A 55,273-nucleotide genomic window follows, 5' to 3' on the forward strand; every position below is an offset into this window, starting at 1 on the left:
GCCGGGCGGCCGCGCCGGCCGACTCCAGCACCACGGCGGCCACCCCGTCGCCCAGCAGCAGGCCCTTGCGGCCGGCGCTGAACGGGCGTACCGCGCCGTCGGCGGCGAGCGCCCGGCCGGCGTCGAACAACGCGTACTGGTCCGGTTCGACCAGGTAGCCGGCCGCGACCACGACCCGCTCCAGGTCGCCCCGGCGGATCAGTGCCGCCGCGTCGGCGACCGCGCTGCTCGCCGACACGCAGGCGGTGGTGTAGATCCGGGTCCGCCCGCCCAGGCCGCACCGCGCGGCCAGGTGACCGGCCAGCGCCGGCACCGTCGGCTCGTCCGACCCTTCCGGTACGGGCAGCGAGTGCGGCCCGCCGTGGGTGGCCAGGAACAACGCCGAGTCCGCGCGGCCGGCCCGGTCCAGCCCGGCGGCCCGGGCAGCGGTGTCGATCGCGTCGGCCAGTTCGCCGGCGAGCGTGCCGACGTCCGGCAGTGTGGCCGCCACCGTCACCCGGCGGCCGGTGGTGTCGAAACGGCGCACCGGCGCGAACGCCGGGGTGCCGGTGAGCACCCCGGCCAGCAGCGCGTCCGCGCCCCTGCCGAGGGCGCTGAGCGCGTACGTGCCGGTGATCCGTACGGTCTCCCGCTCAGCCATCTGCGGGAGCGGTCAGAGAGCCACGGAACACCGCGAGCGCGTCGTCGACGGTGCGGATCCCGGCGAGTTCGTCGTCGCTCAGGTCCAGCCGGCGGTCGTAGCGCTGCTCGACCATGTGCACGAGCCAGGCCAGCTCCATCGAGCCGAGCCGGTCCGGCACCTGGTCGGCGGGTTTCGCGGTCAGTTCGGCGAGCATGCTCACCAGGTCAGCTCGCCCCAGGTCGGGCTGACCGGACATCAGGACTTGTCGCTGTTCGCGGCCGCCCGGTCGGCGACCATCGTGGTGAACTCGCCGACCGTCATCAGCGCCAGCTTCTCCGACTCGTCGTCGGCGAACTTGAGGCCGTAGCGGTCCTCGACGCGGACCGCCAGGTCGGCCAGGGCCAGCGACTCCAGGTCGACGCCGGAGGGGCCGAGCGTGGTGTCGTCGTCGAGCTCCTCCACGTCGTAGTTCATGTCGGCGAGCTGTTCGACGACGAAGGTGCGGACCTCGTCTCGCATGGGTTCAGACCTCTTCTCCGTGTACCGGCTGACGGTGCCCGGTCGGGACACCGTGTGCGTGGGAACCGGCGGGGTCGGGCGCGCGGGTGGCGCGTTGCCCGGCCGGTCCGGGGCGGGAATCGGGGTGCACGGGACGCCCGGCGGGCGTCCGGTGGGTGTGCGGCTCGTACAGCGGGCCGGTCACGACGCCGCGTCCCGCAGCGCCGGCACGGACCGGACCAGCTTCCCGGTGGTGGTGCGGGGCATCTGGTCGAGCAGCCGCAGGGTGCGGGGCCGTTTGAAGCCGGCCAGCCGCTCGGCGATCAGCTTGTCCAGCGTGTCCTCGGTCAGCGAGCCGTCGGCCTGGACGTACGCGGTGATGCCGTCGTCCCAGACCACCACCGCGGCGACGACGCCGGGCAGCCCGGCCACAGTGGCCTCCACCTCGGTCAGGTCGACCTTCAGGCCGCCCACCGACACCTGCGAGTCCAGCCGGCCCTTGATGGTGACCAGGCCGGTGTCCGGGTCGACCACGCCGGCGTCGCGGGTGTGCAGCCAGCCGTCGGCCCACCGGGTCGGGTCGGCCAGTCCGACGTACGGGTTGTCCGGGCAGCTCACCCACAGCTCGCCGTCGCGCTCCCGCACCTCGATGCCGGGGGCGGGCGCGATGGCGGGACGGTGCCGCCCGTACAGGTCGGTGCCGATGACGCCGACCTCGGTCATCCCGTACATGTTGCCCAGCGGCACGCCGTAGCGGTCGGTGAACGCGTTCGCCACGGCGGCGGACACCAGCTCGCCGCCGGTGGTCATGCGCTTGAGCTGCGGCAGCGGCCCGGCGGGTGTGGTGGAGGCGAGCAGCCCGATGTGGAACGGGACGCCGAGCACCGTGGCCGGGGTGTCCTGGGCGGCGACGGCGGCGAGGATCGCGTCGCCGCTGAGCCGTTCCGGCGGGCACAGTTCGACGCCCGCGTGCAGGCCGTAGAGCAGGCCACCGACCAGGCCGAGCACGTGCACCATGCTGGGGAGCAGGATGATCCGCTCGCCGGGCAGCGCGACGCCGTCGATGCGGGTGTAGCGGTGCACCTCGGCGACCAGGTCGGCGGCGGTGCGGCCGATCACCTTGGACGGTCCGGTGGAGCCGGAGCTGAGCTGGATCACCGCGTGCGGGCTGCCCGCCGGGCGGTCGGAGTACGCGCGGACCCCGGCGGTGACGTCGACGAAGATCTTCAGTGCGCCGCCGCCGGAGCGCACCGGGGCGACCACCACCTGCGGGCTGAGCCGGCGCAGCGCCTGGTCGACCTCGTGGTCGGTGAGCCGGTGGTCGAGCAGCACCGCCTGGGCGCCGGTACGCCAGGTGGCGAGCAGGTGCGCCACGTACGCCAGCGAGGGCGGCAGGCGCAGCGCGGCCGCGCCTCCGGCACGCAGCCCGGCCTCGGCGAGCCGGTCCTGCGCCTCGCCGACGAGCCGGCGCAGCGTGCCCTTGTCCACCGGTTCCGGCAGGCGCAGGCAGACGTCGGTGTCGCGGCCGGTGAACAGGATGTCGTCCACCCAATCCACCGTCGTCGAGGCAGGATCTTCCGCCACGGGATGTGCAGTCACGACCAGCCACCGTTCCACTGAGGAACTGGGCGGATCCGCCCAGCGGGTACGTCGTTCGGGGTATGGCGGAACCCTACGACGGCCCTCTTCTGCATCGCCAGATGCAAATGGCTAGATCCAAAACAGCGGCTGGGTGGATTGCTCAGGCTCGATCGGACAGGCAGGATCGAGGCCACGCCGGCAAGGTAGTCCGCCGGCCGCCGGATGCTGCCCTCCAGCTCAACCCGGCACCCGCCCACCTGCCGGGCGGACGGCGTAGTCCGCGAGCGCGGGTGCGAGGGCGTCGAAGGCGACGTGCGCGTAGTCGGTGACGGCCCGCGCGATGTCGTCGTCGCCCTGCCCGGCGATGGTGCGGCGCATGGTCTCCTCGAACAGCAGCCGATGGATGCCGGCCAGCTGCGCGGCGGCGACCCGGGGCAGGATGTCGTCCTCGCGGCTCCCGGTCTCCTCGGCCAGGGCTGCGGCCAGGGCCTTCTCCCGGTCGTCGTGGAACTCGCGCAGACGGGTCACCAGCGCCGGACTGGCGGCGATCATCCGGGCGAACGCGGAACCGGAGAACCCGATGACCGGGTCGTGGGCGGCCACCGCCGCGAGGTAGGCGCGGCGCAGCGCCGCCAGCGCCGACTCGCCGGGCTCGCGCTCCCGGACGACGGTGGCCAACTGCCGCACGAACTCGTCGTGCATGTCCAGCGCCAGATCCTCCTTCCGAGGGAAGTAGTTGGTGACGGTCATCTTGGACACCTGCGCGGCGGCGGCCACCTCGGCGATCGTCACGTTGTCGAAGCCACGTTCGAGGAACAGGCGGGTGGCCTGACCCGAGATGTTCTCCCTGGTCTGGCGCTTCTTCAAGGCCCGGAGGCCGCTGCTCTGCGCGGTCACGCCCCCACCATACCTGGTACGAACCAAAAATTGTTCTTGACATGTTTTTAGGTTGGGCCTAACTTTAGGTCGTACCGGCGAACAGCCGGCACGGAAGGGAGCCCGACATGCCCGCCCACACCCGCGACATCGCCGCCGGCAAGCCCCGCCGCCCGCACCTCGCTCCGGCGCGCCGGCCGCACGTCCCCGTGGTCGCCCCCCGGCGCCAGCCCCGCCGGATCCCCGGCCGCCGCTGACCCGCCGCCCGTCCCGAGCCCCGCACCGTCCCGGAAGGAGCACGCCTCATGCTCGCCACCACCCCCGCAGCCGCCGGCCACACCACCGACGCGGTGGCCGACTACCTCCGGACGATCGGACGAACGCCGCTGCTCACCGCCGAGCAGGAGACGCGCCTCGGCGCCCGCATCGAGGCCGGCGCCCTGGCGCAGCGGCGGTTGGACGACGACGGCGACCGGGTCGGCGCGGCCGAGCAGGACCGGCTGCGGCGACTCGTCGCCGACGGGCGTCGCGCCCGGCACCACATGATCGAAGCCAACCTCCGGCTGGTCGTCTCGGTCGCGAAACGGTACGCGCTCGCCGGCCGGCTGCCGCTGCTCGACCTGATCCAGGAAGGCACCATCGGCCTGATGCGGGCGGTCGAGAAGTTCGACCACCGGCGTGGACTGAAGTTCTCGACGTACGCGACCTGGTGGATCAAGCAAGCGATCGGCCGGGCCCTCACCGGCCAGAGCCGCACGATCCGCCTGCCGGCGCACCTGGTCGAGGTGCTCAACCGGGTGAACCGGACCCGCCGCACGCTCGCGGGCGAACTCGACCGGGAGCCGACGCCCGCTGAGGTCGCCGCCCGGGTCGAGGTGCCCGCCGAAAAGGTGGAACTGCTGCTGCGGCACGACCGCGAGCCGGTCTCGCTGCACACGCCGGTCGCCGGGGCTGCCGGCACGACCGAGCTGGGCGACCTCCTCCCCGACGAGGCACCGGGCCCGGCCGGCGTCGTGGTGTCCTCCTGGCGGCGCCGCTACCTGGACGAGGTGCTCGGCACCCTGTCGGAACGCGAGGCGGCCGTCATCTGCCAGCGGTACGGCCTCGACGACGACCGGCCGAGCACGCTCGACGAGATCGGCACGAGGATCGGGCTGACCCGGGAGCGGGTCCGCCAGATCGAGAGCCAGGCGCTGCGGAAGCTGCGCCACCCCACCCGCGCCCGCGTCCTGGCCGACCTGCACGCCTGAGCCGGCGTCAAGACCGCACACCGACCGTCCCACCAGGAGGCCGACCGATGACACCCGACCCCCGCACCGTCCACCCGCTACCCGCCTTCGACCGCGTGGTGTTCCTCAAACCACTGGTGACGTCACCGAAGATCGTCGTGGGTGACTACACCTACTACGACGATCCTGACGACGCGACCGGCTTCGAGCACCGCAACGTCCTGTACGCCTATGGACCGGAACGGCTGGTCATCGGGAAGTACTGCGCGATCGCCTCCGGCACCCGGTTCCTGATGGCCGGCGCGGCCCATCCCGGCATGGGCGTGTCCACGTACCCGTTCACCATGTTCGGCGGCGAGTGGGCCGAGCAGACCCTCGACATCGTCACCGCCATGCCGAGCCGCGGCGACACCGTCGTCGGGAACGACGTCTGGTTCGGCTTCGGATCCGTGGTCATGCCGGGGGTGCGGATCGGCGACGGCGCCATCATCGCAACCGGCGCGGTGGTCACCGCCGACGTGCCGCCCTACACGATCGTCGGCGGCAATCCCGCCCGGCCGATCCGGCAACGCTTCGACGACGCCGACATCGTGCGGCTCCGCCGCGCCGCCTGGTGGGACTGGCCCACCGGCCTCGTCACCGCGCACGCCCGCACGATCATGGCCGGCACGCCCGCCGAGATCGCCCGGATCGCAGCCGAGCACGGCGTAGAACAGCCCGGGTGAGACCGCCGGCCGGCGACGCGCACCCGGACGGCCGGGCCGCAGGGACGGATTCACCGGCGCCGGCACCGGGCACACAGGTGCCCGGTGGACACCACCGGGTCCGCCCCGAACGAGCGGAGGCGTCATGCGCTGGCAGTACCTGGTCCTGCTCCTCGTGCTGATCCTGGTTCTCGTCGGGTTGCGGGTGTGGCTCCCCCGGCGCGCCTTCCGGGCCGGCCGCTCCCTCCGGCAGCGCATCGACGGACGCGACTGACCGGGCTTCGTCAGCCCTCCCCGGCCGGTGGGGGCGCGGCGCCGCGCAGCACCAGCGCGCTGTTGAACCCGTCGAAGCCGCGCGCGCCGACCAGCGCGATCCGGCTGCGCGGCGGGCGGGGCTGCCGCAGGAACGTCAGCTCGCAGCCGGGCGCGGGCTCGTCCGGGCCGGCCGAGGCGGGCAACATCCCGCGGCGGAACGCCAGCAGCGCGGTGGCCGCGTCCAGCGCCGACCCGCCCTGGTGCGCCCGCCCGGTCAGCGGTTTCTGTGTGGTCACCGGCGGGGTCCGGTCGCCGAACACGGTACGCAGCGCCGCCGCCTCGGCCCGGTCGTACGCGGGCACCCCGAGCGCGTCCGGCCAGATCACGTCCACGTCGTGCGGGCGTACCCCGGCACGCTCCAGCGCCAGTCGCAGCGCGCGGGCGTAGTGGGCCGGGTCCGGGCCGGTGGCCGGGTCGGTGGGCGCGGCGTCGTGGGTGGCCGCCCAGCCGGTGACCTCCCCGTAGACGCGGGCGCCCCGGGCCAGCGCGTGGCCCAGTTCCTCCACCACGAAGACCGCGCCGCCCTCGGCCGGCACGTACCCGCTGGCCGCGACGTCGAACGGCCGGTACGCCTTCTCCGGGTCGGACACGTCGCTGAGCAGCCCGGAACGGAGCTGGCAGGCCAGCGCGTACGGGCTCAGCGGGCACTCGGTCGCCCCGGCGATCACCACTGGCGTGCCCCGGCGGATGGTGCGCACCGCGTGCGCCAGGCTGTCCAGCCCACCGGCCGACTCGGACACGGTCACCCCGGACGGTCCCTTGAACTGGTGGCGGATCGACAACTGCCCCACGCTCGCGGCGTAAAACCAGGCGATCGACTGGTACGCCCCGACGGTGCGGCTCGGCCCGCCCCAGAGCCGCTGCAGTTCCCGCTGCCCGAACAGGTTGCCGCCCGACGAACTGGCGAGCGTGACCGCCCACTTGTACGGGTCGGGCGACACCTCGGGCAGTCCGGCGTCGGCGAGCGCCAGTTTGGTGGCGGCGAAGCCGAGGTGCGTCCACCTGTCGGTCTGCACCCGCTGCCGGGTGTCGCTGTACCCGGCCGGGTCGAAGCCGGTCACCTCGCCGGCCACCCGGGTCGGGTAGCGCGCCGGGTCGAACAGCGTGATCGGCCCGGTGCGCCGGGTTCCGGCGAGCACGGTGGCCCAGTGCGCCTCGGCGCCGATGCCGCTGGGCGCGACCACGCCGATGCCCGTCACCACGGCCCGCGCGGTCACGGTGCCGTCCTTGTTCGCGACTGCGGGGCTCGCAAACCCGGCTCACTCCTCGCGCTCACGGTGCCGTCACCGCGAGCCGGCGGAACACCATCGCGGACTGGAATCCGCCGAACCCGCTGCCCACCGACAACGCCACGTCCACCGGCACCTCCCGGGCCTCGTTCGGCACGTAGTCCAGGTCGCACTCCGGGTCGCGGGTGGTCCAGTTCGCCGTCGGCGGGACCACGCCGTACTCGATGGCCAGGGCGCAGGCGGCCATCTCGATCGAGCCGATGGCGCCCAGCGAGTGACCGACCATCGACTTGATCGAGCTGATCGGCACCCGGTACGCCGTCTCCCCCAGCGCCCGCTTGAACGCCGCAGTCTCGTGCCTGTCGTTCTGCCGGGTGCCGGAGCCGTGCGCGCTGACGTACGACACGGCTGCCGGGGCGAGCCGGGCCTGCCGCAGCGCGTCGCTGATCGCCACCGCCATCTCCGCGCCGTCGGGGCGCAGCCCGGTCATGTGGAAGCCGTTGCTGCGGCTGGCGTACCCGGCGACCTCGCAGTAGACGTGCGCGCCCCGGCGGCGGGCGTGCTCGGCCTCCTCCAGCACCAGCACCGCGGCGCCCTCGGCGAGGACGAACCCGTGCCGGTCGGCGTCGAACGGCCGGGAGGCGTGCTCCGGGTCGTCGTTGTCCGGGCTGGTCGCGCCGATCGCGTCGAACGAGGCGACGGTGACCGGGGAGATCGGCGAGTCGGCGGCGCCGGCCAGCACCACGTCGGCCTCGCCGTCGGCGACGAGCTGGTGGGCGTACCCGATGGCGTCGATGCCGGAGGTGCAGCCGGTGGAGATCACCTGCGCCGGGCCGTGCAGGCCGTGCCGGCAGGCCACGTCGGCGGCCAGGCTGCTGGGCACCAGCGCCTGATAGAGGTACGGCCCGCCGAGCGCGTGGTCGACCAGCCAGTGCCGGCCGGAGTCGCTGACCCGCACGTACTCCTGCTCCAGCGCCATGGTCCCGCCGACGGCGGTGCCGAGCACCACACCGGCGCGTTCCCGCTGCGCATCGGTGAGGGTGAGGCCGCTGTCCGCGAGCGCCTCGGCGGCGCAGGCGAGCGCGAACTGCACGTACCTGTCGGCGCGCTGCCGTTCGGCGAGCGTGATCCCGGCGGCGTCCGGGTCGAAGTCGCACTCGGCGGCGATCTGCGACCGGAACGGCGACGGGTCGAAGAAGCTGATCCGCCGGGTCGCGGTGCGCCCTTCGGTGATCGTCTTCCAGAAGCGGTCCCGGGTGGCGCCGCCGGGTGCGACGACACCGATGCCGGTGACCACGGTGCGGCGGCCGGTCACGACGGCTCCCGTGGCGGCGGTGCCGCGCTCTCGGTGTCGACGTGGCCGAGTTCCGGGCGCGGGGCGAGCGGTCCGAGGTGGAACACCACCTCGGCGGGCTCATCGCCGGTGTTGCGCAGCCGGTGCCGGACGTCCTTCGGCACGTAGAGCGCCTCCCCGGCGGCCACCGGCACCGGCGTGTCGTCCAGGTCGACGGTGATCGCGCCGCGGGCGACGTAGAGGAACTCCTCGCTGTACGGGTGGTAGTGCTCGGCGATCCGCTCCCCCGGCGCGAGCGTGGCGACGCCCATGAATCCGGAGGTGCTGCCGACCGTCTTCGGGCCGAGCAGCACCCGCAGTTCCCCGCCGCGGCGGCGGTCGGCCGGTACGTCGTGGACGGAGACCCGGGCGGTGGTGGTGTCGGTCATCGCGCGCCTCCCGCCTGCGCCCGCTCGATCTTCTCCTTGATCACGGCGAGCTGGATCGTGCTGTTGGTGTTGATCCGGTTGGTCATGCCGGCGTTGTCGACCGGTGCGTCGGGCTTCATCGCGAAGTCCTGCGTCCAGGTCATCCGGGTGCCGCCGGGCGTCTCGTCGTAGCGCCAGTGGATGCGCATGTACTCGAACGGGCCGGTCTCGACGCGCCGGGCGTGCACCTCGCGGGTGGCCGGGTCGGCGGTGCGTTCGCTGACCCAGCTCCAGGACACGCCGTTCTCGTCCGGGTGCATGGTGAGCCGGAAGCGCACGGTGTCGCCGTCGCGGTGCAGGATCTCCGCCGTCGCGTACTCGGTGAACAGGTCCGGCCACCGGGCCACGTCGTTGGTGATCTCCCAGACCAGCGGCAGCGGCGCGGCGATCTCCACGGCGTTCTCGGTGTGCCCGGGCGGGTCCGCCTTGCGGGCCACCAGGTCGGCGACGCCGGCGATGCTGAGCTGCCCGGCCTGTTCGGGGATCTTCACCCGCCACCTGTCGGCGACCACCGCTGACAGTTCGAGCAGCGCCAGCGAGTCCATGCCCAGTTCCTCCAGGCTCGCGGCGGGCGCGCCGGCGGCGGCGTCCGGGTCCAGGCCGCAGTGCGTGACCAGGATGTCGGTGATCTCGCGGGCGAGCGGGCGGTCGGGGGCGACGGTCATCGGTTCCTCCAGGTGGTCGGGCCGGCGGCGGGCACGGCGCTGACGGGGGTACGGCCGCCCGGCTCGGCCGCGCCGCGCGGGTCGGGCACGACGGCCCGCGCCGCCTCGGCCGGTGGGCCGTCGCCGGCGGGTGGGGCGTCGTGGGCCGGCGGGGCGTCGTGGGTCGGTGGGGCCTCCGCGGCGGGTGGGGCGTCGTCGGCGGGCGGGGCGAGCAGGCGTTCCACCAGGGCGGTGGTGTGCCGGGCGGCCCGGAACGCCGGGTCGCGCAGCACCCGCCGGGCGAACGGGATCGTGGTACGCACACCGGGACCGGCCACGTCGAACTCGGCCAGCGCCCGGTCGAGCCGGTCCAGCGCGGCGCCCCGGTCCGGCGCCCACACCGCCACCTTCGCCAGCAGCGAGTCGTAGTGCGGGCTCACCAGGTAGCCGACGTGGCCGTGGGTGTCGACCCGGGTGAACGGGCCGCCCGGCGGCCGGAACCGGTCCAGCCGGCCGGGCGCGGGTGCGAAGTCGCGGTCCGGGTCCTCCACGTTGACCCGGCACTCGATCGCCACGCCGTCCAGGCGTACGTCGGACTGGCGCAGCCGCAGCGGCGTGCCGTACGCCACGTGCAGCTGTTCCTGCACCAGGTCGATGCCGCTGACCATCTCGGTGACCGGGTGTTCCACCTGGATCCGGCAGTTGATCTCCAGGAAGTGGCAGCGCTCGGCCTCGTCCACCAGGAACTCCACGGTGCCGGCACCGGTGAAGCCGACCGACAGCGCGCCGCGCAGCGCCACCTCGGCGACGGTGTCCAGGGTGGCCTGCCGCAGCGCGGGCGCGGGCGCCTCCTCGATCAGCTTCTGGTGCCGGCGCTGCACCGAGCAGTCGCGGGTGCCCAGGTGCACGCCGTTGCCGTGGCCGTCGCAGAGCACCTGCACCTCGACGTGGCGGGCGTCGGCGAGGTACCGCTCGACGTACACCCGGTCGTCGCCGAACGCGACCTGCGCGGCGGCCCGGGTCCTGGCGTACGCGCGGGGCAGCTCGGCGGCCGAGCGCACCACAGTCATGCCGCGCCCGCCCCCGCCCGCCGCGGCCTTCACGATGACCGGGTAGCCCACCTCGGCGGCCACCTGCTGCGCCTCGCCGACGGTGGGCAGCGTCCGGACACTGCCCGGCGGCAGCGGCAGCCCGGCTGCGCTCATCAGCGCCCGGGCGGTGGACTTGTCCGCGAGCGCGGCCATCACCTGCGGCGGCGGGCCGACGAAGACCAGGCCGTTCCCGGCGCAGATCTCGGCGAAGTCGGCGTCCTCGGACAGGAAGCCGTAGCCGGGGTGGACCGCCTGCGCGCCGGTCTGCCGGGCGGCCTCCACGATCGCCGCCGCGTTGAGGTAGCTGCGGCGGCTGGCCGCCGGGCCGATCCGTACCGCCTCGTCGGCGAGCCGCACCGGCAGCGAGTCGGCGTCGGCGCTGGAGTGCACCACCACCGTGCGCACGCCGAGTTCCCGGCAGGCGCGCAGCACCCGCAGCGCGATCTCGCCCCGGTTGGCGATCAGCACCTTGTCGAACATCAGGAGTCCTGTCCGGTGACCGGTTCCAGGGCGATCAGCGGCTGGTCGTACTCGACGGGCTTGCCGTCGTCGACCAGCACCTCGACCACCCGTCCGGCCTGGCCGGCGGTCACCTCGTTCATCAGCTTCATGGCCTCGACGATGCCGACCACCTGGCCCGGGCGGACCATGTCGCCGACCGCGACGAACGGCATCGCCCCGGGCTCGGGAGCGCGGTAGAACGTGCCGACCACGGGTGAGCGCACGGCCGGCCGGTCGGTCGCCGGCGCGGCTCGCGCGGCGGGTTCGGCGGCCCGCGCCGGCAGCGCCTCGGCCGGGTCGGCGGTGCGCTGCGCCGGCGCCGCAGGGTCGTGCCACTCGACCTCCAGCACCGACTCGCCGCTGCGCAGCCGCACCCGGCGTACCGGCCCGGCCAGGTCCGCGACGAGCTTGCGGGCCTGCCGGCGCAGCCCGTCGAGCACCTGCTCGGACTCGGCGTCGGCCATCACGCCACCTCCGCCCGGTCACCCGACGGCGAGGACGGGGACGGGCCGGCGGCCGAGCGGGCCGCGCCGAAGCGGCGGAACCGCTGCCGGCGGCGGCGGACCAGCGTGGCCGGAGGGACGGTGAGCAGCGGGGCGAGGTTCGCCGCGACCGCCCGGCGCAGCAGCTCGGCCGCGCCGCCCGGGTCGGCGTGCGCGGCCGGGCGCGGCTCCGGCACCAGCTCGTCGACGACGCCGAGGCGGCACAGGTCGGCGCCGGTGAGCCGCAGCGCGCGGGCCGCCTGCGGGGCGGCCGAGCTGTCCGGCCAGAGTATCGCGGCGCAGCCCTCCGGGCTGATCACCGAGTAGACGGCGTGTTCCAGCATGAGCACCCGGTCGGCGACCGCGAGCGCGAGCGCACCGCCGCTGCCGCCCTCCCCGGTGACCACCGCCACCACCGGCGTGGGCAGCACGGTGAGCGCGAGGATGTTCTCCGCGATCGCCGCCGCCTGACCCTGCTGCTCGGCGCTCACCCCCGGGTCCGCGCCGGGCGTGTCCACGAGCGTCACCACCGGCAGCCGCAGCCGCGCCGCGAGACGCATCAACCGCAGCGCCTTGCGGTGCCCGGCCGGGCTGGCCATGCCGAAGTTGCGGGTCACCAGCTCGGCGGTGGTGTGCCCCTTCTGGTGACCGATCACCATCACCGGGCGGCCGTCCAGGCGGGCGATGCCGCCGACGACGGCCGGGCAGTCCGCGCCGAGCCGGTCGCCGTGCAGCTCCACGAACCCGTCGAACGCCGTCTCCAGGTAGTCCAGTGTGGTCGGCCGGCCCGGGTGCCGCGCCGTGCGTACCGTCTCCCAGGGGTCGCGGTCCGGGCGCGCGGTCGCTGTGGGCGCGGTGACCGGCGGGCGCGACGCGGCCGGGTTCTCCGGGGCGCGGCGGCCCGCCTCGGCGGCGGCGAGCAGCGCCGCGAGCCGGCCCCGCAGCGCGTGCCGGGGCACCACCATGTCCACCTGGCCGTGCCGCAGCAGGTATTCCGCGGTCTGGAAGCCCTCCGGCAGCGTGGCGCCGGTGACCTGGCGGATCACCCGGGGTCCGGCGAAGCCCAGCCGGGCGCCGCTCTCGGCCAGCACCAGGTCGGTGTTGGTGGCGAAGGAGGCGGCCACCCCGCCGTACGTGGGATCGGTGACCACGCTGACCGTGAGCAGGCCAGCCTCCCGCATCCCCGCGATGGCCTGGCTGACTGTTGCCATCTGCATCAGCGACAGCGCGCCCTCCTGCATCCGCGCCCCGCCCGACGCGGTCACCAGCACCAGCGGGATGCCGTCGGCGAGCGCCCGCTCGGCGGTCCGGGTGATCAGCTCACCGACCGCGCAGCCGAGGCTGCCGCCGAGGAAGCGGAAGTCCATCACCGCCAGCGCGACGGGGTGCCCGCCCAGCCGGGCGGTGCCGCAGAGCACCGCCTCGTCCAGGCCGGTCGCCGCGCGGGCCGCGCCGAGCCGGTGCGGGTACGGCAGTTCGTCGACGAACTCGATCGGGTCGACGCGTACCGCCCGGTCCGGCAGCGGGACGAACGAGTCCGGATCGGCCAGCTGCGCCACCCGGTCCGGCGCGTCCAGCCGCGCGTGCGAGCCGCACTCCGGGCAGACGTCCAGGTTGCGGCGCAGCCGCTTGCGGTAGAGCAGCGACGCGCACCCGTCGCACCTCGACCAGAGCTGCTCGTCGCGCGGGGCGGTCGTGGTCACAGTGGCCGCCCGGCGGTGTCGTACCGGTGGGCCGGCGCGTCGTAGCGGTAGAAGCAGTGCGCCATCGCGTCGCGCGGTGAGCGCCAGGTCGGCAGGTACGGCGAGATGTACGGCCGCAGCCGCTCGCTGATCCGGAGGAACTCCGGATGCCCGCGGTTGTCCTCCACCGCGCCCTGCGCGGGCGTCTCCGTCTCCAGCAGATGGACGTAGAGGTCGTGCAGCCGGTACAGCGAGCGGTGCCGGACCCCGACCAGGCCGGGCAGCTCGGTCGCGTCGGACTCCGCGAAGATCTCGGCGACCCGGTCCTCGGCCGTCGGCACCACCTTGGCGACGATGAGCGAACGGTCCATTCGCGCCTCCTGCACGTCCCGGTGCGCGGCGAACCGGTCGCGCCGCACGGATTGCCACACGGTGCCGCGAGCGGCGTCTACCGGGCGTCAACCGGACCCCATCGCGTCACAAACATGGTGACGCTGCGTTGACGCAAGCTGTGCGCGAGCTATGGGAAGATCGCTTTCCGGTTTCCGGGTCGGCGACACTTATTCGCAGATCACGGCCGTGTTACGGGTCCGCAGCAGACAGTCAGGTGGACGACGCACCGTTGACTGAGAGTAACAGGTGTTGATATTCTCCGTCTCGGTCAGCCCGGCCACGGTGACAGGTTTCCGGCCGTGGCGGAGGCGTTCCGACACCGGCGTCGCGGGCGGCGGTCAGGGCAACGCGAAACGGTCGGGACGAGGGTTCCGGTGCTGGGGGTGCGCCGTGTCGGGTGGATCGAGGATGCCGACGGCGGGCGAACCCGCCCCACGGGTGTCACTGCATCTGCTCGGCGGCTTCCAGTTGTTGCACGACGACGCGCCGGTGGTCGTACCCCGGGGGTTGCAGCGCGTCATCGCCCTGATCGGCCTGCGCCCGGCCGCAACCCGCAGCCACCTCGCCGGGCTGCTGTGGCCCGAGACGCCGGAGGAACGGGCGCTGTCGTCGCTGCGGACCGCGCTGTGGCGGCTGCGGCAGGATCCATGCTGCCCGCTGCGCACCGACGGCGACACCGTCCGCCTCGGACCGACCGTCCGCCTCGACGTGGACGACCTGGTGGAGACCGCCGCGCTGGTCCGCGAGGGCGCCGTCCCGCGTGGCGCCGCCGGCGCCGGACGCCACGACCTGCTCCCCGGCTGGTATGACGACTGGGTGCTGCTGGAGCGCGAACGGCTGCGCCAGCTGCGCCTGCACATGCTGGAGGAACTGGCGGGCAACCACCTCACCGCCGGGCGGCACGGGGAGGCGCTGGAGGCAGCGCTGGAGGCGATGGCCGCCGAACCGCTGCGGGAGACCCCGCACCGCCTGGTGGTCCGCATCCACCTGGCCGAGGGAAACGCGTTCGAGGCGGTCCACTCCTTCTACGTCTACCGGGACCTGCTGCTGCGCGAGCTGCGCCTGGAACCGTCCCCGGCGATGACCGCGCTGCTCGACGACACCCTCGCGCCGATCCGCCGGGCCAGCCGCCCGGAGCCGCCGCCGCGCCGCACGGACCGGACCGCCAAACCGGCGCCGCGCGCCCCCGCCGCACCGCCGCCACCATCAATACCCCGGCGTACGCGGTGACGGCGAGGTGACAGCGCGACCGGCACGGTGAACACAGGCACCGCGGCGGCGAGAGGGGTCACGATGAGTCGACTGTTGGTGGTCAGCCGGATCGTGCCGGGGGCACAGGGACGGGTGGCGCAGATCTTCGCCGAGGCCGACGCCACCGAACTCCCCCACCTCACCGGCGTCCGGCACCGGTCGCTGTACTACCTGCACGACCTGTGCGTCCATCTGATGGAGACCGTCGACGTCGCCCCCGGCCTGACCGTGGAACTCCGCGACAACCCGCTCTACGAACAGGTGAACAAGCGGCTGTCCGCGCACACCTCCCCGTACCTGCCGACCTGGCACTCGCCCCGCGACGCCGTGGCCGGCTGCTTCTACAGCTGGGACTCCGCCCACACCCCTGCGCCCGACCGGATCCACTGACCGGCCACGGGCGACGGACGGGACGCCCCGGAACCACGCACGGCACCCAGGTTCCGGGGCGTCTCCCCGCTCTCCGAGCTGTTCGAAGCCGCCGTCCGGCACACGCTCGGTCATCCTCCGGGCACCGGCCGAAACCGCCGGTCCCACCGTCGTGGCCCGGCCCCGGGCTGCCTGTCGTGCGCCGCGCGCGTGTGCGAAGCTGCCCCGAGTCTTTCGCCACCGTCGTGCACGTACATAGAAGGAGGTTGGCCATGCCGTCGAGCTTCGGGCAGTGGCTGTTCGTGATACTGGCCCTGCTCATCGGATTCGGCGTCGGCTGGGTGGTCGTCGGCCGTCGCCGGTCCGGCGCCCCGGCGACGCCCACGGTGGAGACCGCACCCGAGGTGACCGCCACCGTCGACGAGCCGCGCCCGGTCGCCGTCGTCGACGAGCCCCCGGCGACCGCCACTGTGGCCGAGCAGCCCGCGCCCACCGAGACGGCGACCGCCGAGCCGGCCGTCGCCACCGCCGCCCGTACCGCCGACGACGAGCCCGAGGCGTCGTCGGCCGCCGCCGAGCCGGTGTCGTCCCCCGCCGAGCCGGTTGGGGCGCCAGTGGCCGAGGCCGAGCCGGTCGCCGTGGACCGTCCGGCGGACGAGCCGGTGCCGGCCGCCGCGTCGGTCGGTACGGACGAGCCCGCCTTCGCCCCGGCCTCCACCGATGTGGACGAGCCGGCCGCTTCTCCGGCGCTCGTCGCCGAGTCGGAGCCCTTCGCGGCGGAGCCGGAGCGCGCCCCCGTCGCCGTCCCGGCGCAGTCGACGCCCACCGACGAGCCGGAGGTGCCGGCGACGACGCCGTCTGCTGATTCGTCCGCCGCGGAGGCGGCTGCTGCGGAGGCGGCGCCCTCGCCGGTCGAGGCCACCGAGCCGGTCGAGCCGGTCGAGCCGGCCGAGCCGGCCGAGCCGGTCGAGCCCGTCGCCGCCGCGCCGGCCGTCGTGCCCGCGCCGCGGGCCTCGGTCGAGAACGACGTGGCCGCGGACGCGGCCGGGGACGCGCCGGACGACTTCCGGCGGATCCAGGGCATCGGGCCGAAGCTGGCCGCCGCCCTCCAGGACGCCGGGATCCGCACCTACCGGCAGCTCGCCGAGCTGGACGAGGCCGCGCTGCGGCAGACCGTGAAGGCCGCCGGCCTGCGCTCCGCGCCGGGCCTCGCCACCTGGCCGCAGCAGGCGAGGGTGCTGGCGGGTGCCCCCGACGACGCCGACCGGGTGCTCCCGGCCGGCACCGAGTAGACAGTCCTCCACATTCCGGGCCGGTGGTGACGATGGTCGCCACCGGCCCGGTGCCTTTCCCCGCCCCGAACCACCCCGACCTCGCGGCCCGCCCTCGCCAGTACGCCGAAGTGGTGGCATCACTGCCCGACCGACCCCGCCACAACCCCGAACTGGCGGCCGCTCCACCAGCACCAGCACCCGACGTGGTGACATCGCCACCCCGGCAGACCGGCCCGGGCCGGTCTGCCGGAAAAGTGACCGTGTGCGGGCGGGCATGACTACGGTCGGTGAAGGGCCGGGACGGCCCGCCGCGCGTACCGCCACCCGCAGGAGCATCTCGTGCCCACCGCAGCGCCGGAGCCCGCCGACCGGCGACCGCCGGTCCGCGATCCGGAGGCGCCGCGCCGGGTGACGCTGCTCGAACTCTTCTTCGACCTGGTCTACGTGGTCGCGCTCGCGTTGATCTCACGCAACCTGATCGGGTCGGTCACCTGGGAACGGGCCGCCGAGTCCCTGGTCATGCTGATGGCGATCTGGTGGACGTGGGCGATCACCACGCTGGTCACCGACATCTACGACCCGCAGCGCACCGAGATCAAGCTGCTGATCGTGGCGGTGATGTTCGGCGCGCTGCTGATGACCACCGCCATCCCGGAGGCGTTCGGCGCCCGGGGCCTGGTCTTCGCCGGCACCTACGTGGCGATCCATCTCGGACGCGGCCTGTTCCTCATGCCCGCCGTACGGTGGCACCCGCAGAGCAACCGCCGGGCGCTGCGCATCTTCGCCTGGTTCGCCGTGTCGGCCGTACCGTGGCTGGTCGGCGCGCTGGCCGCGCACGGCACCGCCCGGTTGTGGTTCTGGGCCGGCGCCCTGGCCATCGACTACCTGGGGTTCCGGCTGGCATACCCGGTGCCGGGTCTGGGCGCGGTGCCGGAGTCCCAGCGCAACGTGACCGCCGAGCACCTGTCCGAGCGGTACCAGCAGTTCTTCATCATCGCGCTCGGCGACGCCGTGCTGGTCGCCGGCACCGTGTTCAGCCTGCACCACTCCGAGCTGGAGAACCTGGCCGCCTTCACCGTCGCGTTCGCCACCACGCTGCTGCTCTGGCGCATCTACGTGCACAAGTCCGGTGAACTGCTGCCGCACGCCATCGCCCGGGCGGCACAGCCGAGCCGGTTCCTCAACACCGCGCCGTACACCCATCTGCTGATGGTGGCCGGCGTGGTGACCACCGCGGCGGGCTTCGACCTGGTCCTGCTGGAGCCGACCGGCCACACGCCGCCGGCCTGGCTGGCGGTGATCCTCGGCGGCCCGGCGCTGTTCCTGATCGGCCGGGGCGCGTTCGAGTACGAGGTGTTCAGCCGGGTGTCGGCGTCCCGGCCCGGCGGGATACTGGCGCTGCTCACGATCGCCCCGGCCGGGTTGTTCCTCGCGCCGGTCTACGCCTCCGCCGGGGCGATGCTGGTGCTGGCCGGGGTGGCGTCCGCCGACTACCGCCGCAGCCGGGGCCGGCCGCCCGAGGAGCCGATGCCACCGCACTGAGGTTATCGGAATCGGCCGTACCGGCACCGGTGCGCCGTTTGGCGGATCACCCGCACGGGGTACAAGGCCTCCACCTCGAATCCACCACGACCCCAGTGGAGGCAACTGATGCGCGGCACCTCGATAGTCGGCGTCCTGGTCGTCATCTGGCTCATCATCGGCGCCATCGCCGCCGGTCAGCGCGGCTACTACGGCAACGACGAAACCAACTGCGCGGAGGCGGGCACGATCCTGGTCACCATCGTGGCCGGCCCGCTGAACTACATCGGCGCCAACCCGAAGGTGGACTGCAAGCTTCCCGAGCCGTCGAAGTAGGCCACCACCCCGTACTCCCGGCCCGCGCCCGCCCGGCGAGCGCGGGCCGTTCCGTGCCCGCGGCGCGGACCGTCACCACCCCTAGGGCGTCCTAGGGGGCTGGGCTTCGCCTGGTTTGCCGCCGGGACCGGTGGGAACGGCAGCGGTTCCGCGACGACGGAACGGAGAACCGGGCATGCGCATCGGCTACAAGCTCGCCTCGGAGGCGTTCGGGCCCCAGGAACTCATCCGGCAGGCGGTCCGTGCCGAGGAGGCCGGTTTCGACTTCGTCGAGATGAGCGACCACTACCACCCCTGGCTGGAGGTGCAGGGGCACTCCTGCTTCACCTGGAGCGCGCTCGGTGCGATCGCCGCCCGCACCACCACCCTCGGCCTCGCCACCGGCGTCACCTGCCCGTCGGTCCGCTACCACCCGGCGATCGTCGCGCAGGCCGCCGCCACCATGGCGCTGATCTCCGACGGACGGTTCACGCTCGGCGTGGGCGCCGGGGAGCGGCTCAACGAACACGTCGTCGGCCAGGGGTTCCCCAGCGTCCGGGGACGGCACGAGCGGCTGCGTGAGGCGCTGGAGATCATCCGGCTGCTGTGGCAGGGCGGCTACCGCTCGTACGGCGGCCGGCACCTGCAGCTGGAGGACGCCCGCATCTGGGACCTGCCCGAGCAGCCGCCGGTGATCGCCGTGGCGGCGAGCGGCCGGGAGTCCGCAGGTCTCGCGGCCGAACTGGGCACCGGGCTGTTCGCCACCGAGCCGAAGTCGTCGATCGTCGACCAGTACCGCAACGCCGGCGGCCAGGGCCCGCGCTACGCCGAGGTGCCGATGGCCTGGGCCACCGACGAGGAGACGGCGGTCCGCGCGGCCCGGGAGACCAGCCGCTGGGCGATCACCGGCTGGAAGGTGATGAGCGAACTGCCCAACCCGGTGAACTTCGACGCCGCCACCGCCTGGGTCGAGGACCACCACATCCGGCAGCAGTTCTCCGTCGGCCCGGACGCCGAGCCGCACGTGGAGAAGGCGCGGACGTACGTCGAGGCCGGCTTCGACCACATCGTGCTGCAGAACGCCGGGCCGGACCCGGACGGCTTCCTGGACTTCTGCGCCCGCGACCTGCTCGCCCGTGTCCGCGCGCTCGGCTAGGGACCTGCCGATCCCCCGCGTTCGGCCGGCCCTCGCGCCTCAGCCGGCCCGCGCGCCTCAGCCGCCCACGTGGATGCCGGGGCGGCGGGTCGGGTCCGGCTCGGACTTGCGGATGATCTCCCGCACCACCGGCGGGGTGTCGCCCCGGCCGAGGATGAGGTAGCGCAGCAGGTGCGCGATCGGGTTCCCCTCGGACCACTCGAAGTGGCAGTGCGGGCGCACCCCCGTCGCGTCCCGCAACGCCAGCAGGATCGCCGCTATCGCGTTCGGCGCGGCCGGACTGCTGGCGCGCAGGATCCGGTAGCCGCCGGACTCCACCCCGTGCACCCGCAGCACCTGGCTGAACTGGGACGGGTCGCTCACGTCGATCTCCAGGAACAGCACGTCGGCGGCGCCCGGCACCGGGTTCATTGACCGCTGCGCCCGTTCCTTGACCCGGTACTCCTTCACCGACCCGCTCTGCCGCTTGTTGGCGATCAGGTGCAGCCGACCGTCCCGGGCCACCGACTCGTCGACGAAGCGGCGGGCCGCCTCGTCGAACTCGATCCGCTCGGCGCGCAGCTCGGTGGTCCGGGTGACCCGGGAGATCAGCGACACCGCGACGATCCCGGCGATGAAGAACCCGGAGATGGTGATGCCGTCGGGCTTGGCCACCACGTTCTCCACCAGCGCGTACAGCAGCACGGCGGTGAGCAGCGCGAAGCCGGCCGCGGCGGCGCGGCTGCGGGCGCGCAGCGCCGCGATGGTCACCGCTATCGCGCCGGAGACCATCATCGCGAGGATGCCTGTGGCGTACGCGCCGGCCTGGGCGTTCACGTCGGCGGAGAAGGCGATCGTGATGGCGATGCTGATCGCGGTGTAGACCAGCACCACCGGGCGCACCGCCCGCCCCCACTCCGGCGCCATGCCGTACGACGGCAGGTAGCGGGGCACGATGTTGATCAGCCCGGCCATCGCCGACGCGCCGGCGAACCAGAGGATGAGCACGCTGCTGATGTCGTAGACGGTGCCGAACGCCTCGCCGAGGTGCTCGTGGGCGAGGAACGCCAGCGCCCGGCCGTTGGCCGGGCCGCCGGGGTCGAACGCCTCGGGCGGGATCAGCACGGTGGTCACGAACGTGGTGGCGATCAGGTAGACCGACATGATCAGCGCGGCGGCGGTGAGCAGCCGGCGGGTGTTGCGGATCCGGGCGTCCAGCCGCCGCTGCGCGTCCTCGCCCTCGCCGCGCACCAGCGGCATCATGCTCACCCCGGTCTCGAACCCGGACAGGCCGAGCACCAGCAGCGGGAACGCCAGCACGCTGGTGACCAGGACGTCGCCGGGCCCGCCGGCGTCGGTCAGCCGGCCGGTCCAGTCGCCGAGCAGGCCCGGATCGGCGACGACCTCGGCCACCCCGGCGGCCACCACCACCGCGTTCAACGCCAGGAACACCGCGACCAGCGGGATGGCGACCTGCACCGCCTCGCTGAACCCGAGCAGGAACACACCGCCGAGCACGAGCAGCAGCGCCACGGTGACCAGCACCGCCGCGGTGCCGCCGTGCGGGAACGACCCGGGCAGCACCGGGTTCTCCAGCAGGTGCACGCTGGCGTCGGCGGCGGACAGCGTGATCGTGATGATCCACGAGGTGGCGACGAAGCCGAGCAGCACCAGCACGAAGATCTTGCCGCGCCAGAACGGCAGCAGCCGCTCCAGCATGGCCACCGAGCCCTGCCCGTGCGGGCTCTCCCGGGCCACCCGGCGGTACATCGGCAGCATCCCGAGCAGCGTCAGCGCCACGATCAGCAGCGTGGCCAGCGGACTGAGCGCGCCGGCCGCCACGGCGGCGATGCCGGGCAGGTAGGACAGCGTGGAGAAGTAGTCGACGCCGGTCAGGCACATCACCTGCCACCACGGGTGGGACCGGGTCTGGTGCTCGCGGACCTCCGGGCCGACCGGCTCGACCCGGTGCGCGAACAGCCACCGGTGCAGCCGGCCCGCCGGTGCCGCCGGCCGCGTCGGGGCCGCCACCCGTTCCGGCAGCTCCGGCACGGTACGGCCGGCCCGCTCGGCGTGGTCGCCGTGCCGCCCGGCCCGGGCCGCCGCAGCCGCGTGCGCCTCCCGGCGCCGCTCCCGCGTACGCCGGGGCTGTTCCGGCTCCCCCGCCTGCCCCATCTGCTCCCCTTCGTCCCTATGACGACGGTAGGGGTTGTCCCGGGCGCGGCCCGGCCGAACCGGTCAAAGATCCGGTGCGCGGGTCAACGCGTCGCGCACCGCCGCCGGGTCGGCCACCGTCACGGTGACCGCCGGGTGCCGCAGCCAGGGGCCGGGGGCCAGCGCCGGCACCGGCTCGGCGAAGCGCAGGCAGAGCCCGCCGGCCACGCTGGCGCCGAAGGTCACCCCGCCGTCGGCCGCCGACAGGTGCGGGCCGATCGCCCGCCACCAGCGGTACGGCCCGCTCAGCTCGGCCCCGGTCACGTTGCCCGGCGTGGTGCGCAGCAGCCACGGCCCGAACCGGACGACGAGCGCGTCCGGACCCCAGTCGAGCCAGGCCGTGGCGGGCCGGACGCCGAGCAGCGCCAGCGGCAGCCGGAACGCCGGGTCGAAGCGGAACGGGAAGCGGCGGACCGGGCCCGGCGGGAACGCCCCGGGGCCGGCCGGTTCGTCTGGTGGCACGGCGGCGACGTACCCGGTGCGGCGGGCCCGACACCCGCGGGCGGCGTTCCCGCGTCCCGCGCCCGGACGGCGGGACGCGGGAACCCCCCGTCCCGGCTACTGCAGGAACGCCCCGAGGGGCGACAGCAGCAGCCGGCCGAGCAGCGCGGCGTTGTCGTCCAGCCGCGTCCGCTCACACTCGCGGGCGTCCGGGTCGTGCCGGCAGCGCCAGATCTTCTGCGCGTTGCGCCAGGCCACGTTCCGGGTGTACTCCACCAGTTCGCCCTGGTACCAGTCGTCGATCTCGCCGTTCACCATGTCGATCATGAGCTGCCAGTTGTCCAGGTAGCCACGGCGCAGGTCCGGGATCCGCTCGGCGAAGATCTTGTTGATCTCCAGGTAGTCGCGGTGCTGGTCGCTGCCGTCGATCGGCTCGGACTCCAGGCTGTCGAACGTGGTCACCAGCGCGAACGGCAGGTCGTAGTTGATGTGCGCGTTGACGCCCGCGGCGGCCGACGGCAGCGGCCGGGCGTCCGGCCCGCGCATCCGCTTGAACAGGCACGACCACGCCTTCGGGGTGCTCGGGCTGGAGTCGGTCCAGAACCGCAGCGCCTCGAAGTAGCGGGCCGCGAACTCCACGTCCAGCCGCGCCAGGAACACCGGGTCGCAGAACCGGTCGTCGTACAGGCCGTCGAGCACGGTGCTGGTGATGACCAGGTAGAGCTTGTTGAAGTCGGCGAGCGGGCAGCTCTCCTCCAGCGGCGGCAGCCGGACCAGCAGGTCCTGCAGCTTGGTCAGATGGTCCACGACCGCCGGCACGTCGGCGGGGTGGTCGGCGAGCAACCCGACGATGTCCTGGTGCACAGGACCCCAGACCGGTTCGGTCATCTCTCCTCCACCGCGCCCCCGGCGCCCCCACGACGCCACCACCCCTGTTCCGCGGGACAGCCTGCCAGGCGCCGTCCACCCGGCGGATCCGTCGAACGACGTATTGGCGACGTACGCCTACTCCGCGCCGTTGCGCAGGAAGATGGCGCTGGCCTGCACCCGCGTGCGTACCTGGAGCTTGTCGAAGATGTGCGAGACGTGGACGCCGATGGTCCGCTCGCTGATGAACAGCCGCTGGCCGATCTCCCGGTTGGTCAACCCCTCGGCCACCGCGGCGAGCACCTCCCGCTCCCGGGCGGTGAGCGTCGCCAGCTCGTCCACCGCCGGTCCGGCGGGCGCCGCCGCCCGCTGCCGGGGCACCGGCGCGGGATCCGGCGCGGCGTCCAGGGGCACCCGGGCCCGCGAGGCGATGGTACGGATCTCCGCGGTCAGCGGCACCGCGCCGAGCGACTGGGCCATCGCGTACGCCCGGTGCAGCAGCTTGCCGGCGGTGGCCACCCGGCTGCGGCGGGCCAGCAGCGCCTCGGCCTGCCGCAGCCGCGAGTACGCCGCCGGGTAGGGGTGGTTGCGCCGGTCCCACTCGAGCGCGGAACGCTCCCACAGCGCCGGGTCGCCACGGCCGTCGTCGAGCCGGCTCAGCTCGGCGTCGCAGAGCGCGAGGAACCCCTCGGCGACGTACCGCACCGGTGCGCCCGCCTTGGCGCTCTTGCCGGTCACCCGGTCGACCACCTCGCGCAGCCGGCGTACCGCGTTGGGGTCCACCTCGATGGTGCGGCCGGCCGCCGCCTCGGCCTCCGCGCGCAGCCCGTGCCACGCCAGCGTGGCCAGCACGATCACGTCGTCGGAGCGGCTCTCGGTCAGGCCCCGCTGCACCGCCTGCCGGGCCAGGTCGTGCCGGCCCTGCCACATGGCCAGGCCGGCTCGCAGGATGAGCATCGGCAGCACGTGCCGGGCGCCGCCGCCGGCCAGCACCGTCGCCACCGCCTCCAGGTCGCGGTCGGACGCCTCGATGTCGCCGTACCCGACGGAGAGCCGGCACCGGGCCAGCAGCAACTCGACCGCGTCGGCCCCGGAGGGGCGGTGCCGGAGCGCGGCGGCGACCACCTTCTCCGCCTCGGCCCACTGCCCCACCCGGAACAGCCCGTTCGTCGCCACCGCCAGCAGCCGGGTCTCCCAGGTGCGGCCGAGCCCCAGCTCGGCGACCCGGTCGGCGCCCCGGCGGGCCACCACCACCCCCTCCTCGAGGATGTTCAGCGGCCCGGTGAGCAGCTCGGCCAGGTGCAGGTACGCGCAGGCCACGTCCTCCGGCCGGCCGGACCGCTCGGCGGTGTCCAGCGCCCGGCGCATCACCGCCAGCCCGGCGGCCGGATCCTCCAGGAACGCCTCGCTGAACCCGAGCGCGGCGCTGGCCATCACCACCTCGGAGGTCGTGCCGGGCACGTCGGCGGCGAGCGCGAGGGCCTCCCGGGCCTGGTCACCGGCCTCGGCGTAGCGGCCCAGGTGCAGCAGCAGCTCGGCCAGCCGGGCGGCGGCCGTGCACCGCTCCCGCGGTGTGCAGTCGGGCGAGTCCAGCACCTGCCGGTACTCCTGCTCGGCGGGGGCGGACCGGCCGGCCGCGGCCAGGTAGCGGGCCCGGCGGATGCGCAGCGCGCAGACCGGCGGGCCGGACGGGTCGTCGGCCAGCTCCTCCAGCAGCGTCAGGGCGCGGGCGTGCTCACCGCTGTGGTGCGCGGCCTCGGCGGCGTGGCTGAGCAGCTCGGCCCGGTCCGCCTCCACCGGCTCGGGCCGTGCCCCGTCGGGCAGCACGGCGGCCGGCTCGGTGGCCAGGGTCAGCGCGGCGGACCAGTGGCGGTGCGCCTCGGCGTACCCGTGCAGCCGTTCCGCCTCGCGGGCGGCGGCCATCGCGGCGGGCAGCGCCCGGCCCGGCTCCCCGGCGTGGCGCCAGTGGTGGGCCAGCCGGGCCTGGTGCAGCTCGGCCGGTACGGCGGTGAGCGCCTCGGCGTAGCGGCGGTGCAGCGCGGCCCGCTCGGCGGGCAGCAGCTCGTGGGCCAGGACCTCGGCGACCAGCCGGTGCCGCAGCCGGTAGCCGTCGTCGGCGCCGACCAGCAGCCGGTGTGCGACCGCTTCGCGGACCGCTTCCAGCAGCTCGTCCTCGGGCAGTCGCACCACCTGGGCCAGCAGCCAGTGCTCGACCGGCTCGACGCCGACCGCCACCGCGTGCACCACCGCGTGCGCCGGCTGGGGCAGCGCGTCGACCCGGTCGAGGAACACCTCGCGCAGCGTGTCGGAGAGGCCGTCGCGGCCGTCGCGCCGGTCGCGGGCCAGTTCCTCCACCACGAACGGGTTGCCGCCGCTGCGCTGCCAGAGCTGGTCGGCGGCCTCCGGTGGCAGCGGCGCGCCGACCACGGCGGCGGCCAGCTCGTCGGTGGCGGACCGGTCCAGCGGCAGCAGGTCGATCACCCGTACCGAGCGCAGCCGGCGCAGCTCGGTGAGCACCCGGCGCAGCGGGTGCGCGCCGCGCAGCGACTCGGCCCGGATCGCCGCCAGCACGGAGAGCTGGAGGTCGCCGAGGCCGGCCAGCAGGTAGAGCAGGAGCTGGCGGGTGCTGCGATCGACCCACTGCAGATCGTCGAGGACGAGCACCAGCGGCCGTCCGCCGGCCACCACGTGCAGGCCCTGGGCGACGCGTTCCAGCAGTGCGCCGGCGCCGTCCGGGCCGGGGGTCTCCTCGTCGAAGACCTGCAACACCCCGCGGATCGCCGAGGTGGTGCGCGCCTCGGACTGCTCGGCCTCGAGCCGGCGCAGCGCCTGCCGTACCGGGTGCAGCGGCGAGGCGTCTCCGATGTCGAGGCAGGTGCCGGTGAGCACCAGCGCGCCGGTCTGCCGCAGCTGCTCGCCGACCTCGGTCAGCAGGCGGGTCTTGCCCACTCCGCTCTCTCCGGTGAGGAACACCGCGCCGGTCTGCCCGGGCCGCAGGTCGTCGTAGAGCGCCGACCGCAGCGTCGCCATGGTCCCGGTACGGCCGACGAGCGGTGCAGTGTCCACGTCGCTGGCCATGGAACGCAGCCTAGTCACAGGTCCCCGCACCGTTCTACGGCCTCCGGGCCGGACTCGTACCTCTCGCGTCGACTACACGACTAATGGTTGCGGGTGCCCGACATACGTCGTCCTACAGATCCCCCGAGAACCCGGTGGTGAAAGTCTGCGGAGGTCGTCGGGCACCGCTATCGGGAAAGGGTGGGTGCGATGTTGATCACCACGCCCGTGGGGAGTCGGGAAGCCGTCATCGCGGCGTGCCGGCCGGTGCCCGAGGAACGACGGATCGTCACCGTCCTCTTCGTCGACATCGTGGGCTCGACCCGGCTGGTCGAGCGGCTCGACCCGGAGGACGTCCGCGCGTTGCAGCGCGCCTACTTCGGCACCGTCGCCTCGGTGCTGCGCCGCTGGCGGGGCGTGGTGGAGAAGTACGTCGGCGACGCGGTGATGGCGCTGTTCGGCGCGTCCGGTTCGGACGGTCTCGACGCGTACCGGGCGGTGCGGGCCGGGCTGGACATCCAGGCCGCGCTGGCGCGGCGGCGCCCGGCCGGCGTCCGGCTGAGCGTGCGGGTCGGCGTGGCGACCGGCGAGGTGCTGCTGGACCTGGCCGGGGTCCGCGACGGCGGCCACGGCGCGGCCAGCGGCGCGGTGATCACCACGGCGGCCCGTCTCCAGGAGCACGCGCCGCCCGGCGGGGTCGTGGTCTGCCCGGTCACCCGGGACGCGGTGGCGGGGCTGGTCGAGCAGCGTCCACTCGCCACCCTGACGCTCGCCGGCAAGACGCTTCCGCTTGATGTGTGGCGGGTGACCGGGCCGGCCGGGAGCAGGGCGGCCCGGCACCGCGTCCCGCTCGTGGGCCGCCGCCGGGAGCTGGCGAGCGCGGCCGACGAGGTGACCCGGGCGCTACGCGAGCGGCGTCCCCGCTGGATCTCACTGGTCGGCCCCCCGGGCAGTGGCCGCAGCCGGCTGCTGCACGAGGTGACCCGCGCCGTGTCGAGCGTGGACGGCGTGCCGGTGCGCCGGCGGGTGACGGCCTGCCCGCCGTACCCGTGCGGGGAGCTGGCGCCCCTGGCCGACCTGGTGCGGCCCCGGCCGGACGCGACGGGTGTGGACGGCCCGGGCGGCGTGCTGGCGGCGTTCCTCGCCGCGCCGGACGACGACACGCTGGCGGCCCGCGCCGTGGTCGCCTGCCGCGAGGCGCTGCTCGGGCTGGCCGCCGAGGCGCCGGTGGTGGTGGCGGTGGACGACGTGGACCGGGCCGCCCCGGCGCTGCGCCGGTTCCTGCACCAACTCCACGTGGCGGCGGGTGAGCGGGGACTGCCGCTGGCGGTGGTCACCACCTGCGGATCCGGCTCGGCCGACCCGCTGCCCGCTCCGGCGCGGCGGATCCCGCTGGAGCCGCTCGGCCCGCTGGACACCGGGCGGCTGCTGCGGCACCTGCTCGACCGGGCCGGGCGGCCGGCCGCGCTCGCCGCGCGGCTGGTGGCGCTGGTCGGCGGCAACCCGGCGGTCGCGGCGGCGTACGCGGGCGCGGAACCGTCCGGCGTACCCGCCGCCGCGCGCCGCCTGGTAGACGCCCGGCTGGACCGGCTCGACGGTACGCACCGGGCGGTGCTGCTGGCCGCTGCCGCTTCCGGCGGTCCGGCCGGGGCCGCCGCGGTGGAGGCGATGCTCGGCTGGCCCGCCGGCCGGGCCGAGCCGGTGCTGCGGGCGCTGGCCGCGGCGCGGCTTCTCCACCCGGTCGCGGCGGGCGGCTGGGCGGTCGACGCGCTGGTGGCGCGGGTGGCCGCGCTGCGGCTGTCCCGTGCGGTACGGGCGGACTTCGCCCGCCGCCTGCGCGCCACGAAGGACACCGCTGCCGGCCGTGTGCCGGGAGCGGAGACCGGCGTCCCGTCCCGGGGCGCCGGCGAGCGGGAGGTCTGCCCGCTCGGGGCGGGACGGTCGCGCCGGTCGGGTGGAGGGGCCCGACCGGCGCCCGTCCCGCCGGACCGGACCGATCCCTGCGACACGGTGCCCGGGCGGCCGGGGCAGCCGGTGCGGGCCGGACCGGCGCCCGCCGCGACACGGATCGTCCCGGGTGTCACGGCGTGGCCCGGGCAGCGGAGCGACGGCCCGTCGTCCGCAGACGCGGCGTGGCCCGGGCGACGGACCGATCCGTCACCAGTGGTCACGGCGTGGCGGGAACGGCGGACCGGTCCGCCCGGGCGGGTGGGCCGGAACCGGCGAAGAACCGAGCCCGGCGGACACGCGCTCGGGCTGGCGGCATGACGTCCGGGTCGGAGCGGGCACGGGGCCACTCCGGCCCGGACGTCACTCGGCGCGCGTGTCAGCGGGCCGGCCGGCTGGTCGCGCTCGTCAGCGGGCCGGCTCGCCGGCCTGCGTGCCCGCCGGCTGCTCGCGGGTGATGGTGCGGCTGCGGCCCCGGAACTCGGCCACCACCTCGTCGCCGCGCCGTACCGTCACGTCGTAGATGCCGCTGCGGCCCTGCCGGACCCGCTCGGTGGCGTACGCCTCCAGCAGGTCGCCCTCGCGTACCGGACGCAGGAAGCTGATCTCGCCGCCGGCCGCCACCGTAGCCGGGCCGTGGCTGTTGCACGCCAGCGCGAACGCGGTGTCGGCGAGCAGGAACACGAAGCCGCCGTGCCCGATCGCGTGCCCGTTGAGCATCGACGGGGTGACCCGCATCCGGGCCACCGCCGCGCCGTCACCGGCCGAGACGAGCTCGATGCCCAGCCCCTTGGACGCCACGTCGGCGTCGAACATGTCGTGCGCCGCGGTACGGCCGCCGTCACCGCTCATCTCAGGACTCCCGCCGCTGGTCGACGATGCGGCGCATCTTGCCCATCGAGCGTTCCACCCCGTCCGGCTCGATCACCCGTACCGCCACCGACACGCCGATGGTGTTCTTGACCTGCTCGACCAGCGTGGCGCCGGCCCGCTCGGCCTCGTCGGCCGCGGCGTCCGCGCGCCGCTCCACGTGCACGGTGAGCGTGTCGAGCCGGCCCCGCCGGTCGAGCACGCACTGGAAGTGCGGCGACAGGGCCGGGGTACGCAGGATCAGCTCCTCGATCTGCGTCGGGAAGACGTTCACCCCCCGGACGATCATCATGTCGTCGGTCCGTCCGGTGATCTTCTCGATCCGCCGCATCGGGCGGGCGGTGCCGGGCAGCAGCCGGGTCAGGTCGCGGGTGCGGTAGCGGACCACCGGCATGGCCTCCTTGGTCAGCGAGGTCAGCACCAGCTCGCCCCGCTCCCCGTCGGGCAGCACCTCCCCGGTGACCGGGTCGATGATCTCCGGGTAGAAGTGGTCCTCCCACAGGTGCAGGCCGTCCTTGGTCTCCACGCACTCGACCGCCACGCCCGGGCCCATCACCTCGGACAGGCCGTAGATGTCCAGCGCGTGCATGTCGAGGCGCTGCTCCAGCTCGCGGCGCATGTCCTCGGTCCACGGCTCGGCGCCGAAGACGCCGACCCGCAGCGAGGTGGCGCGCGGGTCGACGCCCTGGCGTTCCATCTCGTCCACGATGGCGAGCATGTAGCTCGGGGTCACCATGATGACCTCCGGTTCGAGGTCGCGGATCAGCATGACCTGACGCTCGGTCATGCCGCCGGACACCGGGATGACGGTGCAGCCCAGTTCCTCGGCGCCGTAGTGCGCGCCGAGGCCGCCGGTGAACAGCCCGTACCCGTACGCGACGTGCACCCGGTCGCCGCGGCGGCCTCCGGCGGCGCGGATCGAGCGGGCCATGAGCTTCGCCCAGGTGTCCAGGTCGGCGCGGGTGTAGCCGACCACTGTGGGGCGGCCGGTGGTGCCGGAGGAGGCGTGCAGCCGGGCGACCCGCTCGCGGGGCACCGCGAACGTGCCGAACGGGTAGTTCTCCCGCAGCTCCGCCTTCGTGGTGAACGGGAAGCGGGCCAGGTCGGCCAGCTCGCGCAGGTCGCCGGGGTGGGCGCCGAGCGCGTCGAACGCGCGCCGGTAGTGAGGCACGTTGTCGTACGCGTGCCGCAGCGAGTGCCGCAGCCGGTTCAGTTGCAGCGCGCGCAGCTCGTCGACGCCGATCCGCTCGACGGGATCCAGCTCGTCCGGACGGGGCGTGCGCTCCTCCACGGTGACCTCCTGGCACGACGGGCCCCGGACGCCGCGCGCCGGGCGCTGCGCCCACCGTACGCCCGCCACCCCCTCCCCCACCCCCCTCCCCCGCGATCTTGCACGTGCCGCCCCTCGGGTGTCCGCTTCGCGCGCCGTGCCGGGGCCGAAACCGCAAGATCGCCGAGAGCGGGGGCGGCGGGGTGGGGTGGGGGCGGGGGCGGGGTTATGCTCTCGGGTGCTGGTGGGAGGTGTCGTGTCGGATCCCCGGGTCGACCCGGATGTCGACCTGCGCGTACCGGCGGACCGGTCGGAACTGTCCGCGCACCCGGCGGCCGTGCTCGGCGTGATCGCCGCCGGTGGCGTGCTCGGCGCGCTGGCCCGGGCCGGCACCCAGGCGGCGGTGCCGCACCAGCCCGGCGAGTTCCCGTGGGCCACGTTCGCCGTCAACGTCGTCGGGTGCCTGCTCATCGGCGTGCTGATGGCGGTGCTCGCCGCCCGCCCGGCCCACCCGCTGGCCCGCCCGTTCCTCGGGGTCGGCGTGCTCGGCGGGTTCACCACGTTCTCCGCGTACGCGGCCGACGCGCAGCGGCTGCTGACCGACGGCGCGGCCGGTACGGCGGGCGTCTACCTGGCCGCGACGGTGCTCGGCGCGCTCGCGGCGGTCGCCACCGGGGACACGGTGACCGCCCGGCTGCTTCCCGCCCGGGACGGGAGCCGACGGTGACCGCCCGGGACGGGAGCCGACGGTGACCGCCCGGGACGGGAGGCGACGGTGACCGTTCTGCTGATCGCGCTCGGCGCCGCGATCGGCGCCCCACTGCGCTACCTGACCGACCGGGCGGTGCAGGCCCGGCACGGTTCGCCGTTCCCGTGGGGCACGCTCACAGTCAACGTGGCCGGGTCGCTGCTGCTCGGCGGCCTGCTCGCGGCACCCGTCGACCCGGGCGTGACAGCGCTGGTCGGCACCGGCTTCTGCGGCGCGCTGACCACCTGGTCCACGCTGAGCTACGAGACGCTGCGCCTGGCCCGCACCGGGAAGCGCCACCTCGCGTACGCGAATGTGGCGCTCAGTGTGGTCGCGGGCCTCGGCGCGGCGTTCCTCGGCTACGCCCTCGTCACCGCGCTGACCGGCTGACCGCGCCGGTCAGACGGTCAGCGGGCCCGGCGCTCCGGGTGGGCCCGGTTCCACGCCCGCATCCGCTCCGGGTAGCCGGTGCGGGCCGCCTCGTACAGCGGCACCGCGTGCTTCTGGGCGATCCGGCCGGCGACGCGGGGCGAGCCGGTACGGCGGCGGATCCACTCACCGTCGTGCGCGATGGCGACGACTGTGGTGTCGGTGGCTGTCGTCTCCGGTTCCAGGTAGAACTCGACCCCGCGCCGGCTGGTGACGAACGCCTCCAGCTGCGCCAGGTCCTCCTTGGTCGCCTCGCGGTCGAGCTTCGTGGGCATCGTCGGGTCGGCGGCCCGGCGGCTGAACCAGCCCATGCCCGCCTCCTCTCCTCGGCGTTCGCTCCAGTGCAGCACGCCCGCCTGGCAGGCGGCTGGGAGCGCCGTGGGAGTCGGCTGGACCGGCTCAGCCGACCTTCGCCGCCGGGGCGCCGGCCTGCGCGTCCGCCGCGGCGGGACGTTCCCGCAGCACCGGCACCAGCGCGAGCGTGGGCAGCAGGAGCAGCGGCACCACGCCGAGCGCGGACAGCACGCCGAAGTGGTCGCCGAGGAAGCCGAGCAGCGGCGGCCCGGCCAGGAAGGCGGTGTAGCCGATCACGGCGACCACGCTCACCCGGGCCGGGGCCTTGTCCTCGTCGTCGGCGGCGGCGCTCATCCCGACCGGGAAGCCGAGCGAGGCGCCGAGTCCCCACAGCGCGACGCCGACCACGGCGAGCGGGCCGGACCCGGCCAGCACGGCGAGCGCGGCGCCGGCGGACGCCGTCGCGATGGTCGCGTACAGCACCGGCACCCGGCCCCACCTGTCGATGGCGACGGTGCCGACGGTGCGGCCGAGCGTCATGCCCACCACGAACACGCCGAACACGGCGGCACCGACGGCCTCGTCGACCCCGTACCCGTCCACGAACGCCACCGCGAGCCAGTCGTTGGCGCTGCCCTCGGTGAACGCCATGACCAGCACCAGCAGCCCGACCAGCAGCGTGCGGGGCTCGCGCCAGGCGGCCAGCAGCGCCCGCCGCCGGGCCGCCGGCTCCCCGTCGCCGGCCGCCTCGGCCGGCGCGGCGAGGAACGCCCGGGCGCCGAGCAGCGTGCCGGCCAGAACCAGCACGGACAGGACCGGCAGGTGCACCCCGACGGGTACGTCCAGCCGGGCGGCGCCGGCGCCCAGCCCCGCCCCGGCCACCGAGCCGAGACTCCAGGCGGCGTGGAACCGGGGCAGGATGGTGTAGCCGAGGCGCTTCTCCACCGCGGCGCCCTCGACGTTCATCGCCACGTCGCACATGCCGGAGCCGAAACCGAACGCGGCGAGACCGAACCCGACGCCGACCACCGATCCGGCCAGGCTGGCGGCGAGACCGGCCCCGGTCAGGCCGAGCGTGACGAGCACCACCGACACGGCCACGGTGCGCGCGGGCCCGAGCCGCTGGGTGACCAGGCCGGCGGTCGGCATGGCCAGCAGCGAACCCGCCGACACGCAGAGCAGCAGCAGCCCGAGCCGGCTCGGGCTGAGGTCGAGCGCCTCGCGGGCCGCCGGAACCCGGGAGAACCAGCTCGCCACCGCGAGCCCGTTGAGGGCGAAGACGACGGCGACGCCGTTGCGGGCGGTCAGCACCGCCCGGGGCGCCGGTGGCCGCTTCCCGGCCGGTGCGTCGATGGTGCTGCTCACGGTGCGGTGATCCCTTCCCCCGTCTGATCCCGACGACAATCGCACACCTGAGAGCGCTTCCACCACAAGCGCCGTTATGGCTTAGCCCATCCGTGCCGGAGCAGGCATGATGCGGACATGGGTACGCCGATCGCACGTCCCGCCACGCTCGACGACGTGGCCCGCGACGCCGGGGTGTCCCGGGCCACCGCCTCCCGGGTGCTCGGCGGCTACGGGTTCACCTCGGCGGACGCCCGCGCCCGGGTGCACGCCGCCGCCGAGCGCCTCGGCTACGTACCGGACCTGGCGGCCCGGTCGCTGGTGCGCGGAGCAGGCGTACGCCTGGTGGTGGCGGTGGTGGGCCGCGACGACACGGTGCTGGACGACCCGTACGTGCACCGGGTGGTGGGCGCGGCGTCGCGGGTGGGCGCGCCGCACGGCATCGGGGTGGCGCTGGAGTGGCTGCCGCTGGCCGACCCGTCGGGGCTGACCCGGCTCGGCGCGGACCGGGGCGTGTGCGGGGTGATCCTGGTCAACACGACCCAGGCCGCGCTGGACGCGGTGCCGCCGAGGCTGCGCGGCCGCGTCGTCTCGATCGGTCAGGGCTCGCCGGCGGTGCCCTCGTTCGACGTCGACAACGCCGGCGGCGCGGGCGAGGTGCTGCGTCACCTGTACGCCGCCGGCCGGCGCCGCATCGTCATGGTCACCGGGCCGCGCTGGCTGAGCTGCGCCGAGCGCTCGGTCACCACGTACCGGGAGCTGATGCGGGAGTCGGGGGCGCCGGAGCGGCTGGTCACCGGCGACTTCACCACGGCGCGGGGCGGCCGGGCGGCGCTGGAGGCGCTGCGCCGGTGGCCGGATGCCGACGCGGTCTACGCGGCCAGCGACGCCACCGCGTTCGGGGTGATCGCCGCGCTGCGCGGGCGCGGTGTGCGGGTGCCGCACGACGTGGCGGTGGCCGGGTTCGACGACCTGCCGTACGCGGCGATCAGCAGCCCGCCGCTGACCACCGCGACCCACCCGGTGGACCGGATCGCCGCCGCGGCGGCCACGGCCGTGCTGACGCGCGCGCCGGTCGCCCCGAGCACCGCGTTCCCGTCGACGCTGGTCGCCCGGGAGAGCGCCTGAGCACCGGTCACTGCCCGGCGGCGACCGCGTCGCCCGCCGCCCGGCCGCCTGCCGGAGCGCCGTCGCGGCCCGGCTCGCGGTCGCTGTCATCGCTTCCCTTCCGGTCTGCGTACCTCATCCTGCGGCCCGCCGGGCCGGCCGTTGGCCGGGCGCGCGGCGGTTCACGCTGCGGTGGACGCGTTACGGGCCGGTCGGCCCTGGCCGCCGCCGGGCGGACGTCCGTCAATGGGTACGGGAGAAGGAGGGTCCGATGGGCGGGGTCATGACGTGGATGTACCGGGGCGGCCGGCCGAACCGGCTGGCCCGGATGATGAACGCGCTGTCGGCCTGGCAGTACGGCGCCGGCCTCGCCCCAGGGCACTGGGTGACCATGGAGGTGCCGGGCCGCCGGACCGGCCGGACCGTCTCGGTGCCGATAGTGGTCGCCGACCTCGACGGCGAGCGGTACGTGGTGTCGATGCTGGGCGCCGGCGCCAACTGGGTGGCGAACGTGCGCGCCGCGGGCGGGCGGGTGGTGCTGCGGCGCCGCCGCCGTGAGCCGGTGCGGCTGGTCGAGGTGCCGGTGGCGCAGCGGCCACCGATCCTGCGGCGGCACCTGGCGCTCGCCCCGGGTGCCCGGGCGCACGTGCCGGTGGACCGGCACGCCCCGCTCGCCGAGTTCGCCCGGGTCGCCGCGGGCATCCCGGTGTTCCGGGTCGTGGCGGCGGAGCCCTCGGCGCGGTGACCCGCCGCCCGGGTCGTCACCGGGAACCCCGGCGGAACGGCGACACGACAATCCTTCAGAATATCGATCGCTCGCGTTTTCGAGGTCGTCCGAATGGGAGAGGGCGCCGGTAAGATCGGCGACAGAACGGCGACCGATCACGGACTGCCCGGCGGCCCGCACCGGCTCACACTGAGCGCATGAATACGAGACTCCGCCGCAGCCGGGCATTCGGACTCGCGGTGTGTCTCGCCCTCGTGGCGATTTTGAGCGGCTGCATGCAGCTCAACCTCGGGCTGACCGTGAACGACGACGACACGGTCTCCGGTCAGCTCCTGCTCACCGCGCCGAAGTCCGTGCTCAAGCAGCGGAACCCGGATCCGGCGGTGGCGTTCGCCGAACTGCGGCCGAACATTCCCTCACTTCCGCCCGGGGCGGAGACCCGGTACGAGGACGCCACCTCCTACGGCATTCAGATCACGTACCGGAAAACGCCGCTGGCGCAATTCACGAGCGAAAGTGTGAATCTTGTCCGGGACGAGGATCTCATTCGCTTCTCGCTCCCGCTGGACCCGAAGAAATACGGCGGCAAGTTCGGGCAGCAGGATCCGCGCCAGCAACAGGCGTTCATGACCTTGATGGAGTTCGAGATCTCGGTGACGTTCCCCGGCCGGGTGCTCGACACCAACGGCACGATCACCGGACGCTCGGTGAGCTGGAAGGTGGTCGCCAACCAGCCCAAGCCGGCCGAGTTGCGCGCCGTCGCCCAGGCGCCCCCGCCGGCCGCCACCAGCCCGGCGGCAGTGGTGACCAGCGACGGTTCCTTCCCCTGGCTGCCGGTCGTCGCCGGCGCGGTCGCCCTGCTGCTCGTCGTCGCCGTGGTGGTCGTGCTCCTGCTGCGGCGCCGGGGCTCCCGCGGCGGCCCGGCCACGCCGGCCACCACCGGCCCGGGTACGCCCGCCGGCCCCGCTCCTGCGGCCACCACGGGACCGGCCGCACCGGCACCACCCGCCGGTCCGCCGGCCTGAGACCCACCGCCACCGACGGCGCCCGCGCCGGCGGCCTACCAGCACACCGGGCGGAACCCGGGTTCAGCGAACCCGGACGCCGCCGCACCACTCCACCCCGACCGCACCACCGCACCATCGGAAGAGGGGGATCGCCGTGAACGATCTCTTCACCTGGGCCGCCCTGGGCAGCCTCACCGGCGCCAGCGCCGCCACCCTGCTCGCCACGAACGTCATCGGCGGGCTGATCGGACCGAGCGGCGACAAGGCGCGCAAGTGGATCGCGCTGGGCGTCGCACTCCTGCTGTCCTATCTGACCGCCGCGTTCGCCGACGACGCCGGCCCGGAGAAGTGGATCATCGCGTTCTTCAACGGCCTGGTGATCTTCTCGGCTGCGCTCGGCGTCAACCAGCTCCCCCCTGGCAACCGGCAGGCGACGCAGGCGTCGCCGACCCAGCTCGCCCAGGGGAACGAGCCCCGCTTCGTCCGCTCCTGGGTCTGAGAGAGGTGACCCCATGATCTTCGGCATCCTCAGCGCGGCCGTCCAGGTCGTCTTCGGCGCCCTGCTCGGGCAGCTCGCCGCCGGCACCGTCGGCCTGCTCGTCGGCGCGGTCGTCGGCCTGCTCGTCGGCGCGCCGTTCGGCTGGGCGTCCGCGTCGGCCGGCACATACGGCGCCGGCCCGAAGGGGATCTTCCTCTTCGTGATCGACCACACCTGGAGCCTGCTCAACACGTTCGCCGGGGCGCTCTACCTGGCGCTGCACCTGGTCTTCGGCCACCAGCTCGACCGGGTCGTCTCGGCCGGCAGCGGCCGGGTCAACGTCGTCGAGGGCGTCTCCCCCCGGTACGCCACCACGATCGGCACCGTCTGCGCCGGGTCCAGCCCGGGCATCCAGCGGCACGAGGACGTGCACGTGTTCCAGGCCCGGCTGCTCGGCCCGTTCTACCTGCCGCTGGTGGCGCTCAACTACGTCCTGTTCACCGTCGCGCCGGTGTGGCTGCTCTGGCACGACCACACGAACGCGCCGATCAACCGGTTCACCCGCTACTTCGAGATCGGCGTCTACCCGCACGTGTGGAACGAGGCCATCGCGTACCGCATCCAGGGGACGCCACCGCGATGACCGGCGCGATCGAGGCGGCCGTCGCGGACGTCGCGAGCTGGCTGGCCGGGGCCGCGGGTGAACCCGTACCGGTCGGTCCGCCGCGCGACGACCCCGACGGCGGTCTCACGGTCTGGCCGCTGGAGCTGCGGCCGGCCCGGCAGACCGCGACCGGCGGCGCGACGCGCGAGCCGTACCGGTTCGTGGTCCGCCTGCTGGTCTCCGGCGGCGGGCCGGCGGCGCTGCCCGCGCTGGACCGGGTGCTCGCCGCCGCCACCACGGCGGGCCGTCCGGAGCTGGTCCTGGACGCCGGCGACCCGGCGCTGTGGCGGGCGCTCGGCGTGGCGCCCCGGCCCGCGCTGCTGCTGGACGCGCCGGCCCGGGTGGAACGGCCGGTGCCGGTCGCGCCGCCGGTACGGCAGCCGCTGCGGCTGCGGCAGCTCGGCATGCGCACCCTGCACGGGCGGGTGGTCGGGCCGCAGGACCAGCCCCTCGCCGCCGTCCGGGTGGAGCTGGTGGGCGCCGCCCACGCCACCGAGACCGACGCCGCCGGCCGGTTCCGGCTGGCCGGCGTGCCGCACGACCCCGACGCGCCGGACGCCCCGGTGCGGATCCGGCTCACCGGCGCGGGGCGCGTCCACACCGCCGAGCTCGACCCGGCCGGCGACGGCCTGATCGTCGTCCGCGCCCCCGACTGACGTCCGAGGAGGACCGATGCCCACCTACTTCTCCCCCGGCATCTACGTCGAGGAGGTGCCCAGCGGGGCCCGCCCGATCGGGCCGGTCGGCATGAGCACCGCCGCGTTCGTCGGGGTCGCGCCCGACCGCGGCGCCCACGTCGGCGAGGCGCTGGCGGTGAACAGCTGGACCGAGTTCCTGCGGCTGTACGCCGGCGGCGAGCATCTGGAGAGCACCCCGCTGGCCCGCGCCGTGTTCGGCTTCCTGGACAACGGCGGCACCCGCTGCTGGGTCGTCAACGTCGGCGAGGGCGGCCGGCTCACCGGCACCGGCGGGCGGCGCGGCGGCCTGGAACTGCTGGAGGCCATCGACGAGATCTCCATCCTGGCCGCGCCCGGCTACCACGACCCGGTGTCGCACGAGGCCCTGATCAGCATGGCCGAGCGGCTGCGCACCATGGTCGCGATCTGCGACCCGCCGCCGGAGGTCACCGACGTCTCGCGGCTCACCCGCGTCGCCACGCCGGGCAAGCCGCCCAAGCCCGCGTCGGCCGGCTCGGCCGCGTCGGCCGACAAACCCGCCGAGGGTACGCCGGGCGACGGCGACGACGAACCGCCCGGCACCGGCGGCGACCGGCCCCGGCAGTCGGACCTCGCCACCTTCTACTTCCCGTGGATCCGGGTCCGCGACCCGCTCAGCGGCGACCTCGTCCTCACCCCGCCGAGCGGGCACGTCGCCGGCATCTGGGCCCGCACCGACGCGCTGCGCGGCGTGCACAAGGCGCCGGCCAACGAGTCGGTACGCGGCGCCGTCGACCTCGCGTACCGGGTGACCCGGCCGGAGCACGACGTCCTCAACCCCAAGGGCGTCAACGTGATCCGCTTCTTCGCCGGGGAGGGCATCCGGCTGTGGGGCGCCCGTACGCTCGCCGCCGAAGCCAGCGAGTGGCGCTACCTGAACGTCCGGCGGCTGTCCATCTCCATCGAGCAGGCCATCGCCAACGGCACCCGGTGGATGGTGTTCGAGCCGAACGACTTCACGCTGTGGCGCTCGATCCGCCGCGACATCGGGGCGTTCCTCACCCGGGTGTGGCGTGACGGCGCGCTGCTCGGCCGTACGCCCGAGGAGGCGTTCTTCGTCAAGTGCGACGAGGAGACCAACCCGGCCGACGTCCGCGACGCCGGGATGGTGGTGGCCCACATCGGCATCGCTGTGGTCAAGCCCGCGGAGTTCGTGGTGTTCAAGCTGAGCCAGTGGGCCGGCGGCACCGAGACCGAGACGATCGGAGGCTGACATGCCCACCACTGCGACGCCGCAGCCGGGCGCACCCGTCGACCCGTACCGGGCGTACCACTTCAAGCTGCTGATCAACGGCATCACCAACGGGCACTTCACCGAGGTCAGCGGCTTCGAGGTGGCGATACCGGCGCTGTCGTACCGGGAGGCCGGAAACGAGCGCATCCGGGCCGTGCCGGGCCAGGTCGAGTACGCCCCGGTCACCCTCCACTTCGGCCTGACCAGCTCACGCGAGCTGTGGGACTGGGTGAACGCGGCGGCGAAGGGCAGCGTCAACCGGCGCAACGTGTCGGTGGTGCTGCTGGACCCGGCCGGCACCGCCGAGGTGCTGCGCTGGAACATGATCAACGCGTGGCCGACGCGGTGGCGGGGCGCGCACCTGAACACGCTGTCGCAGGAGATCGCCATCGAGGCGCTGACCCTGGCGTACGAGGGCCTGGAGCTGGAGGCCGGCGGTGCCGCCGCCCCGGCGACCGCGTGACCGGCTGGCCCGCGCCCTGCGGGCCACCGCCGACCGCCTCTCCGGACCGGCTTCACCGGACTTCCAGGGCGCACCGGGCTCGCCGGACGACGTGCCGCGCCCGCCCGGCCAGCCGCCGGAGCACTGGCGACGGCTGGTGGCGGCGCACGCCCCCGGCCTCCTGCGCGACCTTCCCCCGCCCCCCTCCCCCGTCGAGCACGGACCTCTCACCGGCCCGTCCGCGAACGCCGGCCCGGACCGGACGCCGGTGCGACGGACGCCGGCGCGACGGAGCCGGACGGGCCGGCGCGCGGTGGCGCGGTGGTGGCGAGGCTGGACGGCGCTGGTGGCCGGCCGCTTCGGCACATCCCGAACGCGCTCCCGCCACGGGGCCGATCCCGGTCCGCCGTCGAGATCTTGGTACGACAGGGCCCTCATAGGGGCCGCTTCCTACCAAGATCTTCCGCAGCTCCTGGAAGGTGGGACGGGCATCTCGGAAGTTGAGAAGCCCGAGCCACGCGGTACGGCGCTGCCGCAGCCGGGAGCGGCGGTCACGCGAGCAGGTGGCGGGGAGGGCGCGGCGGGTTCGGAGACCGCTCCGGCGATGGTGGACGCTCGATCCCGCTCGGGTGACGCGGTGCGGCCGGACGACGCCGGGTCACGTGAGGGCCCTCCGCCGTGCGGGTGCGTGACGTCGAGCGGTTCGCCGGGTCCGGCGAGATCGGCGTGCGTCGCCGACGGCTCCGGTTCGCGGGACGCCCTCGGCACATCAGGCATCCGCAGCACACCTGCCACAGGCACCGGTGCCACAGCCACCGCGACCACAGGGACCGCCGGCACCGGACGGACACCAGAGGCAGGGACCGGCGCGCGCACCAGCGCTGACCCGGACGGCAGCCGTGACGCGATCGGGTCGCGGGGGGGCCGCGTCACGTCCGGCGACTCGGTCTTGCCATCGACCCCTCAGCGGTGGCCCAGCCTCGGCGCGGGCCGGGTGGATGCGCTCCGGAACCTCGCACAGGTCCGCCGAGGCCGGGCACGGCACCGGGATGACGCCGCCGGGGCGGACCTGTCGCCCGATCGAGCCGACGTGCTCCCGCTCGTCTTCGCGGCTGCGCCACCGTCGTCGCCGCCGGGACCGGCCGCGCACACCGGGGACTGTCGAACCGGGCCGGCGAACGGTCGGGGCGGGACCGGGGCCGGATCCGTCGCCGGCCACCCGGGGCGGGCCGCCGGCTCGCCGTACCCGAACGGACACGACCCGGCCCCCGGCGGCGAGTTCCGGACGCGACAGTGGCAGCGGCCCGCGCGGCCCGCGACCGGCGGCCCGTGGCCGGCCCTGCCGGACGACGCCGGCCCGGACCGGACGACGAGCCCGGCCGGCGCGGCCCGGGCAACCGGCGGCGGAGCACACGCGGACCCGTGGCCGGTGCTCCCGGCCGAACCGGCGTGGCTTGCGACGCGAACCACGCCGTGGGGTGACACGGCCCGGCTGGACCGGGAACAGGCGGGTGACTGATGGAGCGTGTCGCCTTCCTCGTGGACGAGTCCGGCACCCGGGTCGACTGCCTGCTGAATCCGGAGACCGTGCAGGTGACCCGGCTGGCCGGGGTACGCCCGCGCGGCGGACCGGACGGGCCGCTCACCGGCGCCGGGCTGGCCGACGACCCGCTCGTCTTCACCGGCGGCGGGCGTACCGAACTGGTCCTCGATCTGCTCTTCGACGTCGACTTCGTGGAGTCGCCGGCCCGGCCCGAGGACGTCCGCGCGCTGACCCGGCCGCTGTGGATGCTCGCCGAGAACTCGGCGGTCGAGCACGGCTGGCTGCGCCCGCCGCTGGTCCGCCTGGTCTGGGGCAAGACCTGGAACGTCCCGGGCGTCATCACGGCGATCGCGGAACGGTTCGACGCGTTCACCCTCACCGGTACGCCCCGGCGGTCCTGGCTGCGGTTGAAGCTGGTCCGCGTCGCGGAGGGCGCGGAGGCGGCGCGCGCCGGGTTCGAGGAGGAACTGGCCGCCGCGAGCACACCCGCCGTCGCGCCCGGGTCGGCGGTGGTCGCCGCGGCAGACGGCGCGGCCGAGCCGGGCTGGTCGGGGGTGCGCTTCGACCTGCTCGCCCACGACGCGCTGGGTTCGCCGCTGCGCTGGCGGCTGCTCGCCGAGCACAACCGCATCACCGACCCGCTCACCGTGCCCGCCGGCACCGCGCTCGCCGTCCCCCCGGTCGGCGCCGTCACCGTCCCGCCGGACGCGGTCACCACGGGAGGTGCGCCGTGACCCGCCACGCGACCAGCCCGGTGCGGCGAGCGGCCGTCGGGAGTACGCCGTGAGCCGGGCCGCCCTGGTGAGCGTCGACGGCCGGCCGCTGGCCGACCCGGCCCGGCTGCGCGGCATCCGCGTCGCCGCCCGGCTGGACCGGCCGGCGCAGTGCGAGCTGACGCTCACCGCCGCTCCCGGCGCGGGCCCCCTCGACCCGGCGGTACGCCCCGGCGCCACAGTCGACGTCCGCCTCGACGGGCAGGCGGAGGCGCTGTTCACCGGCGAGGTGACAGCAGTCGAGCGGGAGTACGCCGGCGACGGCACCGCGCTGGCCCGGATCCGGGCGTACGACCCGCTGCACCGGCTGCGCAAACGGCAGGAGCTGCGGGTGTTCGAGTCGGTGACCGCCGCCGAGCTGGCCGCCGAGCTGTGCGCCGGGCTGGGGTTGAGCGTGGCGGCCGACGAGGACGGGCCGCGCCTGGACCGGCTGCTCCAGCACCGGCACACCGACCTGGACCTGCTGTGCGAGGTGGCCGGCCGGGCCGGGCTGCACCTGGGTGTCGACGGCGACCGGTTGCGGCTGTTCACGCTGGACGGGTACGGGGAGCCGGTGCCGTTGACGCTCGGCGAGACGGTGCACGCGTTGCGGGTCACCGAGAACCTGGACCGGGCGGGCGCGGAGTGCGCCGTCCTCGGCTGGCATCCACAGCGCGCCGAGCCGCTGAGCCAGCGGGCGGACGAGGCGCGCAGCGGGCGGCGCATCCCGCTGCGCCCGGACCCGGGCGACGTCGGCGCGGACGGCGTGCGTACCGCCGTCGACCAGCCCGGCCGCAGCGACGACGAGCTGGCCGCGCTGGCCCAGGCCGGGCTGGACGCCCGGGTCGCCGCGCTGGTCACCGCCGAGGGCACGGCCGAGGGCGACCCGGCGCTGCGGCCCGGCCGGCGGATCGCCCTCGCGGGCGTCCCGGAGCCGCTGGCCGGGGTGTACGTGCTCACCGAGGTGGTGCACACGGTGGACGCCGACGGGCACCTGAGCCGGTTCTCCACGGCGCCGCCCGGCCCGCCGCCGACGGCCGCGCCCCCGGCGGCCACAGTCACACTCGGCACCGTCACCGACATCGACGACCCGGACGGGCTGGGCCGGGCCCGGGTGACGCTCCCGGCGTACGGCGATCTGGACGCCGGCTGGCTCGCGGTGCTGTGCCCGGGTGCGGGCCGGGGCAAGGGGATCGTTGCGCTGCCCGACCCGGACGACACCGTGCTGGTGGCGCTGCCCGGCGGCGAACCCGCCTCGGGCGTGGTGCTCGGTTCGCTGTTCGGCGCGGTCGAGCCGTACGACGCGGGGATCGTCTCGGGGCGCTCGCGCCGCTGGTCGATGCGCACCGGCACCGGGCAGTCCATCGTGATCGACGACGACGGGCGGACGCTGCGGCTGGCCACCGACGCGGGCAGCTTCGTCGAGCTGCGGCCCGAACTGACCACCGTGCACGCCGCCGGTGACCTGGTGCTCTCCGCGCCCGGCCGGGCCGTCGTGGTGCGCGGCCGCACCGTCGACTTCCTGCACGCCCCGGCGGCCGAGGACGCCGAGACCGCCGCCGCGCAGGCCCGTACGCTCGCCCGCTCCGCCGGAGGTGGCTGATGCACTGGATCCACCGTGACTCGCTGATCACCTGCGGACACGACGGGCGGGTGCGGAACCGCCCGTCCCAGGACTGGGTCACGGTGCGGGGCGTGCCGGTGCTGGTGCGGCCCGACCCGGAGGGGCGCGACATCACCGCCTGCCCCAACTACGGCCCGACGATCAAACCGTGCCTGCACACGCTGACCGTCACTGTGGGTTACAGCACGTGGGTGCGGGTGGACCGGCAGCCGGTGGTGCTGTCGCACCTGGACGGCCTCACCGACGGCACCCCGCCGGGCACCGTGCACCACCAGGTCCGCGACGTGCGGCAGGGTTTCCTGGGGGCGGACGCATGAGGGCCTTCCGCTTCGTCGGCGCCGGCTTCGACGCCGGCCGCGCCGGTGGTCTCGCGCTCACCGCCGCCGGCGGGCTCGCCATGACCGACGGCGACGAGACAGTACGCCAGGCGCTGTACCTGCTGCTGTCCACCACGCCCGGGGAACGGCTGATGCGTCCCGGGTACGGGTCGCGGCTGCACCGCCTCGTCTTCGCGCCGAACGACGACACCACCGCCGGGCTGGCGATCCACTACGTGCGGCAGGCGATCCGGCGCTGGGAGCCCCGGGTCGAGGTGCTGGACGTGGACGCCGGCCCCGACCCGGACGACCCGTGGCGCCTGGTGATCCGGCTGGACTACCGGGTCCGGGCCAGCCTCTCCCCCGGCCACCTGGTGTTCTCCGTCGACCTGCTCCCCGCCGACACCGAACCCGGCGACACCCCCGACGAGGAGGGCACGTCATGACGCTGCCGGTGCCGCACCTGGACGACCGCGCCTTCCTCGACCTGGTCACCGAGGCACGGGAACGCATCGCCCGGTCCTGCCCGGACTGGACGGACCTGTCCGCGCACGACCCCGGGATGGCGTTGCTGGAGGCGTTCGCCTACCTGACCGAGGTGATGATCTACCGGCTGAACCAGTTGCCGGAGAAGGCGTACGTCGCGTTCCTGAACCTGCTCGGCGTCACCCGGCACCCACCGGCGGCGGCCTGGGCCGACGTGCGCCTGACCCGCACCGGCCCGGACCGGGGCCCGGTGCGGGTGCCGGCCGGCACCCGCGTCGCCGCGGCCCGCGGCGCCGACCCCCGGCCGGTCGTCTTCGTGACCACCGAACCGGCGGTGCTGCCCGCCGGGGAGACCACGGCGACGGTACGCGTGCACCACTGCGAACCGGTCGAGGCGGAGCTGCTGGGCACCGGCACCGGGCAGCCCGGTCAGGTGTTCCGGGCCGCCCGCGCGCCGCTGACCCGTACCACCGAGGCGCTGGACCTGCTGCTCGGCGTGGAGGTGCCGGCGGGCTCGGTGGAGCTGGGCGCCGCGGCCCGGGAGCACGAGGGGCGCACGTACGAGATCTGGCGGCCGGTGGACAGCTTCGCCGGTGTCGGGCCGCAGGCGAAGGTCTACCTGGTGGACCGGGCCTCCGGGGTGGTCACGTTCGCCCCGGCGCTGGACCTGCGCCCGGACACCGGAGCCGCCCCGGCCGTCGAGGGGGCGGCCGGGGCGACCACGGTGGCGGCGGTGCCGCCGGCCGGACGGCAGGTGCGGTTGTGGTACCGCTGCGGCGGCGGGCCCGCCGGGAACGTGGCGGCGGGCATGCTCACCAGCCTGCGCGACCCGCTGCCCGGCGTGAAGGTGGACAACCCGGAGCCGGCCACCGGCGGCCGGGACCTGGAGTCGCTGGAGTCGGTGCTGGCGCGCGGGCCGTACGAGTTCTTCGCCCAGCAGCGTGCGGTCACCGCCCGGGACTTCGAGATCCTCGCCATCGGCTCCGGGGCGGTGGCGCGGGCGCGGGCGTTCACCAGGGCCGCCGTCTACAGCTTCGCCCGGCCCGGCGAGGTCGAGGTGGTGCTGGTGCCGTACGTGCCGGAGGCGGCCCGGCCCGGCGGGCGGCTGCCGGTGGCGGTGCTGCGGGAGCACGAGGTGGAGGAGGCCCGCCGCCGGGTCGAGGCCGACCTGGAACGCCGCCGCGCCCTGGGTACGGCAGTGCGGGCGGGCTGGGCCCGCTACAAGGCGGTGTCCATCCAGGCGCGGGTGGTGGTGCGCCGCGAGGAGGACGTGGACGCGGTGCGCCGCCGCATCCACGACCGGCTGCACCAGACGCTCAGCCCGCTGCCGACGCCGCTGAACCCGGCCGGCTGGGCGTTCGGCGAGCCGCTGCGCGCCTCCAACGTCTACCGGATGCTGGAGCACGCCGAGCCGGGCGTGCGCTACGTCGAGTCGGTGCGGTTCGTGGTCGACGAGGCGCCCGACGCGCGGGTGCGCACCGTGGCGGTGGACCAGTACCAGGCCGACACCTGGTACGCCGGCGGCGGCCCGGTGCTGTTCCGCTCCACGAACGCCGGGGCCGGCTGGGAACCGGCGGGCCGGTTCGACGACGAGACGGTGGTGCGGGTGGTGCCCGCGCCCGCCCCGGTACGCCCCGGCGTGGTCCCCCGGGCCGGTTCGGTGGCGGTGGTGACCACCCGCGACGCCGGTGGCTCGCGGGTCCGGCTGAGCACCGACCTGGGCGAGACGTGGACACTGCTGACCGACCTCGACTCCGGCGTCCGCGACCTGGCCTGGATCGACCGGGACGGCACCGGCGCGCTGCTGCTGGCCACCGACACCGGCCTGTACGAGGTGCCGCTGCTACCCGGCGCGGTGCCGTTGCAGATCCTGGTCGACCCGGCCGACGCGGACCGGGGTTTCTACGCGGTGCGCGCGTTCGTCTCCGAGCGCGGCGCACCCGGGGTGGCGGTGGCCGCGCAGGCCGGGTTCGGCGTCTACCTGTCCACAGCGGCCGGGCGGCCGGGCACGTTCGCCCACGTCGGCCTCGCCAACGTGGACAACCGGGTGCTCGCCGTCCAGTACGACGGCCCGGCCACGCTGCTGTGGTGCGGCGCGGGCGAACCGGACCCGAAGAAGCCCGGCCAGGGCTGCCACCGCACCCGGCTGTTCGAGTCGGACGTGAAGTGGCAGTCGATGGCATCAGGCTGGATCGGCGGCACCTGCCGGGATCTGGCGTTCAGCGGCCCGCTCGCGCTCGCCGCGACGCAGAGCGGCGGCGTGGTCCGGCTCGACACGCTCGCCGGGCAGCCGCAGTGGTCGCCGGTGATGGTCAACTGCGGCCTGCCGCTGCGGGACCGGACCCGGTTCGTCCCGGTCGACGCCATCGCCGCCACCGCGCCCACCGGTACCTCGGGCGCCGGGCGGCTGGTGCTGGCCGGCGGCGAGCGCGGCGTGTTCCGCAGCGGCGACGGCGAGGACTGGACGGCCAGCGCCAACCAGGCCACCGCCGACGTGGTCACCGTCCCCGGCACCTGGCTGCTCTGCTCCGGCGAGCACGACATCGAGGTGGTGCGGCAGGATGCGCCGAGCGGCGATTGAGCGGCTGCTGCCGGCCGCGTACCAGCGGGCCGCCGGCCCGGGCAGCGTGCTGGGCGCGCTGCTGGACGTGATGGAGGCGCTGCACGCCCCGGACGAGGCGGTGCTCGCCGACGTCGACGCGCTGTTCGGGCCGTACCGGACGCCGGACGGGTTCGTCGCGTACCTGACCCGCTGGGTGGCGATGGACAACGTGGTCGCCGCGCCCCGCGCCGACGCGCCGCTGCCGTTGCCGGTGGGCCGGCTGCGGGACCTGGTGGCGCACGGCGCGCTGCTGGCCCGGTGGCGCGGCACCCCGTACGGGATGCGGACCGCGCTGGAACTGGCCACCGGCGTGACCGGGTTCGTGCTGGACGAGCCGCCCGAGCGGCCGTTCCACCTGGTGGTGCGGGTGCCACCGGCCGCCGCCGACCGGCTCGCGCTGGTCACCCGCATCGTCGAGGCGGAGAAACCGGCCGCGGTCACCGTCGAGGTGCTCGCCTCCCCGGTCGACGCCGAGACGCCCGAGCCGGACGCCGCCGAGCCCGCCGCCGGGGTCGCTGCGGTGCGCGCGGTCGGCCGGGCGCACGTACCAGCACCCCTGCCCCACGATCCGCCCGAGGAGCCGTCATGACCACCGAATGGACAGTCGTCGCCGCCGCCGAACAGTTCACGCTGGACGCCCGCAACGCCGGTGAACTGACGTTCACCGTGTCGAACCCGGGTACCGCGCCGGACACCGTCGTCTTCGACGTGGCGCCCGGCGAGGGCAGCCAGCGGGCCTGGTTCACGGTGGCCGAGCCGCAGCGGGTGGTACCCGGGCAGGGCTCGGTGTCGTTCCTGGTCCGGCTCGCCGTACCGCCCGGCACGCCGCCCCGGCGCTACGACATGACCGGGTTCGCGTACTCGGCCAACACCGCGCCGGAGGAGAGTTCCCGGTCCAGTGGCCGGGTCACGTACGACGTGCGTGCCGTCGTACCCCCGAAGCGCGCGCCGTGGCCGTGGATCGCCGCCGCCGCGGCGCTGGTGCTGGTCGTGGCCGGGGTGGTGGCCTGGCTGGTGACCCGCGGCCCGGACACCCCGGCTCCGCCGCGCGCCGACGCGGTGACGGTGGAGGCGGAGACGCTCGTCTCCGGCGCGGCGGTGCAGTCCACCACCGGCGCGAAGGCGGAGGTGGTGGCGCAGGAGAACTGCTGCGACGTGGTGTGGTCCGGCGACGCGCAACTGTTCTTCCTGGGCCGGGGCGTGGGTGACCGGGTGACAGTGCAGGTGGACGTGCCGGCCGACGGCACCTGGCGGTTCTCCACCGTGCGCACCACCTCTTTCGACTACGCGAACACGATCTGGCTGGTCGACGGCCGGCAGGTCGGCGACACGTTCTTCGGGTTCAGCCCGACAGTGGTCCGCACGGACGAGGTGGACGTGGGCACGGTGGAGCTGACCCGCGGGCCGCACAAGCTGACGCTCGTGGCGGTGAGCAAGACCCAGGGCACCGACAGGTACTTCGCCGGGGTGGACGAGATCCGCTTCACGCCCGTCGTCCGGCCGTGAGCGCGAGGAGTGAGCCGGTGTTGCGAGCCCCGCAGTCGCGAACCGAGACGGCACCGTGAGCACGAAGCAGAAGGTGCTGCTGGTGGCGGTGGCCGTGCTGCTGGTGGCGCTGTACGTGGTGGCGGTCGCCGGGCGCCCCGACGACCCGGGCGACCCGGCGGCCGGGCCGGGCGCGCTGGCCCGGCTGGGACGCGGGTCCGGGACGGTGGACCCGGCGACGGTGGCGGTGACGTGCCTGCCGCCGGCCGCCGAACCGGCCACCACCGCCGACGGGGTGGCGCTCGCGTTCGGGGCGGTGTGCCGGCTGCGGGTGGCCGACCCGGGCGCGTTGCGCACGCTGGTGCTGCGCGGGACGACGCCGTTCGAGGTGACGGCCCGCGCACCCGGCGACGCGGACGTGACAGTCACCGACGAGGTCGCGCCCGACGCGGACGGCCCGGCGGTGGCGAAGGTCGCGGTGGACCGGGAGACCGAGGTGCTCCTGCGCTGTCCGGGAGGTGGCGGATGTTCGGTCACGCTGGTCCGGTCCTGACCGGGACGGAGACGCGGCATGGGTGAGTTGCGTAAGCCGTTCCTGCTGCTGGCCCTGCTCGCGGTGGCGCTCGTGGTCGGCGTGGAGCTGGGCGCGACGGCACTGACCGGCGGCGGGGACGCGAGCGGCGCGCTGCGGGACAGCGCCGGCCGGCTCGGCGTCGAGCTGGGCGACGTCGGCGCGGTGTCCGAGCCGTCCGGCCGGGGCATCGGCTATCTGGCGCTGATCGACGTGGTGGCGCTCTGGACGACCGGGCTGTTCTGCCTGAGCCTGGTGCTGCCGGACCGGATGCAGGGCCGGGTACAGGGCGTGGCGACGCTGGTCTTCTCGATCGTGCTGCTGCTGGTGTCGCTGGTCCTGCTGATCGTCGCGTTCGTCGAGCTGACGGTGATGGTCTCGCTGTTCCTGGCCCCGCCGTTCGGCACGCTGGCGTACCTCGCGGTGTGGGGGTTCTTCCCGGTCGACGACGCGGCGGTGCTGCTCGGGCTGGCGCTGCTGCTCAAACTGGTCTGGGCCGGGCTGCTGCTCGCCGCCCAGCCCCGGTTCCTGCGCAACAAGGGCCTCGTCGCGCTGGCGCTGACCACGCTGCTGTGCACTGTGGTGCTGCAGTTCCTGCACGGCCTGGTGCCGGTGATCCTGGTCAGCATCCTCGACGACCTGGGCGCCGTGGTGTTCGCGGTGGTGGCGCTGATCTGGGCGCTGGTGCTGCTGATCGGGTCGATCCCGGCGATCGTGAAGGCGATCCGGACCACCGCCACCACGTCCGGCCGTACCGTCACGTGACCGCGCCGCCGGCGGCGAGCGTGGCCAGGCGGGGCAGCTGCTCGGGGTCGGTCAGCGCCGACCCGACGGCCACCACGCGCGCCCCGGCGGCGAGGAAGTCACCCGCGTTGCCGGCGTCGACGCCGCCGGTGGCGACGAACCGGGCCTCCGGCAGCGGCCCGGCCACCGCCCGGAACCAGGCCGGGCCGAGGCTGACCGCCGGGAACGCCTTGAGCCACATCAGGCCGTGGTCGAGCGCCCGCTGCGCCTCGGTCGGGGTGGCCACGCCGGGCAGGTGCGGCACGCCGAGACCGGCCGCCGCGTCGGCGACGGCCAGGTCCAGGCCGGGGGCCACGGTGAACGCCGCCCCGGCGGCCACCGCGTCGTGGACCTGCGCCGGGGTACGCACCGTGCCCGCGCCCACGATCCGGTCCCGCCGCCTTCCGGCCGTCACGGCGGCGCGCAGCGCCGGCACCGCTTCCGGGGTACGGATGGGCACCTCCACCACGTCGATGCCGAGATCCCACGCGAGTTCCGCCAGCCGGACCGTCTCCCCGGACGGCAGGTCGCGCAGGATCACCATCACCCGCGCGCCGCCGAACAGGGCGTCGAAGTCGTGCCCGCTCATCTCCCGCTCCCTCCCCTGACCCGCGCTCCCGCCTGCTCGGGCCACGCCTCGTCCGGCAGTGCCAGCGCCCCCGCGATCGTCTCCGGGTCCGGTGGCGGCGCGGAGTCACCCGGCACGGCCAGCACCGGCGCGGCGGTCAGGTGCCCCAGCCGCAGGCAGGCGCACAGGTCGAGGTCGCGCAGCAGTCCGGAGAGGAACCCGGCGGCGAACGCGTCCCCCGCGCCGACCGGTTCCACCACGTCCACCGGCAGCGCCGGCACGAACACCGCCGGCCCGGTACGCGGCAGCGCCGTCGCGCCGACCGGCCCGTCCTTGACCACCACCAGCTCCGGGCCCGGCAACAGCGCATGGACCGCCGCCGCGTCCCCCGCCGACCAGAGCACTGCCGCCTCGTCCAGCCCGACCAGCACCACGTCGGCACGGTCGGCCAGGTCACGCAGCACCGGTCCGGCCCGGTCGGCGGGCCAGAGCGCCGGGCGGTGGTTCACGTCGAAGCTGACCCGCGCGCCCGGCAGCGCCCGCCCGTCCAGCGCTGACACGAGCAGGTCACGGCAGGTGCCGGAGAGCGCGGCGGTGATCCCGGACAGGTGCAGCAGGCGCGCCCCGGCCAGGCCCGGCCGCCCGAGGTCCGGCGCGCCGAGACGACTCGCCGCCGACCCGGCGCGGTGGTAGTGCACGCGGGTGCCGTCCGGCCCCGGATCCTTCAGGTAGAGGCCGGTCGGCGCGTCCCTGTCGACGGCGACCAGCGAGACGTCCACGCCCGCGGCGGCGACCTCGGCCACCACCCGCCGGCCGAACGGGTCGTCGCCGACCCGGCTGATCCACGCCGCGCGGTGCCCGAGCCGGGCCAGCCCGGCCGCCACGTTGGACTCGGCGCCGCCGACGCCGACAGTCAGCCGCGCGGCGTCCTCCAGCGACCCGCCGTCAGCGGGGGCGAGCACCACCATCGTCTCGCCCACGCACACCACCTCCGGCCCGCTCCCGGCGCCGCCTCCGTCCGCGACCGCGGCACCGACCGGCCCGCTCACCGGATGACCGCCGCGTCCAGCCGGGCCGCGATGTCGGCCGGGTCGAGGTGGCCGTCGGCGACGAGCACCCGGTGCCGGTTGTGCCGGGGCCGCCCGGCCGCGACCACCGCCGGGCTGTCGAACGCGTACGCGGCGCAGACGCCCGGGTACATCGCGGTGCGTACGAACCACCTGTCGCCCGGCCCCAGACCGGTGAACACCAGCGTGTACGCGCCACCTCCGGGCGCGGTGGCGGACAGCGCCAGCCAGGGCGCGGCCGAGCCGTTCACGTCGCCCTCACCGATGGCGTCGGCGGTGCGGACCCGGGGTTCCCCGTCGGCCACGGCCCGCCAGAAGAAGCCGCCGTACCCGGCGCCGCCCGGGCGGCCGTTCGTGGCCGGGCTGCCCAGGTGCACGTCGGCGCCGGTGGCGGAGGTGAGCGTGGCGGACAGGTCCAGCCACCAGGCGTCCTCACCGGCGGGGGCGGCGGTGATCCGCCGGTGCTCGCGCAGCAGCACCCGGCCGTGCCGGTCCCGCCACTCCAGGTCGTGATCGAGCCGGTCGGCGGCCCGCTCCCGCCAGCCGGTGTGCGCGATGACGCCGTGGTCGTCGCGCCAGGTGTAGCCGGTGCCGCGCACGTACGTCCGGCCACCCCACAGGTTGACGCCGTCCACGTCCTGCACGGCCAGCGATGCGCCGAGGTGCCAGACGTGGTCGGCCGGCAGCGCGTCGGTCACCGGAGTGCCGGCCCGGGTCCGCACCGGATGCAGGTAGGGCCGAGGGCCGTGACGCGGGTCCAGGTCGGGCCGGACCAGGTACCGGGCCACCTCGACACCGCCCACGACCAGCCGGGGTTCGGCGTCGGTCCCGGCCGGGCTCGACTCGGCGGCGGCGGAACGGGGTTCGGCGGTCACGACGGCTCCGGGGCGGGGACCGGACGGCGGGCGTCCAGCGCGTGCAGCGCCGCGAGCGCGTACCCGCCGAGGATCGGCACCGCCACCGGCGTGACCAGCACGCCCAGCACCACGGCGAGCGCGCAGACGCCGGAGGCGGCGGCCCACACGCCGGGACGCTCCGGGCAGGAACGCGCCACCCGGCGGGCGGCGGCCCGCCAGCCCCGGCCGCCGGTGCGTCCGACCGCCACGGCGACAAGACCCGCGTACCCGAGCAGGACCGCCACCACGACGGCGGTGAGCGCGAGCGCGGGCCCGCCGCCGGGTACCTGGCCGGTGGTGAGCGCGAGCAGGTCGGCGGCGAGCAGCGCGGCGGCGGCCAGGGCGACGGCGCTCACCGCCGACCCGGCGGGCAGCGCGCGGCCGAACCGGGTCAGGCTGGTCCGCGCGTCGGGCCAGGCGCCGGTGACCGACCTGTCGTGCAGCGCGGCACTGGCGGTGGCGACCGCCGGGGCGAGCGTGAGCACCGGCAGCGCGGCGAGCGCCACGGCGAAGCCGAGCAGCGCCAGGTCGGTCGCCTCGCGCAGCGTGTCCCGCCAGTCGGCACGGGCCGGCACGGTGTCGGGGTGAACGGGTACGTCGGTGGAGGCAGGCACGGCGGTCATCCCTTCAGTCCGCTGGTGTTGATGCCCTCGACGAGCATCCGCTGGAAGGCCAGGAAGAACAGGAACACCGGCAGCAGGGACAGCACCGACATGGCGAACATCGGGCCGACAGCGCTCTGGCTCGTCGAGTCGATGAACAGGGTCAGCGCCACCGGGACCGTGTAGTCCTCCAGGCTGGACAGGAACACCAGTTGCCGGAAGAAGTCGTTCCAGGTCCAGATGAACGAGAAGATCGCGGTGGTGACCAGCGCCGGGCGGCTCAGCGGCAGGATGACGTGCCGGAACACGCCGTACGGGGACGCGCCGTCGATGGTGGCCGCCTCGTCCAGCTCGCGCGGGATGCCGCGCATGAACTGCACCATGAGGAAGACGAAGAACGCCTCGGTGGCCAGGAACTGCGGCACCAGCAGCGGCAGGTACGGCCAGTCGCCGCCGACCAGGCCGAGGCTGCGGAACAGGATGTACTGCGGCACGATCAGCACGTGCCCGGGTAGCAGCAGCGTGCCGATCATGACGGTGAACCAGAGCTTGCGCAGCCGGAACCGCAGCCGGCCCAGGGCGTACGCGGCGAGCAGGCAGGACAGCGCGTTGCCGACGACGGTGAGGCCGCTGACCATCGCGCTGTTGAGGAAGAAGCGGCCGAAGCTGATGTCGAAGTTGGTCCAGCCGTCGAGGTAGTTGCCGGGGGTGAACCGTTCCGGCAGCAGGCCGACGTTGTTGACGATCTCGGCCTGCGACTTGACCGAGGTGCCGAGCATCCAGAACAGCGGGTAGAGCACCACCGCGACGATCGCCACGAGCACGACCAGCCGCAGGACGTTCCGGCCGCTGCCCGGCCGGCGGCGCGCGACAGTGAGCGCGGTCATGAGTCGTCTCCGTCCGAGTAGTGCACCCAGAACCGGCCGGTGCTGAAGAAGACGGCGGTGACCACGCCGATCGCCAGCAGGAACACCCACGCCATCGCCGACGCGTAGCCCATCTCCAGGTCGGTGAAGCCGGAGATGTAGAGCTTCAGCGTGTACATCAATGTGGAGTCGACCGGGCCGCCGGTGCCGTTGCTGAGCACGAACGCGGCGGTGAAGCCCTGGAAGCCGTTGATGGTCTCCAGCACCAGGTTGAAGAAGATCACCGGGGAGAGCATGGGCAGCGTGACCGCGCGGAAGCGCCGCCACGCCCCGGCGCCGTCCACGGCCGCCGCCTCGTACAGCTCGGTGGGCACCTGCTTGAGCCCGGCCAGGAAGATCACCATCGGCGCGCCGAACTGCCAGATCGCCAGCACCATCAGCGTCTCCAGCGCCCAGTCCGGGTCGCTGACCCAGGGCAGCCCTTCGACGCCGAACAGGGCGAGGAACGAGTTGAACGCGCCGTCCCGGTTGAACATGTTGACCCAGACGATGGCCAGCGCGACGCTGCCGCCGAGCAGCGACGGCAGGTAGAACAGGCCGCGGAACAGCCCGACGCCGCGCCAGGCCCGGTTGAGCAGCAGCGCCACGCCGAGCGCGGCGGCCAGCTTCAGCGGCACCGCGATCAGCGCGAACGTCAGCGTGACCCGCACCGCGTGCCAGTACGACGGGTCGGCGGTGAACATCCGCTCGTAGTTGGCCAGCCCCACCCACCGCACCTCGGACAGCGGGGTGAGGATGTCGTAGTCGGTGAAGCTCAGCCAGAGCGAGAGCACCATGGGGATCGCCGTGACGCCCATCAGTCCGATGAGCCAGGGCGAGAGGAAGACGTACCCCGCCAGGCCCTCGCCGAGCCGGGCCCGGCCGGCCCGACGCCGCGTGGGGCGAGGGCCGGCCGGTCCGGTGCGCGGGGTCCGGCCGGGCGCCGTGGTGAGAGCCACGGGACCGGTCCTTTCGTGGGGTCAGGCGATCGCGGACGTGCAGGCGGCGACGAACTGCTCCGCCGCCTGGGCCGGGGTGGCGCGACCGTACTGGGCGTTCTCGGCGGCCTTGACCAGCTCGGACTTGACCTTGCTGTGCCCCTTGATCGGGACCTGGGGCGAGGCGCCGAACTTCTGCGCCAGGTCGGACTCGACCTGGATGGACTGCTTCATGGCCGGGTCGGTGGCGGTTTCGCTGACCTTGGCGCGCAGATCCATGTTCGACGGCAGACCACGGTCGGTGCCGAGCAGCGCCACCGCCTCCGGGTCGTTGTTCAGGAAGTTGATCACGTCGACGGCGACGTCCTTGTGCTTGCTGCCCTTGAACACCGACCAGTACATCGAGGCCCGCGCCCACTGGGCGCTCGGATCACCCGGGTACGCGACCACGCCCAGCTCGTCCTTGGTGTTCTTCTTCAGGTCCGGCATCTGGTTGACCCAGACCCAGGAGGTGGCCGACTTGCCGGTGACCACCAGTTGCTTCGTGATGTCGCTGGAGTTGCCCTCGTGGATGACGTCCGGCGTCGGGGTGGCGCCCCGGTCCCGCGCGCCCTTCCACAGCTCGAACCACTTCGTCACGTCCTCGGCGGTGAAGCCGAGTTCCTTGCCCTTGTACAGGTCCTTGCCCTGCTGGCGCAGCCACACCCAGAGCGCCTTGTAGTCGGCGCTCGGGTCCTGGGTGCCGGGCACCTTCGTCTTCTTCGCCACCTGCTCGGCCCAGGCGATGTGCTCCTCCCAGGTCATC

The 55,273-nt window shown here is 74.8% G+C and carries 57 protein-coding genes and 1 pseudogene (2 of these 58 running past the window's edge); 30 read left to right on the forward strand and 28 right to left on the reverse strand.

Annotated elements, in window-relative coordinates; genetic code table 11:
- The 5 genes from CLT75_RS09380 to CLT75_RS09400 form a co-directional block, all read right to left on the reverse strand.
- Positions 1-640 carry the 5' portion of a beta-ketoacyl synthase N-terminal-like domain-containing protein gene (locus CLT75_RS09380; RefSeq protein ID WP_135240430.1) on the reverse strand. 491 nt of this gene lie to the left of the window's left edge, so 640 of the gene's 1,131 nt are visible here — the first part of the coding sequence; the start codon lies at positions 638-640; its stop codon lies off the left edge, out of view.
- The gene (locus CLT75_RS09385) at positions 633-878 is read right to left on the reverse strand and encodes a hypothetical protein (protein WP_013286638.1); all 246 of its coding nucleotides are present in this window, start codon (positions 876-878) and stop codon (positions 633-635) included. Before CLT75_RS09385 ends, CLT75_RS09380 begins: the two co-directional genes overlap by 8 nt.
- Entirely contained in the window at positions 878-1,141 is a 264-nt protein-coding gene (locus tag CLT75_RS09390) for an acyl carrier protein (RefSeq protein ID WP_135240431.1), read from the reverse strand. The genes CLT75_RS09385 and CLT75_RS09390 overlap by 1 nt, the downstream gene beginning before the upstream one ends.
- A gap of 180 nt (positions 1,142-1,321) precedes the next feature.
- Complete coding sequence (locus CLT75_RS09395; protein ID WP_486485336.1) at positions 1,322-2,677, reverse strand: class I adenylate-forming enzyme family protein; 1,356 nt, start codon at positions 2,675-2,677, stop codon at positions 1,322-1,324.
- Between the two features lie 261 nt (positions 2,678-2,938).
- Positions 2,939-3,598, reverse strand: coding sequence for a TetR/AcrR family transcriptional regulator (locus CLT75_RS09400; protein WP_135240433.1), 660 nt, complete (start codon positions 3,596-3,598; stop codon positions 2,939-2,941).
- A gap of 107 nt (positions 3,599-3,705) precedes the next feature.
- On the opposite strand from CLT75_RS09400, the gene CLT75_RS33105 reads away from it, so the two are divergent.
- From CLT75_RS33105 to CLT75_RS33110, 4 genes are all read left to right on the forward strand, one after another.
- A complete protein-coding gene (locus CLT75_RS33105; protein ID WP_013286642.1) occupies positions 3,706-3,834 on the forward strand; it encodes a hypothetical protein in 129 nt (42 codons plus the stop codon).
- Between the two features lie 48 nt (positions 3,835-3,882).
- A complete protein-coding gene (locus tag CLT75_RS09405; protein ID WP_135240434.1) occupies positions 3,883-4,827 on the forward strand; it encodes a sigma-70 family RNA polymerase sigma factor in 945 nt (314 codons plus the stop codon).
- Between the two features lie 47 nt (positions 4,828-4,874).
- Positions 4,875-5,531: a CatB-related O-acetyltransferase gene (locus tag CLT75_RS09410; RefSeq protein WP_135240435.1), complete on the forward strand. Its 657-nt coding sequence runs from the start codon at positions 4,875-4,877 to the stop codon at positions 5,529-5,531.
- A gap of 124 nt (positions 5,532-5,655) precedes the next feature.
- The gene (locus CLT75_RS33110) at positions 5,656-5,784 is read left to right on the forward strand and encodes a hypothetical protein (protein WP_486485105.1); all 129 of its coding nucleotides are present in this window, start codon (positions 5,656-5,658) and stop codon (positions 5,782-5,784) included.
- A gap of 10 nt (positions 5,785-5,794) precedes the next feature.
- Here CLT75_RS33110 and CLT75_RS09415 read toward each other — a convergent pair whose 3' ends face one another.
- The 8 genes and pseudogenes from CLT75_RS09415 to CLT75_RS09450 form a co-directional block, all read right to left on the reverse strand.
- Complete coding sequence (locus CLT75_RS09415; RefSeq protein ID WP_135240436.1) at positions 5,795-7,042, reverse strand: beta-ketoacyl synthase N-terminal-like domain-containing protein; 1,248 nt, start codon at positions 7,040-7,042, stop codon at positions 5,795-5,797.
- A 55-nt stretch (positions 7,043-7,097) separates the two neighbouring features.
- Positions 7,098-8,369, reverse strand: coding sequence for a beta-ketoacyl-[acyl-carrier-protein] synthase family protein (locus CLT75_RS09420; RefSeq protein ID WP_135240437.1), 1,272 nt, complete (start codon positions 8,367-8,369; stop codon positions 7,098-7,100).
- Positions 8,366-8,776, reverse strand: coding sequence for a cupin domain-containing protein (locus CLT75_RS09425; protein WP_013286648.1), 411 nt, complete (start codon positions 8,774-8,776; stop codon positions 8,366-8,368). Before CLT75_RS09425 ends, CLT75_RS09420 begins: the two co-directional genes overlap by 4 nt.
- Positions 8,773-9,480, reverse strand: a complete 708-nt coding sequence (locus CLT75_RS09430) for an SRPBCC family protein (protein ID WP_135240438.1) — start codon at positions 9,478-9,480, stop codon at positions 8,773-8,775. Before CLT75_RS09430 ends, CLT75_RS09425 begins: the two co-directional genes overlap by 4 nt.
- Positions 9,477-11,030 carry an acetyl-CoA carboxylase biotin carboxylase subunit gene (locus CLT75_RS09435; RefSeq protein ID WP_135240439.1) on the reverse strand — a complete coding sequence of 518 codons (1,554 nt, stop codon included), beginning with the start codon at positions 11,028-11,030 and terminating at the stop codon, positions 9,477-9,479. Before CLT75_RS09435 ends, CLT75_RS09430 begins: the two co-directional genes overlap by 4 nt.
- Positions 11,030-11,521, reverse strand: a pseudogene (gene accB, locus CLT75_RS09440) (acetyl-CoA carboxylase biotin carboxyl carrier protein); the annotation flags it as partial. The gene CLT75_RS09435 and the pseudogene accB, both read right to left, overlap by 1 nt.
- Positions 11,515-13,236, reverse strand: a complete 1,722-nt coding sequence (locus CLT75_RS09445) for an acetyl-CoA carboxylase carboxyltransferase subunit alpha (protein WP_135240441.1) — start codon at positions 13,234-13,236, stop codon at positions 11,515-11,517. The gene CLT75_RS09445 and the pseudogene accB, both read right to left, overlap by 7 nt.
- Positions 13,233-13,586 (reverse strand): TcmI family type II polyketide cyclase, encoded by a 354-nt coding sequence (locus CLT75_RS09450; RefSeq protein ID WP_135240442.1) that lies wholly within the window; start codon positions 13,584-13,586, stop codon positions 13,233-13,235. Before CLT75_RS09450 ends, CLT75_RS09445 begins: the two co-directional genes overlap by 4 nt.
- Before the next feature lie 412 nt (positions 13,587-13,998).
- Between CLT75_RS09450 and CLT75_RS09455 the strand changes: the two genes are divergently transcribed.
- From CLT75_RS09455 to CLT75_RS09480, 6 genes are all read left to right on the forward strand, one after another.
- Entirely contained in the window at positions 13,999-14,838 is an 840-nt protein-coding gene (locus CLT75_RS09455; RefSeq protein WP_486485106.1) for an AfsR/SARP family transcriptional regulator, read from the forward strand.
- 63 nt (positions 14,839-14,901) lie between these two features.
- Positions 14,902-15,249, forward strand: coding sequence for a TcmI family type II polyketide cyclase (locus CLT75_RS09460; protein WP_135240444.1), 348 nt, complete (start codon positions 14,902-14,904; stop codon positions 15,247-15,249).
- Between the two features lie 251 nt (positions 15,250-15,500).
- Entirely contained in the window at positions 15,501-16,520 is a 1,020-nt protein-coding gene (locus CLT75_RS09465) for a helix-hairpin-helix domain-containing protein (protein WP_135240445.1), read from the forward strand.
- A 321-nt stretch (positions 16,521-16,841) separates the two neighbouring features.
- The gene (locus tag CLT75_RS09470) at positions 16,842-18,044 is read left to right on the forward strand and encodes a low temperature requirement protein A (protein WP_135240446.1); all 1,203 of its coding nucleotides are present in this window, start codon (positions 16,842-16,844) and stop codon (positions 18,042-18,044) included.
- A 108-nt stretch (positions 18,045-18,152) separates the two neighbouring features.
- Entirely contained in the window at positions 18,153-18,359 is a 207-nt protein-coding gene (locus CLT75_RS09475) for a hypothetical protein (protein ID WP_013286658.1), read from the forward strand.
- Positions 18,360-18,534: 175 nt separating this feature from the next.
- Positions 18,535-19,494 carry a TIGR03557 family F420-dependent LLM class oxidoreductase gene (locus CLT75_RS09480; RefSeq protein ID WP_135240447.1) on the forward strand — a complete coding sequence of 320 codons (960 nt, stop codon included), beginning with the start codon at positions 18,535-18,537 and terminating at the stop codon, positions 19,492-19,494.
- A 57-nt stretch (positions 19,495-19,551) separates the two neighbouring features.
- Here CLT75_RS09480 and CLT75_RS09485 read toward each other — a convergent pair whose 3' ends face one another.
- From CLT75_RS09485 to CLT75_RS09500, 4 genes are all read right to left on the reverse strand, one after another.
- Positions 19,552-21,648 carry an amino acid transporter gene (locus CLT75_RS09485; RefSeq protein WP_135240448.1) on the reverse strand — a complete coding sequence of 699 codons (2,097 nt, stop codon included), beginning with the start codon at positions 21,646-21,648 and terminating at the stop codon, positions 19,552-19,554.
- 63 nt (positions 21,649-21,711) lie between these two features.
- Complete coding sequence (locus CLT75_RS09490; RefSeq protein WP_135240449.1) at positions 21,712-22,149, reverse strand: hypothetical protein; 438 nt, start codon at positions 22,147-22,149, stop codon at positions 21,712-21,714.
- A 96-nt stretch (positions 22,150-22,245) separates the two neighbouring features.
- Positions 22,246-23,016 carry a DUF5995 family protein gene (locus CLT75_RS09495; protein ID WP_135240450.1) on the reverse strand — a complete coding sequence of 257 codons (771 nt, stop codon included), beginning with the start codon at positions 23,014-23,016 and terminating at the stop codon, positions 22,246-22,248.
- Positions 23,017-23,133: 117 nt separating this feature from the next.
- Complete coding sequence (locus CLT75_RS09500; RefSeq protein ID WP_135240451.1) at positions 23,134-26,073, reverse strand: helix-turn-helix transcriptional regulator; 2,940 nt, start codon at positions 26,071-26,073, stop codon at positions 23,134-23,136.
- 189 nt (positions 26,074-26,262) lie between these two features.
- Between CLT75_RS09500 and CLT75_RS09505 the strand changes: the two genes are divergently transcribed.
- Positions 26,263-28,320, forward strand: coding sequence for an adenylate/guanylate cyclase domain-containing protein (locus CLT75_RS09505; protein ID WP_135240452.1), 2,058 nt, complete (start codon positions 26,263-26,265; stop codon positions 28,318-28,320).
- Positions 28,321-28,407: 87 nt separating this feature from the next.
- Here the strand turns inward: CLT75_RS09505 and paaI are convergent, their stop codons facing one another.
- The gene (gene paaI, locus CLT75_RS09510; protein ID WP_135240453.1) at positions 28,408-28,851 is read right to left on the reverse strand and encodes a hydroxyphenylacetyl-CoA thioesterase PaaI; all 444 of its coding nucleotides are present in this window, start codon (positions 28,849-28,851) and stop codon (positions 28,408-28,410) included.
- A gap of 1 nt (position 28,852) precedes the next feature.
- Positions 28,853-30,160 carry a phenylacetate--CoA ligase PaaK gene (gene paaK, locus CLT75_RS09515; RefSeq protein ID WP_135240454.1) on the reverse strand — a complete coding sequence of 436 codons (1,308 nt, stop codon included), beginning with the start codon at positions 30,158-30,160 and terminating at the stop codon, positions 28,853-28,855.
- Between the two features lie 223 nt (positions 30,161-30,383).
- Between paaK and CLT75_RS09520 the strand changes: the two genes are divergently transcribed.
- Together CLT75_RS09520 and CLT75_RS09525 are read left to right on the forward strand one after the other, a co-directional pair.
- Positions 30,384-30,866, forward strand: coding sequence for a fluoride efflux transporter FluC (locus tag CLT75_RS09520; RefSeq protein ID WP_209310298.1), 483 nt, complete (start codon positions 30,384-30,386; stop codon positions 30,864-30,866).
- A 48-nt stretch (positions 30,867-30,914) separates the two neighbouring features.
- Positions 30,915-31,277, forward strand: a complete 363-nt coding sequence (locus CLT75_RS09525) for a fluoride efflux transporter FluC (protein WP_135240456.1) — start codon at positions 30,915-30,917, stop codon at positions 31,275-31,277.
- Positions 31,278-31,294: 17 nt separating this feature from the next.
- Here the strand turns inward: CLT75_RS09525 and CLT75_RS09530 are convergent, their stop codons facing one another.
- Both CLT75_RS09530 and CLT75_RS09535 read right to left on the reverse strand, forming a co-directional pair.
- Entirely contained in the window at positions 31,295-31,627 is a 333-nt protein-coding gene (locus tag CLT75_RS09530) for a hypothetical protein (RefSeq protein ID WP_135240457.1), read from the reverse strand.
- A gap of 88 nt (positions 31,628-31,715) precedes the next feature.
- Positions 31,716-32,975 (reverse strand): MFS transporter, encoded by a 1,260-nt coding sequence (locus tag CLT75_RS09535; RefSeq protein WP_135240458.1) that lies wholly within the window; start codon positions 32,973-32,975, stop codon positions 31,716-31,718.
- Positions 32,976-33,092: 117 nt separating this feature from the next.
- Between CLT75_RS09535 and CLT75_RS09540 the strand changes: the two genes are divergently transcribed.
- From CLT75_RS09540 to CLT75_RS09625, 17 genes are all read left to right on the forward strand, one after another.
- A complete protein-coding gene (locus tag CLT75_RS09540; RefSeq protein ID WP_135240459.1) occupies positions 33,093-34,082 on the forward strand; it encodes a LacI family DNA-binding transcriptional regulator in 990 nt (329 codons plus the stop codon).
- A gap of 250 nt (positions 34,083-34,332) precedes the next feature.
- A complete protein-coding gene (locus CLT75_RS09545) occupies positions 34,333-34,806 on the forward strand; it encodes a nitroreductase family deazaflavin-dependent oxidoreductase (protein WP_135240460.1) in 474 nt (157 codons plus the stop codon).
- Between the two features lie 179 nt (positions 34,807-34,985).
- Positions 34,986-35,813 (forward strand): LppM family (lipo)protein, encoded by an 828-nt coding sequence (locus tag CLT75_RS09550; RefSeq protein ID WP_486485107.1) that lies wholly within the window; start codon positions 34,986-34,988, stop codon positions 35,811-35,813.
- 136 nt (positions 35,814-35,949) lie between these two features.
- Positions 35,950-36,294 (forward strand): hypothetical protein, encoded by a 345-nt coding sequence (locus CLT75_RS09555; RefSeq protein WP_135240461.1) that lies wholly within the window; start codon positions 35,950-35,952, stop codon positions 36,292-36,294.
- Between the two features lie 13 nt (positions 36,295-36,307).
- The gene (locus tag CLT75_RS09560) at positions 36,308-36,916 is read left to right on the forward strand and encodes a glycine zipper family protein (protein WP_135240462.1); all 609 of its coding nucleotides are present in this window, start codon (positions 36,308-36,310) and stop codon (positions 36,914-36,916) included.
- Positions 36,913-37,593, forward strand: a complete 681-nt coding sequence (locus tag CLT75_RS09565; protein ID WP_135240463.1) for a carboxypeptidase-like regulatory domain-containing protein — start codon at positions 36,913-36,915, stop codon at positions 37,591-37,593. Before CLT75_RS09560 ends, CLT75_RS09565 begins: the two co-directional genes overlap by 4 nt.
- Before the next feature lie 16 nt (positions 37,594-37,609).
- On the forward strand, positions 37,610-38,866 hold the full coding sequence (locus CLT75_RS09570; protein ID WP_135240464.1) for a phage tail sheath subtilisin-like domain-containing protein: 1,257 nt from the start codon (positions 37,610-37,612) through the stop codon (positions 38,864-38,866).
- A 1-nt stretch (position 38,867) separates the two neighbouring features.
- Positions 38,868-39,350: a phage tail protein gene (locus CLT75_RS09575; RefSeq protein WP_135240465.1), complete on the forward strand. Its 483-nt coding sequence runs from the start codon at positions 38,868-38,870 to the stop codon at positions 39,348-39,350.
- A 1,497-nt stretch (positions 39,351-40,847) separates the two neighbouring features.
- Positions 40,848-41,606: a CIS tube protein gene (locus CLT75_RS09585; protein WP_135240467.1), complete on the forward strand. Its 759-nt coding sequence runs from the start codon at positions 40,848-40,850 to the stop codon at positions 41,604-41,606.
- 49 nt (positions 41,607-41,655) lie between these two features.
- Positions 41,656-43,227 carry a contractile injection system protein, VgrG/Pvc8 family gene (locus CLT75_RS09590; RefSeq protein WP_135240468.1) on the forward strand — a complete coding sequence of 524 codons (1,572 nt, stop codon included), beginning with the start codon at positions 41,656-41,658 and terminating at the stop codon, positions 43,225-43,227.
- Positions 43,227-43,565 carry a hypothetical protein gene (locus CLT75_RS09595; protein ID WP_135240469.1) on the forward strand — a complete coding sequence of 113 codons (339 nt, stop codon included), beginning with the start codon at positions 43,227-43,229 and terminating at the stop codon, positions 43,563-43,565. Before CLT75_RS09590 ends, CLT75_RS09595 begins: the two co-directional genes overlap by 1 nt.
- Positions 43,562-44,011: a GPW/gp25 family protein gene (locus CLT75_RS09600; protein WP_135240470.1), complete on the forward strand. Its 450-nt coding sequence runs from the start codon at positions 43,562-43,564 to the stop codon at positions 44,009-44,011. The genes CLT75_RS09595 and CLT75_RS09600 overlap by 4 nt, the downstream gene beginning before the upstream one ends.
- Positions 44,008-46,632 (forward strand): putative baseplate assembly protein, encoded by a 2,625-nt coding sequence (locus CLT75_RS09605; RefSeq protein WP_135240471.1) that lies wholly within the window; start codon positions 44,008-44,010, stop codon positions 46,630-46,632. The genes CLT75_RS09600 and CLT75_RS09605 overlap by 4 nt, the downstream gene beginning before the upstream one ends.
- Positions 46,613-47,242 (forward strand): phage tail protein, encoded by a 630-nt coding sequence (locus CLT75_RS09610; protein WP_135240472.1) that lies wholly within the window; start codon positions 46,613-46,615, stop codon positions 47,240-47,242. Before CLT75_RS09605 ends, CLT75_RS09610 begins: the two co-directional genes overlap by 20 nt.
- Complete coding sequence (locus tag CLT75_RS09615) at positions 47,239-48,159, forward strand: carbohydrate-binding protein (RefSeq protein ID WP_135240473.1); 921 nt, start codon at positions 47,239-47,241, stop codon at positions 48,157-48,159. Before CLT75_RS09610 ends, CLT75_RS09615 begins: the two co-directional genes overlap by 4 nt.
- Positions 48,160-48,214: 55 nt before the next feature.
- On the forward strand, positions 48,215-48,691 hold the full coding sequence (locus CLT75_RS09620) for a hypothetical protein (protein ID WP_135240474.1): 477 nt from the start codon (positions 48,215-48,217) through the stop codon (positions 48,689-48,691).
- Between the two features lie 18 nt (positions 48,692-48,709).
- Positions 48,710-49,474, forward strand: coding sequence for a hypothetical protein (locus tag CLT75_RS09625; RefSeq protein WP_135240475.1), 765 nt, complete (start codon positions 48,710-48,712; stop codon positions 49,472-49,474).
- Here CLT75_RS09625 and CLT75_RS09630 read toward each other — a convergent pair.
- The 7 genes from CLT75_RS09630 to CLT75_RS09660 form a co-directional block, all read right to left on the reverse strand.
- Positions 49,467-50,081 carry a bifunctional 4-hydroxy-2-oxoglutarate aldolase/2-dehydro-3-deoxy-phosphogluconate aldolase gene (locus tag CLT75_RS09630; protein ID WP_135240476.1) on the reverse strand — a complete coding sequence of 205 codons (615 nt, stop codon included), beginning with the start codon at positions 50,079-50,081 and terminating at the stop codon, positions 49,467-49,469. The two genes, CLT75_RS09625 and CLT75_RS09630, sit on opposite strands and share 8 nt — an antisense overlap.
- Entirely contained in the window at positions 50,078-51,040 is a 963-nt protein-coding gene (locus tag CLT75_RS09635; protein WP_486485108.1) for a sugar kinase, read from the reverse strand. Before CLT75_RS09635 ends, CLT75_RS09630 begins: the two co-directional genes overlap by 4 nt.
- Before the next feature lie 65 nt (positions 51,041-51,105).
- Positions 51,106-52,002: a DUF6807 domain-containing protein gene (locus CLT75_RS09640; RefSeq protein ID WP_135240478.1), complete on the reverse strand. Its 897-nt coding sequence runs from the start codon at positions 52,000-52,002 to the stop codon at positions 51,106-51,108.
- On the reverse strand, positions 51,999-52,646 hold the full coding sequence (locus CLT75_RS09645; RefSeq protein WP_135240479.1) for a hypothetical protein: 648 nt from the start codon (positions 52,644-52,646) through the stop codon (positions 51,999-52,001). The genes CLT75_RS09640 and CLT75_RS09645 overlap by 4 nt, the downstream gene beginning before the upstream one ends.
- On the reverse strand, positions 52,643-53,512 hold the full coding sequence (locus CLT75_RS09650) for a carbohydrate ABC transporter permease (protein WP_135240480.1): 870 nt from the start codon (positions 53,510-53,512) through the stop codon (positions 52,643-52,645). Before CLT75_RS09650 ends, CLT75_RS09645 begins: the two co-directional genes overlap by 4 nt.
- Positions 53,509-54,489 (reverse strand): carbohydrate ABC transporter permease, encoded by a 981-nt coding sequence (locus tag CLT75_RS09655; RefSeq protein WP_135240481.1) that lies wholly within the window; start codon positions 54,487-54,489, stop codon positions 53,509-53,511. The genes CLT75_RS09650 and CLT75_RS09655 overlap by 4 nt, the downstream gene beginning before the upstream one ends.
- 21 nt (positions 54,490-54,510) lie before the next feature.
- Positions 54,511-55,273: the 3' portion of an extracellular solute-binding protein gene (locus CLT75_RS09660; RefSeq protein ID WP_135240482.1), read on the reverse strand. It continues 581 nt past the right edge of the window; the window shows 763 of its 1,344 coding nt (coding positions 582-1,344); the start codon falls outside the window, past its right edge; it ends in the stop codon at positions 54,511-54,513.

This window comes from Micromonospora sp. CNZ285, from assembly GCF_004637285.1.

Bases quoted from the DNA above. Each gene is read 5' to 3' on its own strand.
- CLT75_RS09385 (WP_013286638.1), bottom strand. From the start codon at position 878: ATGTCCGGTCAGCCCGACCTGGGGCGAGCTGACCTGGTGAGCATGCTC.
- CLT75_RS09475 (WP_013286658.1), top strand. From the start codon at position 18,153: ATGCGCGGCACCTCGATAGTCGGCGTCCTGGTCGTCATCTGGCTCATC.
- CLT75_RS33105 (WP_013286642.1), top strand. From the start codon at position 3,706: ATGCCCGCCCACACCCGCGACATCGCCGCCGGCAAGCCCCGCCGCCCG.
- CLT75_RS09625 (WP_135240475.1), top strand. From the start codon at position 48,710: ATGGGTGAGTTGCGTAAGCCGTTCCTGCTGCTGGCCCTGCTCGCGGTG.
- CLT75_RS09480 (WP_135240447.1), top strand. From the start codon at position 18,535: ATGCGCATCGGCTACAAGCTCGCCTCGGAGGCGTTCGGGCCCCAGGAA.
- CLT75_RS09450 (WP_135240442.1), bottom strand. From the start codon at position 13,586: ATGGACCGTTCGCTCATCGTCGCCAAGGTGGTGCCGACGGCCGAGGAC.
- CLT75_RS09565 (WP_135240463.1), top strand. From the start codon at position 36,913: ATGACCGGCGCGATCGAGGCGGCCGTCGCGGACGTCGCGAGCTGGCTG.
- CLT75_RS09610 (WP_135240472.1), top strand. From the start codon at position 46,613: ATGCGCCGAGCGGCGATTGAGCGGCTGCTGCCGGCCGCGTACCAGCGG.
- CLT75_RS09430 (WP_135240438.1), bottom strand. From the start codon at position 9,480: ATGACCGTCGCCCCCGACCGCCCGCTCGCCCGCGAGATCACCGACATC.
- CLT75_RS09595 (WP_135240469.1), top strand. From the start codon at position 43,227: ATGCACTGGATCCACCGTGACTCGCTGATCACCTGCGGACACGACGGG.
- CLT75_RS09615 (WP_135240473.1), top strand. From the start codon at position 47,239: ATGACCACCGAATGGACAGTCGTCGCCGCCGCCGAACAGTTCACGCTG.
- CLT75_RS09645 (WP_135240479.1), bottom strand. From the start codon at position 52,646: ATGACCGCCGTGCCTGCCTCCACCGACGTACCCGTTCACCCCGACACC.
- CLT75_RS09495 (WP_135240450.1), bottom strand. From the start codon at position 23,016: ATGACCGAACCGGTCTGGGGTCCTGTGCACCAGGACATCGTCGGGTTG.
- CLT75_RS09600 (WP_135240470.1), top strand. From the start codon at position 43,562: ATGAGGGCCTTCCGCTTCGTCGGCGCCGGCTTCGACGCCGGCCGCGCC.
- CLT75_RS09465 (WP_135240445.1), top strand. From the start codon at position 15,501: ATGCCGTCGAGCTTCGGGCAGTGGCTGTTCGTGATACTGGCCCTGCTC.
- CLT75_RS09570 (WP_135240464.1), top strand. From the start codon at position 37,610: ATGCCCACCTACTTCTCCCCCGGCATCTACGTCGAGGAGGTGCCCAGC.
- CLT75_RS09545 (WP_135240460.1), top strand. From the start codon at position 34,333: ATGGGCGGGGTCATGACGTGGATGTACCGGGGCGGCCGGCCGAACCGG.
- CLT75_RS09405 (WP_135240434.1), top strand. From the start codon at position 3,883: ATGCTCGCCACCACCCCCGCAGCCGCCGGCCACACCACCGACGCGGTG.
- CLT75_RS09550 (WP_486485107.1), top strand. From the start codon at position 34,986: ATGAATACGAGACTCCGCCGCAGCCGGGCATTCGGACTCGCGGTGTGT.
- CLT75_RS09485 (WP_135240448.1), bottom strand. From the start codon at position 21,648: ATGGGGCAGGCGGGGGAGCCGGAACAGCCCCGGCGTACGCGGGAGCGG.
- CLT75_RS09540 (WP_135240459.1), top strand. From the start codon at position 33,093: ATGGGTACGCCGATCGCACGTCCCGCCACGCTCGACGACGTGGCCCGC.
- CLT75_RS09630 (WP_135240476.1), bottom strand. From the start codon at position 50,081: ATGAGCGGGCACGACTTCGACGCCCTGTTCGGCGGCGCGCGGGTGATG.
- CLT75_RS09530 (WP_135240457.1), bottom strand. From the start codon at position 31,627: ATGGGCTGGTTCAGCCGCCGGGCCGCCGACCCGACGATGCCCACGAAG.
- CLT75_RS09390 (WP_135240431.1), bottom strand. From the start codon at position 1,141: ATGCGAGACGAGGTCCGCACCTTCGTCGTCGAACAGCTCGCCGACATG.
- CLT75_RS09425 (WP_013286648.1), bottom strand. From the start codon at position 8,776: ATGACCGACACCACCACCGCCCGGGTCTCCGTCCACGACGTACCGGCC.
- CLT75_RS09605 (WP_135240471.1), top strand. From the start codon at position 44,008: ATGACGCTGCCGGTGCCGCACCTGGACGACCGCGCCTTCCTCGACCTG.
- CLT75_RS33110 (WP_486485105.1), top strand. From the start codon at position 5,656: ATGCGCTGGCAGTACCTGGTCCTGCTCCTCGTGCTGATCCTGGTTCTC.
- CLT75_RS09560 (WP_135240462.1), top strand. From the start codon at position 36,308: ATGATCTTCGGCATCCTCAGCGCGGCCGTCCAGGTCGTCTTCGGCGCC.
- CLT75_RS09575 (WP_135240465.1), top strand. From the start codon at position 38,868: ATGCCCACCACTGCGACGCCGCAGCCGGGCGCACCCGTCGACCCGTAC.
- CLT75_RS09585 (WP_135240467.1), top strand. From the start codon at position 40,848: ATGGAGCGTGTCGCCTTCCTCGTGGACGAGTCCGGCACCCGGGTCGAC.
- CLT75_RS09410 (WP_135240435.1), top strand. From the start codon at position 4,875: ATGACACCCGACCCCCGCACCGTCCACCCGCTACCCGCCTTCGACCGC.
- CLT75_RS09500 (WP_135240451.1), bottom strand. From the start codon at position 26,073: ATGGCCAGCGACGTGGACACTGCACCGCTCGTCGGCCGTACCGGGACC.
- CLT75_RS09505 (WP_135240452.1), top strand. From the start codon at position 26,263: ATGTTGATCACCACGCCCGTGGGGAGTCGGGAAGCCGTCATCGCGGCG.
- CLT75_RS09435 (WP_135240439.1), bottom strand. From the start codon at position 11,030: ATGTTCGACAAGGTGCTGATCGCCAACCGGGGCGAGATCGCGCTGCGG.
- paaI (WP_135240453.1), bottom strand. From the start codon at position 28,851: ATGAGCGGTGACGGCGGCCGTACCGCGGCGCACGACATGTTCGACGCC.
- CLT75_RS09460 (WP_135240444.1), top strand. From the start codon at position 14,902: ATGAGTCGACTGTTGGTGGTCAGCCGGATCGTGCCGGGGGCACAGGGA.
- CLT75_RS09650 (WP_135240480.1), bottom strand. From the start codon at position 53,512: ATGACCGCGCTCACTGTCGCGCGCCGCCGGCCGGGCAGCGGCCGGAAC.